Origin of the sequence: Pseudobutyrivibrio sp. MD2005 (assembly GCF_000621865.1) — a bacterium.
Taxonomy (GTDB): Bacteria; Bacillota; Clostridia; order Lachnospirales; family Lachnospiraceae; genus Pseudobutyrivibrio.
Window position 1 is genome coordinate 173,015 of the sequence record NZ_JHXE01000009.1, and the last position, 57,671, is coordinate 230,685.

A 57,671-nucleotide genomic window follows, 5' to 3' on the forward strand; every position below is an offset into this window, starting at 1 on the left:
TAAGGATACACCGTTTGCTAATGAAAATAGCGGCACACTTGATACCACATTATTCTGCTTATCATTAATCAGAATGATTTATCCCGAAGTTTTGCTTCCAGCCACAACAGCACTTGGGACTATCAATCCTAAGGGAAGAGAGCTTGGAATACTGGCAGGTGCCAATGTAGTGATGCCAAATCTTTCACCTACAGATGTGAGAAGAATGTACACGCTTTATGACAACAAAATCTGCACAGGCGAAGAAGCCGCAGAATGCCTTGGATGTCTTGGCAGCCGCATGGAAAGCATTGGATATAAAATAGTTACAGACCCTGGAAACAGAGCCGGTTTCAATTAGTACAGATAGTGAGGAAATAATATGTACAACGTAAAATCATTAAAGGCCGAAGAGTTTATCGATGACCAGGAAATCCTCGACACAATAGAGTATGCCGAGGCAAATAAAAACAATTATGAATTAATAGAAGAATTACTTGAAAAGGCACGCCCAGTTAAGACAGCTGAAGGCTGTGTCTGCAAAGGACTTACACACCGTGAAGCATCTGTATTGCTTGCTTGTGAAGAACCAAAGTACATTGAGAAAATGTACGAGGTTGCACAGGAGATTAAGGATGCATTCTACGGCAATCGTATCGTTCTTTTTGCACCACTTTATCTTTCAAACTACTGTGTAAATGGATGTGTTTACTGTCCTTATCACCTTAAGAACAAGCACATCGGTCGTAAGAAGCTTACACAGGAAGAAGTAAAGGCAGAGGTTATTGCGCTTCAGGATATGGGACACAAGCGTCTTGCTATCGAAGCAGGAGAGGACCCAGTTAACAATCCAATCGAGTACATCCTCGAGTGCATCGACACAATTTACAGCATTCATCACAAGAATGGTGACATTCGCCGTGTCAATGTAAATATTGCCGCAACAACAGTTGAAAACTATCGCAAGCTCAAGGAAGCAGGAATTGGTACATACATTCTCTTCCAGGAGACATACAATAAAAAGAGCTATGAGGAGCTTCATCCAACAGGACCAAAGCATGATTATGCATATCATACAGAAGCTATGGACCGTGCAATGGAAGGTGGAATCGATGATGTAGGACTTGGAGTTCTTTTCGGACTTGAAAGCTACAGATACGAATTTGCTGGATTACTTATGCATGCAGAACACCTTGAGGCTGTTCACGGCGTAGGCCCTCACACAATTTCTGTTCCACGTGTAAAGCATGCTGACGATATCGATCCAGATGTATTTGATAATTCTATCCCAGATGAGATGTTCACAAAGATTGCAGCATGTATCAGAATCGCAGTTCCTTACACAGGAATGATCATTTCTACACGTGAGTCAGAGGAAGTTCGCCGCAAGATGCTTAATGTTGGTATTTCACAGGTTTCTGGAGCCAGCCGTACATCTGTTGGTGGATACACAGAAGAGGAAAGACCACACGATACAGAGCAGTTTGATGTTTCTGATCAGCGTACACTTGATGAGGTTGTTAAGTGGCTTATGGAGACAGGTCATATCCCTTCATTCTGTACAGCATGCTACCGTGCAGGTCGTACAGGTGATAGATTTATGTCACTTTGCAAGACAGGCCAGATTATCAACTGCTGTCATCCAAATGCCCTTATGACTCTTACAGAGTACCTGGTAGATTACGCTTCTGAAGAGACAAAGAAAGTTGGCTTTAAGATGATAGAGGAAGAGCTCAAGAAGATTCCTAAGGAGAATGTCAGAAAGACAGCCGAGGAAAATATTGAGGCTATCAAGAACTCAAACAGAAGAGATTTCCGCTTCTAGTTGTTGATTTAATAGAAAATTCAAATTTATATTTTATAATAAACATAAGTCTGAGCGTTTCAGAAGAGGTGGGAAAATGTCTTTAAATAATACACCAAGCGGTCAGCGCACACACATTGGCTTCTTTGGAATTAGAAATGCAGGAAAGTCCAGCATTGTAAATAAGCTCACCAATCAGGAGCTGTCTTTAGTTTCAGCTCACAAGGGCACTACAACAGACCCTGTAAAAAAGGCAATGGAAATTTTGCCAATCGGTCCGGTAGTGATTATAGATACAGCAGGCTTTGACGACGAGGGAGACCTTGGAGAGCTTAGAAAGAAGCGCACATATCGAATCTTAGAGGAGATAGATATTGTAGTGCTTGTGCTTGACGCGCGAGAAACAAAACTTTCAGAAGAAGAGCTTTCATTCCTTACAGAGGTTAAGGAACGAAAACTTCCATATATAATTATTGAGAATCATACAGACGAGACTGAGGCTCACGGTTATAAGGAGCTTTCCGAGGATGAGGATATTATTTTCCTCGATGCAACAAATGACGATATGACTCAGGTGAAGGAAGCTTTGATTAAGCTTTTGCCTGATAAAAAAGAGCCGGCTCTTGTAGCTGATTTGATCCAGCCAAAAAGCACAGTAGTGCTTGTTATTCCAATTGATGAATCAGCGCCAAAGGGAAGAGTAATCTTGCCACAGCAAATGGTACTGAGAGATTTATTGGATCACAATTGCAAGATTATCTGCTGCCAGCCATCAGAATTGGCAGAGGCACTTGATGATAATAAAGAGGTATCACTTGTTATCACCGATTCCCAAGCTTTTGGGCAGGTAGCAAAGACAGTACCAAAAGATACACTTTTAACATCATTTAGTATTCTTTTGGCGAGATACCGAGGAAGCTTAAACACCCAGTTAGAAGGTGTAGAAGCTATAAAAAAACTTCAGGATAATGATACCGTACTTATTGCAGAAGCATGTACACATCACAGACAATGCAATGACATCGGAACAGTAAAGATTCCTGGATGGGTTAATAAATACACTGGTAAGGATATAGCCTTTGAATTTTCATCTGGCAATGATTTTCCAGAGGATTTATCAAAATATAAATTGGTGATTCACTGCGGAGGCTGCATGATAAATGCACAGGAGATGCAAAGCAGAGTGAAGCACTGCAAAGAGCAAGGGGTTCCAATTGTTAATTATGGAATGGCCATTGCAGAGTTCAATGGAATTTTAGACAGAAGTCTAGAAATAATAAATTAACTGGCAAACAATTTTAGTAAAAGGAGAAAAATATGGTTACTTCAGATCAAAGTATTGTAAGATTGAAGCACAACATTATGGAGGAGGTTTGCAAGCTTGCATGGAGAGGTGAGCTTGACGCTACACACAAGGAGCAGGTTTGCTACGAAATTATTCCAGGACCAAGACCAACATATCGTTGTTGTGTCTACAAGGAAAGAGAAATCGTAAGACAGCGTGTAATTCTTTCATGCGCTGAGAATCTTCCTACAAACCCAGATTCAAAGAACGTTGTTCAGGTTATTCAGCCTGCATGTGATGACTGTTCAATTGCATCTTACTCAGTTACAGATAACTGCCGTTTCTGTCTTGGAAAGGCATGTCTCAACTCATGTAAGTTTGGCGCTATCACTCCAGGTGAGAGAAGAATGCACATCGATCCTACTAAGTGTAAGGAATGTGGTATGTGTGCTAAGGAATGTCCTTATCAGGCAATCGTTCATCTTGAGAGACCATGTAAGAAGGCTTGCCCAGTTGGCGCTATTTCTTACGATGAGTACGGTCACTGCGTAATCGACGATGAGAAGTGTATCTCATGTGGTCACTGTATCCACAGCTGCCCATTCGGTGCTATCGGTTCTAAGACATACCTTGTACACATCATCAAGGCTATCCTTGAGGGCAAGAAGGTTATCGCTATGTGCGCACCTGCTACAGAGGGACAGTTCGGTGAGGACATCTCTATGGCAGCAGTTAAGGAAGCTTGCAAGAAGATTGGCTTCACAGATATGATCGAAGTTGGTCTCGGTGGAGATATGACAGCTGCTTACGAGTCAGCAGAGTGGTTTGAGGCTAAGGAAGAAGGACGTAAGATGACAACATCTTGCTGCCCAGCTTTCATCAATATGCTTAGAAAGCACTTCCCAGATCAGTTCAGAGATAACATGTCTTCAACTGTATCTCCAATGTGTGCTATTTCACGTTTTGTTAAGGCTACAATGGGTGAGGATACTGTTACAGTATTCGTTGGACCATGTATCGCTAAGAAGTCTGAGGCTAATGACGAGACAGTTCCAGGAAATGCAGATTACGTTATCACATTTGGTGAGCTTCGTGCATTAATGCGTTCTAAGGGCGTTGAGTTCGAGCCAGTAGAGGAGAACTACCAGGAGTCATCTACATTTGGTAAGCACTTCGCTTCTTCAGGCGGTGTTGCTAAGGCTGTTATCGAGTGCATGCAGGAGCGTGGACAGAACACAGATGATATCAAGCTTATGCAGTGTGCAGGTGGTGCTGAGTGTAAGAAGGCACTTATGCTTCTTAAGAGCGGCAAGCTTGATGTAGACTTCATCGAAGGTATGATTTGTGAGGGAGGTTGCGTAGGCGGTCCTTCTAAGCACAAGGCTGAGCGTGAGATTCTTAAAGCTAGAACAGGTCTTATCAATAAGGCTGATGATAGAAAGATTCTTGCAAACCTTGAAAATTACCCAATGGATAAGTTCTCTATGTATAGAGATGGACATATGGAATAAGCAAATAAAAATGGCTCACCTCATTTGAGGTGGGCTATTTTTTATGGGCGCAGCTTTCCCGTATCCACAGCGCACCCCTGTAATATTTGTCGAAAATCCCTATAAAAAAGGCAAAAATGTGCTCACATTTATGCAAATTGTGGTATAGTATATAGTATCTGTTAAAATATTATCATTTGGGTTTTTACATTACTTAGGATTATCCTAATCTCTTAAAGAGATTTGAAATAAAGGGTAATAATGTATTAAAGGGGGGAACTTAATATGGAAACACTAGTGACAGCATTGATTTGCTTTCCATTTCTTTGGGCGATTTTTCCTGCACTTATTCACAATTCTAAATGCAGAGCATTTTTCGTCTATCTAGGCTGTGGAATTGTTATGGTTTCATCAGTATTCATTGCAATTCGGTGGTTTCTTGCTGGGGGCGAGACACTGAATTTTAGATTGCCACATCAAGAATTATTTGGTCATATTTTTCTTGTTGGCGACGTATTTCTTATGTGTTTTATCACTTATCTAGCGTTTAAGTACAAAAGACCTATAATTTCATTTTTGACAATAACATCAACAGTTATTCCATCGGCACTTGAGTTTGTGGGCCCAAAGCTTCCAAACACATACACAATGAGGTTTGATTGGCTTACATTTATCATGGTTCTTATTATCGGAGTAATTGGATCATTGATTGGTGTATATGCAGTTGGATATATGCATGGATATCACATACATCATCACAAAGAACTTACAGATAGAAGAAGTTTCTTTTTAGCAATGATATTCGTATTCTTTGGAGCTATGTTTGGCCTGGTATTTTCAGCCAACCTATTAAGCCTATATTTCTTCTGGGAAATCACATCTGTTACATCTTTCCTTCTTATAGGATACACTCGCACAGATGAGGCAATAAATAATTCCTTCAAAGCATTGTGGATGAACCTTTTAGGTGGATGCGGACTTGCAGTAGCTATTACAGTTGGATATTTGTGGTTCAACACAGCAAATCTTTTTGAATTTATCCGAATAGCAAAACTATCACCGGATGATATGAGATGCTTGCTTCCAATAGCAATGCTCGCTTTTGCTGCACTTACAAAATCGGCTCAGTTCCCATTTTCCGGCTGGCTGTTAGGTGCCATGGTAGCGCCTACACCATCATCTGCGCTTCTTCACAGCGCAACAATGGTAAAGGCTGGTGTTTATCTGCTTATCAGATTAACAACAGCTATGGCAGATAATTATGTTGGAAACATGGTAGCCCTCATTGGTGGCTTTACTTTCCTTGTAGCATCCTGCCTTGCTATATCAGTATCAGACGGCAAGAAAGTGCTTGCATATTCCACAATTTCAAACCTTGGACTTATTGTAGCCTGCACAGGCTGTGGTTATGCTGAAACAATATGGGCAGCTGTATTCCTTGTAATTTTCCACGCAGTGTCGAAATCAATGCTCTTCCAGTGCGTAGGAGCAATTGAAAACACAATTGGAAGCCGTGACGTTGAGGACATGCAAGGCCTCATGTCAATCTTCCCTAAGCTAGCATTTATTTTGATGATTGGTATTGCTGGAATGTTCCTGGCTCCTTTTGGAATGCTTATTTCAAAGTGGGCAGCACTAAAGGCTTTCATCGATACTAAATCTGTATATGTATCATCATTGATGGTTTTATTCATATGCTTTGGTTCAGCTACTACAATGTTCTACTGGACAAAATGGATGTCGAAAATCCTTGGCCCGGCAACACGTGAAAAATCAAGAGACCTTACAAAGAAGAACGAATACATATCCATGTTTTTCCATGCAACGCTTATGGTTGCTTTGATACTTGGCTTCCCATGGTTGTCACAGAATGTATTAAAGCCACTTTCTAGAAACATGTTTGGGGCAGTAGAGCAGGTTATTTCACAGGAAAACATCATCATAATGATTGTATTGTTGGTAGGTGTATTTGTGATACCAGCATTTAATTACATTATGACTAAGAACAGCAAATATAGGCCAGTCCTTACATATATGGGTGGTGCAAATGCCGGGGATAACATGAGCTTTGTATCTGCGACAGGAGAGGCCAAGGAGATGCACGTAGCAAACTTTTATATGGAAGAGATTATGGGCGAAAAGAAGCTGTTTACACCAGCGATTATAATATCAGCCTTCTTGATAATAGTTTACATGATTATTGTGATAGGAGGTGCGTTCTAATGACAGTGCAAATAAGAGTGATACTAGCGGTATGTTACATCATTTTGGCTCCTATCATCATAGGTTTACTTGATGGATGTGATAGAAAAATTTCGGCTAGAATGCAGGGAAGAAAAGGTCCTTCAGTGCTTCAGCCTTTTTACGATTTGAAAAAGCTTTTCGAAAAGGAGTTTTTAAGTGCAAATAAAATGCAGTTGTTTATGATTCGTTCATATCTGTGCTTTATTATATTGGCAGGAATCCTTTTCTTTGCAGGCTTTGATTTGCTTCTTGTGGTATTTGCATTATCAACATCTGCAATGTTTTTGATACTTGCATCTACCGCAACACATTCTCCTTTCAGTTCACAGGGAACACATAGAGAATTAGTACAGATTATGGCATGTGAGCCAATGGAGCTTTTAGTTCCAGTTGGATTTTATCTTGCCACTATTCCAAAGACATTTAATGTGTCTAACATTGTTAGAAATAGTGATTACTCAAACGTAATATTTTTGCCAGGATTTTTTGTGGGATTTGTATTCATCCTTACAATAAAGTTTAGAAAGTCGCCATTTGATATATCTACATCACACCATGCGCATCAGGAGGTTGTAAAAGGTGTTACAGCTGAAATGGTGGGCAAGGAATATGGAATGGTAACATTAGCTGAATGGTATGAAAATGCAATCCTTTATGGAATAGTTGCATTGTTCTTCCTTAATTCCAATCCGCTTTCCATTGTGGGAGCCATCGTTGCAATTTTATGTGTCTGGTTCCTAGAGATTCTAATTGATAATACATCAGCCAGGGTAAAATGGCAGCTTATGCTAAAGCTGGCATGGGGTGTGACAATTATAGCGGCTGGAATGAATCTTTTCTTACTAGAGATTATTCGCGGTTAATAAGTGAGAAATAGGAGGAATAAAAATGAGTTCAATACATAAATCACCATGGCTGCTCCATTATGATGGAAGCAGCTGCAATGGATGTGATATAGAGGTTTTGGCCTGTACAACACCGGTATATGATGTTGAAAGATTCGGTGTTATCAACACAGGAAATCCCATGCATGCGGATATATTCCTTATTACCGGAGGAATAAATTCCCAAAATGAATCTGTGGTAAAACAGATTTATGATCAGATGCCACAGCCAAAGGTTGTCATAGCTGTAGGCACTTGCGCATGCACAGGAGGAATATTTAAGGAATGCTACAACATCAAAGGCGGCGCAGACACAGTTATCCCGGTGGATATATATGTTCCTGGGTGTGCAGCACGTCCAGAATCTATTATAGATGGTGTTGTTAAAGGCGTAGCCTTATTCAAGGAAAAGGCAGCCAGTTTAAAGGCAGAATAGTGGGAGAGTATCATGCAAGAAATAAAAAAGGATTTATATTTAATTGATAAGGCAGAGCTCCTTCAGGTTATCATGGAAAAAAAGAATGCACTGTGGAGATTATGTCAGATATGCTGCTGTTATCCTAAAGCAGAAAATCATTATGAGGTTACATATTCATTTGCAAATGGTTATGATTTTGCAAATTATAGACTTATCGCAGAAAGAGATGAGGAAGTTCCATCTATATCCCGTGTTTATAAATCGGCTATTTATTACGAAAATGAGATGCACGAATTATGGGGACTTAATGTAGAAAATATCAAGGTGGATTTACATGACAAGCTATATCGTATAGACGTAGAAACACCATTTATGGAGAAGGAGGAAGCTAAAGATGGGGAATAGAAGTATAGTGCCATACGGCCCACAGCATCCAGTCCTTCCTGAACCAATACATCTTGATTTGGTACTAGAAGATGAAAAAGTTTTAGCGGCAATTCCATCAATCGGTTTTATTCATAGAGGCTTGGAAAGTCTTACCAGCAAAAAAGATTTCAACGAGATGGTTTATGTTGCGGAACGTATATGCGGTATATGTTCATTTATGCATGGCATGGGATACTGCATGGCCATCGAAGATATCATGGGAGTAGAAGTGCCAAGACGTGCCGATTATCTTCGTACAATATGGGCTGAGATGAGCCGCTTGCACAGTCATTTATTATGGCTTGGATTGCTGGCAGATGGATTTGGATTTGAATCCTTATTCATGCATTCATGGAGGCTTAGAGAAACAATCCTTGATATGTTTGAGGAATCAACAGGTGGACGTGTAATCTTCTCGGTAAATACAATTGGTGGCGTTTTAAAGGATATGCCAAATGAAATGCTCAAGGAATTCGTGAAAAAGCTTGATGCCATGGAAAAAGAGATTCGCGAGACTACCAGCATTTTCCTTAATGATTATACAGTTAAGAGCCGCCTTGTGGATGTTGGAATAATCACTGGTGAGGATGCTATCAGAAGAGGCGCTGTAGGCCCAATGATGAGGGCATCAGGTATCAATGTGGATATGAGAAAGAATGGATATGCAGCTTACAACGACATTGATTTTGAGGTAATTACTTCAAATAAATGCGATTCATATGCCCGCTGTGAAGTTCGTATAGGCGAATTGTTCCAGTCTATTGATATCATCAGACAGTGTGTAGCAAAGATTCCTGATACGGAAATAAACACAAAAGTAACAGGAATGCCAAATGGAGAATCCTTCATTCGTGTTGAGCAGCCAAGAGGAGAAGCTTTCTATCACGTGCGTGCCAACGGCACAAAGTTCTTAGACAGATTTAGAGTCCGCACACCAACCTTTGCAAACATCCCAGCCCTTACACAGACGTTGCAGGGATGCCAGTACGGCGATGTACCACTTCTCGTATTAACAATAGATCCGTGTATAAGTTGTACTGAGAGATAGTATAAATAGCTGATAGCTCGCAAAAATTAATGCTATTTTTTGAGAGTATAGCGAAAGCGATGAAAAAAATAGTATGAATGTTTGTGAGCGTAATCAGCGAGATATAACATTTGGAAGGAGTTAAAGATGGGGCAGTTTTTACCTTTTACAAAACAGGTGTTAAAGAATCTATTTTCTAAGCCTGCAACAACTCAATATCCTTTTGTGCCTAAGGAATATCCAGAGCGCACCAGAGGACATGTGGATATCGATAGTGATAAATGTATTCTTTGTGGAATGTGCATGCGTAGTTGCCCGCCAGGGGCAATAACAGTTGATAGAGCAGGGAAGAAATGGTCTATCAATCGATTTGATTGTATTCAGTGTGGATACTGTGTAGAGAAATGTCCAAAGAAGTGTTTATCTATCACACCTGGATATCAGGAGCCAGGTCCAGAAAAATTTAGATATGAGGTGGAGGTACCATATGAGCCACCAAAGCCTGCGGCGAAGCCTCAGGCACCTGCAGCAGTTGAAAAATAAATTAATACAGATAAGAAAAAATGGGAGTCCTTTCTATAAAGAACTCCCATTTTTAATTACAAAGATTGCTAAACCCAAAATGTTTTATTACACCAACCACAATACCATTCCTCTTCGTCAAGAGGGATGAAAAAAAGCACCTTTCTAGTTCTTGTAGCACCTGTTTTTTGGATATTGTTATCTTTTTCGCAATACTTACAGGACTTACCTCCCTTTTTTCCACCAGGTTTTTTACCACCATTAACAAAATCCAAATCATTAACATCAAGCATTTTTTCAGTAGTCTCTTCAGATAAATTCTTATTATTTTTTACATCAGCCATAATGAAACCTCCCATAGATGTTGATAGTAAAAATTAGTTACGCTCTTATGTTATATATAAAATATATCATGCAATTTGTCACAAAACTGTCACGCTTATAATAAGTGCCTTACTACTAATAGGGCCAGACCCTCAAGTCATGTATATTAGCCATAATCAGTAATCACCCAAATGACGCATCGCGTGAAACATCATATCATACCAGTGCTCAAACTTTGCTTTACAATGTACGCAAATGTAATAATCATCTTCACCACTTCCTCCTGAAATCTGATCTAACATTTCAGGTGAAAGTGGAACCATGTTTTTACTTAAAAAGTCCAATTTTTCTTCAATGGTCTTGCAATTTGCTGCTTCGGCAATCTGTTCTTCTGATAATTTTTTTACTTTCATAGAATGTATCTTCCTTTCTCATTGGCATCAAGCATTTTTTCAGTAATCTCATCAGATAAATTCTTATTTTTTTTTACATCACCCATAATGAAACTTCCTCTTAATTAATTTAATTTGCTATAAGATTCAAAAAAAGTATAGCTACACTCAAGACACTCCCATTCGTATAAAGTAAGAAAGATTAAGAATGGCTTTGTTTTTCCTGTAGTTCTAAATCTTTTTTTATTATAATTTTGGCAAGCAGGGCATGTTATATTTTTACCGGCTGGATACCCATTGCCACCGCCATTAACTGTATCCAAATCATTCAAATCAAGTTTTTGTACAGAAGGCACTTTTAATGAAGATTTAAAATTAATAACTTTTCCCATGTTAAACCTCCCACAAAAAGTCAGTTAAATATGTTGATAGTAAAAAATTAGTTACGATCTTATGTTATATATAAAATATATCATGCAATTTGTCACAAAACTGTCACGCATATAATAAATGTCTTGCAATTTATTTTAAAATAAACATTTTTCAAAACTGTGAATCCTTTCTAAATAAAAATGAGGAAGGGACTGTTAAAAACTTTAAATAAAAAGGATTCAGTGCCCATCCGTTAGGATGGTGGCTGAATCCTTACCTTTTAGGGGATTTTTTTACAGCCCCTTCAATTTTTAGATTAGGTTTCAATATATGTAGATGAGCTCATTGTAGAAATGTTCTCAGCGTATGTGATGTTTGTGCCAGCTGGAACGCGTATACCAGAGTCAGCGGCGTTTGTGTTTCCTGATTTATATGTGCCGTTTTTCCACTGTTCAAATTTTTCTTCTACGGCATCGTATGTTTTCTTAGAAATATCTGGTAAATCCTTGCCCCATGTTCCTGTAGCCATTTCGTAGCCTTTCTTGAAGGCCTGTAATAATTCATCTGCTTTTGATGAATCGCCGCCAGATAATGCGATAGCAAAATCTACGATGCGGTCTGAGGTCTGATTAACACCCCAATATCCATTTTCGGAAATATCTTCCTTTGCTTTTGCAACTGTATCTTCATCAGCTGTGAATTTACCTTCAGCTAAGAATTTCCACATGTCATCCTGAGAGGCAATTGCGAAACTACTTCCCTGACCTTTAACAGTCTTCATTACGATTTCAAGAAGATTGTTTATCATTTTTTCCTGGTCAGCCTTTAATTGCTCAACAAGAGCGCTGCGGTCAGCCTTTTTATAATTATCAGTTGCGAGAGCTTTGTCATCTGAAGATTTTTCGTAAACAGCAGCCTCATCTGAAAACTTTGAGGCATTAATTTCTGATTTAGATGCGTTGAATTCCAGGGACTCAGTAACAGAACCATCTGCATTAGTGGTCTTTGTATAGGTTCCTGCAATATTAGAAGAAACGCTAGAAAGTGTACTTAATTCCATAATATAACCTCCTTGTTATGTGGCCAAATACAACAAAACCGTACGGAAATCCTTTTCCTATATCTTTTATCGGAACAATATTGAGAAATATTTACTATTAGATTGTATTTATTTTAATACAAAATCCTTGATAAAGTGTGTGTTCTTTGTTAAAATTTATAAAGATTGAATACAAAGAACAAAAAAGTACAATATGTGCTTAAGATAATAAACATATTGGAGAAATAGCATGGATAATATTAGCTTAAAGGCATTGGCAAAGATTAATATAGGCCTAGATGTTACAGGCATCAGAGACGATGGATATCATGAAGTAAAGATGATTATGCAGACAGTTAATCTATTCGATAAGGTGTCTATCTCAAAGACAGCAGATGGTTCTGTTACAATGGCTACTAATCTTAAGTTCTTGCCGGTAAATGATGATAATCTGTGTATCAAAGCAGCAAAGCTTTTAATAGATGAATTTCAAATAAAAGAGGGTGTGCATATTGATTTAGAAAAGCACATTCCAGTTGCAGCAGGTATGGCCGGGGGTTCAACAGATGCTGCAGCAGTTTTATTTGGAGTTAATAAATTATTCAATTTGAAATTGAATAAAAAGGCATTAATGGAAAGAGGCGTTAAAATTGGTGCGGACGTTCCTTATTGCGTTATGAGAGGAACAGCTCTTGCAGAAGGAATAGGAGAGGTGCTTTCACCGCTTCCACCAATGGTTAAGTGTCCAGTGTTGATTGCAAAGCCGGGCATTTCTGTTTCTACTAAGCAGGTTTACAATGCTTTAGATGATTGCTTTGATACTGTTGAACATCCAGATATAGATGGGCTTATTGGGGATATCAAAGCAGGTGATTTAGCTGGAATCTGCTCTAAAATGGGAAATGTTTTGGAGGATGTTACTATTCCACTTCATCCAATTATCGCTGATATTAAGGCAAATATGATGGAAAATGGAGCTGTTGGCGCCATGATGAGTGGTAGTGGCCCTACAGTATTTGGCTTTTTTAACGACAATAAGACAGCTAAGGCAGCAAAGGATGCTTTGACTAAAACAGGCATGGTAAAACAGCTATATCTCACAACCATGTTTAACAATCGATAATAGAAAAGGAGAAGAATAATAAATGACTGAAAACCTTACACTTCAAATGGATGATTATTTACCACTTCGCGATGTGGTGTTTAACACCCTACGTGAGGCCATCTTAAAGGGGGAACTTAAGCCAGGGGAAAGGCTTATGGAAATGCATTTGGCTACAAAACTTGGGGTAAGCCGTACACCTATAAGAGAGGCTATTAGAATGCTTGAGCATGAGGGGCTTGCTGTAACAATTCCTCGCAAGGGGGCTCAGGTTGCTAAGATGACAGAAAAGGATTTACAGGATGTCCTTGAAGTCAGAGATGCTCTTGATGCACTTGCTGTTGTATGTGCTTGTGAGAGGATGACAGATGCTCAGTTTGTAGAGCTGAAAGAAGCTATGAAGGCTTTTGAGGATGCTACTAAAACAGATGATGTTCGTCATATTGTGGAGGCTGATGAAGCTTTTCATGATGTGATATATGCAGCAGCCGCTAATCCAAAGCTTGAAAATATTATTAATTCGGCCAGAGAGCAGATGTACAGATATCGTTATGAATACGTTAAGAATCCATCAGTATACGCTCAGCTTATTTCTGAGCATAAGTCTATTATTGAGGGATTTGGTGCAAGAGATGTGGATTTCTTAAAGAGCATTATGCATACACATCTGGCCAATCAAATTAACGCAGTCAGAGAAGTTATTAGAGAACAGGATTAAGTATTTAAATGACAGGAATAAATTGTAAGATAAAGGTTGTCTCAAGGCAGACCATGGGTAGCGATAAAGAAGTCACTACAGAGGTATATGAGGGAACCTACCTTGATAGAGGTGAGAAGAAATATCTTTCCTACAAAAGACATACAGAGGATGGGGATATAGATTGTCTGCTGAGCTACGGTGCAGGTCGCATGGCTCTTAGTCAGCAGGGCGGTCTTAAATCAAAGCTCGAATTTGTTCCAGGAAAGAAAACTGATAACATGTACCATACTCCTATGGGAAATATGATGGTACCAGTCTTTACCAGAGGTCTTTCTATTCATGATAAAAAGGATTCCATCGAAATAATGCTAGATTATGATATTGCTACAGCAGATGCTATTCAGACATTGATGGAAATTACAGTAGAATTTTAAAAGCCCTGTGTAGGCAATTGATATGCCTACACAAGGCTTTTTATTTTAGAAAATCTATTCTATTCAGTTGCCATATCTTTAAGAGTGTTCATAAGTATACGAACAGGTGGAAGTAGTAAAACCACAACAGTAAGAGCTAATTCTGCAAAAATATAAATTCCATTATAGATGATTGAATATGGAAGTGGGCTCATATTGTAATCAGCTGCGTATTCGCCGAAGAATAACCATCCAGATAATACAGCAAAGAAGTAACGGCCAAGAACAGCAAATATATATCCCTTTATAAGTCCATGTTTTGATTTAGAGAAGAATCCTGAAAGACCAAGAGCTCCAAAAGCAAGTATGTAATCAACTACTACCTGGATTGGAAAAAGTATATAAGGGTCAACGATTAGGTTGAGAAGGCCATAAGCAACACCAGTTACAATACCTACAATTGGTCCAAACCAAAATCCTGGTAAGCAAGCAACTAGCATTGAAAATAGTGTTATTGAACCACCCATTGGCAGTTTTATAAATTTGATGTTTGACAAAGCAAAAGCCAGTGCCATTGACATAGCACAAAATGCGAGCTGCTTTGCAGAAAAGTTAACACGAGTTTTTGGAATATTGATGTGTTTAATCATAAAAAAATCTCCCTTCAACATTATATGCCAGGAGATCGTATAAAAGCTTCCTTACGCTGGTATTATCCAGTTCAAGTATTAAGGGTCGGTGATAATGCACCTCTCAGCAAATGCGCCCCTAGCATCATTATTAATTTCTTAAATAAAATACCACTATAAAATATTCACGTCAATATGGTAATATAAAGTTACTATTCATAGTTTATAAATATTTAAAGATCAATTCTTGTCAAGCTTGCTTGTAAAAGAATTATCTTTAAATGTTTATAAACTGAATAGTAACAATTGAAATATAATATAAGGATATAGGTTTATGATAAATACAGAAAAAATCGTCGAGCGAGTAATTTTAGTAGCAGTAAATGAAGACGATGAAATAGAAGCGAAGGATTCTCTTAAGGAGCTTGAAGATTTGTGCGAAACTGCAGGAGCAGAAGTAGTTGGCTCAGTAATGCAGAATCTGGAGCGCAGAAACCCTGCTACCTATGTAGGAAAAGGAAAGGTAGAGGAGATAGCGGATCTTATATGGGAAACAAATGCTACGGGCATTGTGTGTGATGACGAGCTTACACCAGCCCAAATGCGCAATCTTGCTGATGAATTAGATACAAAGGTTATGGATAGGACTTTGATTATCCTTGATATATTTGCCGCTAGAGCAGGAACGGCAGAAGGCAAGATTCAGGTAGAATTGGCACAGCTTAGATACGAGATGACACGTCTAACAGGTTTTGGTAAGAACATGTCTCGAGTAGGTGGAACTGCAGCAGGTGGCGGTGGCGCCATCGGTACCCGTGGTCCTGGTGAGAAAAAGCTTGAGATGGACAAGCGCCTTATTGCAGGTCGCATTTCTCAGCTGAAAAAAGAGCTTTCAGATGTTGTTAATCATCGAGAGCTCACCAGAGCTAAAAGACAGAAGAATGGTGTTCCAGTAGCTGCCATAGTAGGGTATACAAATGCTGGAAAATCATCACTTCTAAACAAGCTTACAGATGCCAATATACTAGAATGGGATGCTCTTTTTGCTACTTTGGACCCAACAACAAGAGAGCTGTTTTTAGATAACAACCAAAAAATTCTGCTTACAGACACTGTTGGTTTCATCAGAAAGCTTCCACATCATTTGGTTGATGCTTTCAAGAGTACATTAGAGGAAGCTAAGTATGCAGATTTTATCATCCATGTGGTTGATGTAAGTAATCCACAGATGGATAGGCAAATGGAAATTGTCTACGAAACACTGGATAAGTTGGGAGTTTCGGACAAGCCGATTGTCACCATTTTTAATAAGGTGGATAAGGTTGAGGATGAGCATGATTATCACGATTTAAGGGCGGAATACACTGTTCATACATCTATTAAGACAGGCAAAGGCCTGGATGCAGTGCGTGATATCCTTGCAAAGCTGATGAGAGGTGGCAAGCAATACATAGAAAAGCTTGTACCTTATACAGAGGCAGGAAGTATTGCAAAAATTCGTGAATCTGGTGAATTAATATCAGAGGAATATCGCGAAGATGGAATATTTATTAAAGCATATATTTGATTAACTAATTTCTTTATCTTTTTTTGGAAAATGCTTAGACAATGCGAAGAATGCATGATATTATATCTAAGGACTAAAAGAGAGGGTTTAAGAATTTTTACTCTTCATGAGGAAGAGTACGGTAGGTTAAAGGAGAAAAAATGACAATTGCAGAAATACTATCGCTACTAGGTGGAGTGGGCTTATTCTTATTTGGAATGTCTATTATGTCCACTGGATTAAAGAATAGTTGCGGTGACAATCTACAAGTTATCTTGGAAAAGGCTACTACTAATAAATTAGTGGCTGTTCTTGTGGGACTTTTAATGACAGTCCTTGTTCAAAGCTCTTCGGCTACAGATGTCATGGTTATCGGCTTTGTTAACTCAGGCATGATGACATTGGCACAGGCTATTGGAGTTATCTTAGGTGCTAATATCGGTACAACAATCACAGCACAGATTACAGCTTTTAATATAGCTACATTTACACCGTTTATTTTGTTTATGGGTGCTGTAATGTATCTATTTATAAAAAAGGATATAGTTAAGCATTTAGGTTCTTTCTTTATGGGCTTTGGTATGCTCTTTCAGGGTATCACCATCATGAAGGCTGCTATTGCACCACTTTCAAAGTCTGTTATGTTTAAAGATTTTCTTGGTGGTCTTACTAATCCATTTGTTGCTCTTGTATTTGGTATTGCTTTTACAGCATTACTTCAGAGTTCATCATCATCAACAGTTATCTTCCAGACCTTTGTGGCTCAGGGGATTTTAGAGTATAACGTAGCCGTTTATTTAGTAATTGGTGCTGCTATCGGTTCTGTTGCTCCAAACCTGCTTGCATCACTTACAGCAAATAGAAATGGTAAGCGTTCAGCTATACTTAACTTATTGTTTAATGTTATAAGAGCAATGGTAATCGTGATAGTTATTAATGTCACACCGCTCCTTAGATTCATACAATCTACATCAGCAGATCCAGCTCGTCAGATAGCTAACACACATACAATATTTGCTATACTTGCTGTTTGTATCATCTTCCCATTTACAGATTGGATTATTAAGCTCACATATATGTTTATTCCAGAGCTTCCAGAGGAGACTCGTGCTGCAGAAGACAGACAGCTTGTATTTATGACACAGGTCAACAATGTACCACCAAACATGGCTATTCACCAGGCACAGCTTGAGGCTGCCAGAATGGGTGCCATTGCAGCAGAAAACTTTGAAAAAGCTATCGATTGTTTCTTTGATTACTCACCAGAAAAGGTTGAGGACGTAGAACAGCGTGAGGAGACAGTTAATATTCTTAATCATGCCATTCAGGATGCAATGGTTAAGCTACAGACACTAAACCTTACACCTGCTATGTTGCGTCGCATTTCTGCAATTACAATCGCTGTTACTGATATCGAGCGTATATCAGATCACGCGGAAAACATTATCGAATATGCAACTCGCATGAAGAATAAAAAGACAAAGCTTTCTAAGAAGGCTGCCAAAGAGCTTAAAGAGATGGCAGATAACTCTATGGAAGAAGTAGAGCTTGCTATTGAGATTTTCACTTCAGAGGATTACAAGAATCTTGATAAGATAGAAAAGCTGGAAAAGAAAGTTGATAAGCAGGAAAAGCAGCTTATCAATCACCATGTAGAGCGTCTCATGGAGAATAAATGTGAGCCTGTTGCAGGTGTTATTTTCTCAGACATGGTTACCGATTTGGAACGATGTGCAGACCACGCTATCAATATTGCATATGCATTAAAAGAACATCCATAAAATAAGCCCCTCAGCTGAGGGGCTAAAATTTTGCTTATTTTACTTAAAGAAGCGATTGAGGAATCCTTCAAGCGCCTTTCCATGGCGAGCCTCATCGCGAGCCATCTCATGAACTGTGTCATGAATAGCATCAAGATTATTCTTCTTAGCGCAAGCAGCTAAATCAAATTTACCCTGAGTAGCGCCGTATTCGCAGTCAACACGCCATGCAAGATTCTTCTTTGTAGAATCTGTCATGTTTGACTCTAATTCAGAACCAAGTAATTCTGCAAACTTTGCAGCGTGCTCAGCCTCTTCAAAAGCAGCCTTTTCCCAGTATAAACCAATCTCAGGATAACCTTCTCTATGTGCAACTCTAGCCATGCAAAGATACATTCCAACCTCAGAACACTCACCTTCAAAGTTAGCTTTTAACTGATCGAAGATATACTTCTTTGTCTCATCATCAATATCAGGATTGTTCTTAACTGTTTTTGCATAAACGCCAAATTCATGCTCAGCAGCAAGCTTAAGCTCGCCCTCTACCTTATTAAATTTGTCTCCGCTTACGTGGCAAACAGGGCACTCTGCTGGAGGATTATCACCCTCAAAAACATAACCACAAACTGAACATACATACTTTGCCATAACTAAACTCCTTTCACAATTAAAATATTATTAGTTTCATTATTAACTAATTGGAATCCTGTTCAATCACGCAATCCTTGCATACGCCAGTAAATAGAAGGCTTGCAGTCTCGATGGTACCAAGTCCAGCGCTTGAAGCTGCCAGTATTTGCTCAACACTAGGAGTAACTTCCAAATCCATCAATCTGTGACAGCATTTGCAATGATAATGACTGTGAGCAGATGTGTCTGCGTCAAAGTGATCAGTACCATCACCTGTAGAAATCTTTCTGATATCACCTATTTCAACAAGGAGAGTAAGATTTCTATAGACTGTACCTAGACTGATTTTTGGATAATCCTCTTTTACATGTTGGTAAATAACTTCAGCTGTAGGATGTTCCTTGGTAGACATCAAATATTCTTTAATGGATTCTCTTTGTCTACTGTAATTCATAAAACACCGCCTTACTAGTGAACAAATTAATAATGATTATCTTTATAATAACAAGATTATCGCAAATGTCAATATTAAAATAGTAATTATTCCTGTTTTATGAATCTAATTATTGTTAGGCTATTGAACATAAAAATAGCCAGCCTAAAGAGGCTGGCTAGGAAATTAGCTTAATTTGTCGAAGATTCGAAGGTCATAATGCTTTGAATACAAATCATCTAAACTATCTATTTCTATTGAATCACTTATCAATAATCTATCAAAAGAATAATTGTAGTGATTGTTATTGTAATCGTGGTAACTCATGTAGGCGAAGGCTTCAATAAGCGTAGCGTTTGGTTTGTAGATGTTTGCAATGCTGATTATATCCCTGTTGGTTAGATAAAGGCCATTGTTGAGTGAATAAAACCTGATAGAAATAATAGGATGATCGGCAGTGCTGCTTTCGTGGAAAGTGGCAGTCATTTTTACAGACCCATCTATTCCCCCACTGATAACGCAGCTTCCTAATTCTTCTGCGGTAGCAGGCTGCTGTTTGATTTCGTAATTATTGTAATCATCAAAGGACATAATAGGAGTGTTTTGAGCAGCTGTGTCAGAAGACTTACTAGCATTGAATGAATCTATTGCGCTGGAAATCTTTTGCAGCTCACTAAAAAGTGTCATATTGCCGATTGTGACTGCGGTGTGCTTAGCGTATTCTGTAAGCTCTATAAAATTATATTTTTTTGATTCTGAGAAATTTGATGGCTTGATTGCATCCAAACTAGAATCCATGAAGTTAAAATCTGGATTTTGTTCTCTAGTGTAGATAAGTGCACCAAAAAAATCTGCAAAAGTGCAGTTTCTAAGATTGACCTGAGTATAATCAATATGCGAGACAGTAGGCTCTGGCTCGTTATTAAGATTCGAATTTATTTGATATGTCAGCTGAGTTCTGAACAAAATATCATTCATCATAAACATCTGTGGACCTCCCCTTGTGATACATAATAGCACATTTAGTAGTGATTGTCTATTTGAGTTACTATATTTAGTTGTTGGCGGCTCTTTTAAAATGGTTCAAAGCCTTTTTGAAAGCTTTGAATTGTGATAGAATTAGAAAAGAATTTTTTAGCGAGGAATTAAGATTGAAGGATTTAAAACATCTATATTATTTTGAAAAGCTTCTTCAGGATACATATAACGATTTGGCTAGGCAGGCTCAGGGTGAAGGCAAATATGCTATAGGTCATGTTTGTTTTCAGATTCCAGAGCCTTTATTAAATCTGCCAGGCTGCTTTTCAGTACGCCTTAGAGCTCCGCAGACCGGCTCCATTGAAATGGGAACATATTACATGAGCTCTACGCTGTGCGAAGCTTGCAGAGCATATTTGGAGAGGGCAATAGAGGGAGGATTCAATTTTTTAGATTGCATTATCGCACCTGATGCATGTGCTCAGATGAATCGTTGTGTAGAGAATATTGAAAAGCTTCACACTAGTCCAAAGGAAAACTTCTTTGTTACTTATTCAGATGTTCCTATGAAGTCTGATGAGAGTGCCCTTAGGCATTATGTTAAGCAGATGCGTATACATGTTTTAGAGCCACTTCATGAGAAGTTGGGAATAGATATTTCTGATGCAGCTTTGCGAAAGGCTGTGGAGGAACAAAATGAGATTAGTGCACTACTTACAGCAATTGGAGATTATCGTAAATGCGATAATCCAGTTATTACAGGATATGAATTTGCGGTGCTATGTCTTTCTAGCTATTGTAGTCCTAAGCACCTTATCAAGGAAAAGCTACAGGAGACATTAGAAGAGCTTAAGACAAGAGTCCCAGACGAAAAAAATCCTTACCGCATCCGGGTAGTGATGGTAGGCTCTGAAATTGATGATCCAGAGTTTATCAAGCTTGCAGAGGAATGCGGGGCACTTGTTGTTGCAGATAGATATTGCTTCGGCTCCTTACCTGGTAGACAGGTGATAGAGCTGAATGAAGAAGAGGATGCTCTCACCCAGATTTGCAGGACATATATTGAATGGGGGAAGTGTCCAAGATTTTTCAACCAGGAAAAGATTTTAGAACGCAGGGAATATGTAGATATGTTGGCCAAAGAATATCATGCTGATGGCCTTATCTATGAGCAAATCAAATTTTGCGATTATTGGGGATATGAGAGAGCGGCAGCATTTCATATTATGGATGAGGAATATGGCTGGCCTACATTATCTGTAGACAGACCTTATGCGGTTCGCTCATCAGGGCAGCTGCGAACTAGAATACAGGCCTTTGTAGAACGTGTAGAATTGAAAAAGATTAATGCTAACAAGGCAAAGCAGTGATAATTGGAAGGGAGATTTATTAAATGGGAAAAGCGCTAGGCAGCGAACCTTTAGGTAAGGTGTTATATTCCGGACATCGCCCAAGGCGCCGTAGAGAATGGAGAGGCCTTAAAGACACCTGGTATGATTACACCAGATGGCTCTACTATTTATTTACATTAGGTAAATTCATGATGAAGCCTAACAATTTTAAGGGCTTTTTCAGATATAGATGGATGAGTAATTATTTAGCGGTACCTGACTTTATGGACAGGCATACAGAAGGCTTGCGAGGAACAGCACTTCGTCTTGCTCACGAGGGTATTGGACTCATTGTTCTTGATATGACGTTGTCACTTACTGATATGTTTAAAGCAGATCCAGAAATCGGAAATGACACGGAGCTATCCAAGAAGATGGTCATCTTCGATGAAAATATGATGAGCACACTTATGGGAGGATTCCCAAATCTTAAATGGGTAAGCTACGAGGTGCCGGCAATCTATTCCAGCTCATTCATGTGTCAGAACGGAGTCATGCACTATATCGATAAGACTCATGAGTTTGGTGTGCCAACAGATGTATGCCCTATGCCGGCAGCAGAGTTAGGAGCTGCACTTGAAGATGATTTTCCATTGATTGGAGCCTGTGCAGTTCAGTGTAATACCACCTGTGACGGCTCTCTTATGGGCGGAGGCCTTATGGCACAATCAATGGGGATTCCAACATTTCAGCTTGCAGCACCTATAAGACATCGCCAGGAGAGTGTTCAGGAATATGCAGGAGAGGAAGTTCTCAACGCTATCAAATTTATCGAAGAACACACAGGCGAAAAATTCGATTGGGATTATCTCTTCAAAAACATGGCTCGTTTTAACGAGGAGACCAAGGAATTCTTAGAGTGGCTTGAAATCAACAAAAGCCCATATCCTCAGTTACTTGGCGCCACCCTTGGTTTTTACCGATATGGTGTTTACATGGCAGCAGGCGGTCGCAGCCAGTTATTCTTAGATACAGACAAAAAAATAACAGCCCTTGCCACAAAGGCATATCAGAATAAGGAAATGGCCTGCAAGGAATATCGCCATCGCGCCATCCTATGGGGCGTGCAGGCCGCGTACTATACGGCATTCCCTAACTGGCTTATGAATTGCTGGGGAATACTTCCTATCAACGATATGCTTTGCTGTGTTTCCACAGAAATGGTCAGCACCACTGACAAGCACCAGGCACTTCTTGACCTGGGCCATCTATATGAAAATATGATTATGCGTAATCGCTCTAATGGAGGCTACGAAACTGGAGTTGAAGATTTGTTTAGACTATGTGAGCAGATGAATGTGGATATGGTTATCATGTATGTTCACATCGGCTGCAAAGCCATGTCAGGCTATCACGGTCTCTTTGAAGAAGAAGCAAGACGCAGAGGTCTTCACTGGATTTGGGTTAACCACAACCTTATGGTACCTCTTGATGGCACCAGACGTGACATGCGTACTGAAGTCAATCGATACATGCGCACAATTATGAAAGAAGAGCCTGTAGACCCAAGCTTAGAGGAGTTTGATGATTCATTGTGCTGGTAAGATATTAAAAGATAACTGACAATTTATAAACTAAATATAAAATAATTATAAATTATTAGCACTCGTACTTGACGAGTGCTAATTTTAGGTATATAACATAATCACAACAAGGGAACAAAAGAAATCCCAAGTTGGAACTAACAACATAACAACCACTAGACTAAAAGCCTAGCGTCAATAAAAGGAGGTAAGTATTATGTTAATGCCTAGTATTTTATCAAACGATTTTATGGATGATTTCTTCTCAGTACCAAGAGTAACAGGTTTTGGTGGTTCAAGATTCGATCGTGACTTTTCACGAATGATGACAACAGATGTAAAAGAAACTGATACAGGATATCAGCTAGATATGAATCTTCCAGGATTTGCTAAAGAGGATATCAAAGCAGAGCTTAAGGATGGATACCTTACAATCAATGCAGAGTCTAACACAAGCAATGATGAGAAGGATGAGGATGGCAACTACATCAGACGTGAGCGCTACACAGGATCATGCTCAAGAAGCTTCTATGTAGGTGATGGTGTAACACAGGATGATATCCATGCAGCTTTCAAGGATGGCGTTCTTAGCCTTACAGTTCCTAAGAAAGAAGCTATTCCTGAAAAAGAAGAAACAAAATATATAGCTATCGAAGGATAACTGATATACCTTAAATCCCATGGCCAAGCGCCATGGGATTTTTTTGAATTACCACTGCAAAGTTGGAAGCGGCAAAAAGAAGAGGTAAAAAGAGCTGGGGATTACCACTGCAAGGAGGGAAGTGGCAAAAAGAAGAGGTAAAAGGAGCTGGGGATTACCACTGCAAGGAGGGAGACGGCAAAAAGAAGAGGTAAAAAGAGCTGTGAATTACCACTGCAAAGAGAGAGGCGGCAAAAAGAAGAGGTAAAAAGAGTTTGGGATTACCACTACAAGAGGGAAGCGGCAAAAAGAAGAGGTAAAAAGAGCTGGGGGTATTTAAAAATATAAATATTAAAAATAAAGTCACAAAATGTTTACGAATAGATTCTCTAAAATTGCTATTATATAACTAGGTCGCTTTTTATGTTTGAGAGGAGGACTGGTATGTATAGTAAATCATTTGATATTACTGATTCAGATGTATTAGAAAAATCTCTAGAGTATATTCGAAACACCTTGGTTTTGAAAAAAATTTCTAAATCAACAATAATCAAGACAGAGCTTCTTGCAGAAGAAACTATTGTTTTGCTAATTAAGCATGGAGTAAAAGGCGAAAAAATAACAGTTAAAATTAGTAACTTTCTTGGAGATGTAAGCATTGAGCTTAAACTAAGAGGTGAACAATTTGAACCTGATTTAAACATCGCTGATGGCTTAGATGCTAATGAAGATGCTATTAGATCAATCCTTCTAAATGCCTATGGCGAAAAGTATAAATATAGTCATAGGAATAATGTAAATAGGGTTAGAATTATTGTTGAGAAAGGGGAAAGAAATGCATTATACTTGACCCTTATAGCCATGATTCTTGGAATAGTATGTGGGTTATGCTTGACTAATTTTGTACCGACACCTGTTGAAAATGTAATCAGTACATATTTCCTTAGACCAATAAAAACAATGTTTATGAGTGCAATTCGTATTATTATTGCACCGGTCATATTCTTTTCACTGGTTTCTTGCATTTCACAGTTTAAAAGTCTTACAGATTTGGGACGAATGGCTGTGAAAGTAATGGGCGTTTATACGTTTACAACACTTGTAGCTACAGTTCTCGGTTTTGGAGTGGCAACTGTATTAAAACCAGGTGAATGGGGATTTGCATTAAATGGCGCATCTAATGTTGAAAATTTTGTCGTGGAGAACAAAACAAGAGCTTCAGTATTAGATACAATTGTGGATATAGTACCTTCAAATCTGCTAAAGCCATTTGTGGAAGCAAACACTTTGCAAATAATGTTTTTGGCAATATTAATTGGAATTGCAGTAGGTATGATAGGGGAATATTCTGCTGTTTTAAAAGAAATATTTGAGGCATGTAATTCTTTATTTTTAACAATCACCACCATAATATCAAAAGCTATTCCAATCGCTTCGTTCTGTTCAGTTGCGTTAATGATAACAGAATTAGGCGGAGGCTCGGTGAAATCTGTTTTGGCAGCGGGGGCAGTGGAAATATTTACAATAGTTTTGATGATATGCATATATGGACTGTTGATTTTATTAGTGGCTCATCTTAATCCAATCAAATTCTTTAGCAATATTAGAGAGGGAATGCTAACTAGTTTCACTCTAGCTTCAAGTTCAGCATCTATTCCTATCAATATGAGAATATGTAGGGATAAGCTTGGCATAGAGCCTAAACTATATAATTTTTCTATTCCATTAGGTGCTACTGTAAATATGGATGGTATGTGCATTTACATGACATCATTTGCAATCTTTTTTGCCAGAGCCTATGGAATTGAAATTAGCTACTCAGCAATGCTATCAAGTGTTCTAGTAATTGTATTATTATCCCTTGCATCACCAGGCGTTCCAGGTGTAGCTATATTGAATATGGGAATAGTACTCAGTCAGTTTGGAGTTCCAATCGAAGCTATAGGACTCATTTTAGTAATAAATCCAATTATAGATATGGCTGACACAGTGAACAATATAACTGGAGATTTGACTGCCACTGTACTAGTAGCAAAATCAGAGAAAATGATAGATGTAGAAAAATATAATGCATAAATTAAAATCCTATGTGACCACTTATTAAAAATATCATTAAGGTAACAATGTATGAAGAAGTTAGTAGAATATCGCAAGTGAACAAAAAAGCTAGGAGTATTAGAGGACTTGCGATATAAATATTGGAAAAATAGCAAAAATTTATCACATGAAGCTAAAGAAGCCGCAAGTTTTCGTTAGCTTGCGATAAAAATAGGTGATTTCTGGAAAAAATGTATCACAAAAAGTCTAGCAGGCCGTGTATCGTCATTGGCTTGCGATAATCTAAATCTATATAAGGTGAGTAAAGGATATATTGAATCAGATTTTTTGACGGAAATTCTAAAATAATTATAAATTATTAGCACTCTCTATTGATGAGTGCTAATTTTTATGCTAAAACATAATTAGCAGATGTGAGACCCTCATCAGTCACCTGCGGTGACAGCTTCTCCCAAAGGGAGAAGCCTTTTGGTGGGAGAAAGGAGAAGATTTATGAATATCCAGAAATTTACACAGAAATCAATAGAAGCCATAAATGGCTGTGAAAAGATAGCAATGGAGTATGGTAATCAGGAGTTGGAGCAGGAGCATCTTTTGATGGCGCTGATGCGTCAGGAAAATGGCCTGATTCCTTCATTGATTAGCAAGATGAATATCGATACTGCGCAATTCGTAAATGCGATAGACGCTGCTCTTAATGCCAGAGTAAAGGTACAGGGAGGTGACCTTCGTGTTGGGCAGCATCTGAACTATGTGCTTACATATGCTGAGGATGAAGCCAAGGCAATGCGTGACAGTTACGTATCTGTTGAGCATCTAATGCTTGCAATGATTAAAAAGCCAAGCACTCCTATAAAAAATATATTTAAGAGCTTTGGTATCACTAGGGATGCATTCCTTGCAGTACTTGCTACAGTCAGAGGTAATCAAACCGTAAATACGGATAATCCTGAGGCTACCTACGATACACTTGAAAAATATGGTTATGATCTGGTGGAACGTGCCCGTGATAACAAGCTGGACCCAGTTATCGGTCGTGATGAGGAAATCAGAAATGTAATCCGAATTCTTAGCCGAAAGACTAAAAACAATCCAGTACTTATTGGTGAGCCTGGTGTTGGTAAAACAGCAGTAGTAGAGGGATTGGCACAGCGTATTGTCAGGGGCGATGTGCCAGATGCACTTAAGAATAAAAAGGTATTTTCACTTGAAATCGGTTCAATGATTGCCGGTGCAAAATACCAGGGTGAATTCGAGGAGAGATTAAAGGCTGTCCTTGATGAAATTAAAAATTCAGATGGTGAAATTATTCTTTTCATTGATGAGCTTCATACTATCATCGGTGCAGGTAAAAATGGCAGCGGTGGCCTAGATGCAGGTAACATGCTAAAGCCAATGCTTGCCCGTGGTGAGCTTCACTGTATCGGTGCCACAACACTTGATGAATACAGAGAATACATTGAAAAGGATGCTGCACTTGAGCGTCGTTTCCAGCCTGTAATGGTAGATGAGCCTACAGTAGAAGACACTATTTCAATCCTACGTGGACTTAAGGAACGCTACGAGGTATTCCATGGAGTAAAGATTACAGACGGTGCCTTGGTATCCGCAGCCACACTTTCAAACAGATATATATCAGATAGATTCCTTCCAGATAAGGCAATCGACCTTGTTGATGAGGCCTGCGCGCTTATTAAGACAGAGCTTGATTCAATGCCAGCAGAGCTTGATGAAATGAATAGACGTGTTATGCAGCTTGAAATTGAAGAGGCTGCTCTTAAAAAGGAAACAGACAAGCTTTCTCAGGATAGACTTGCAGATCTTCAGAAGGAACTCTCAGAACTTAGAGATGAGTACAACACAAAGAAGGCTGCATGGGATAACGAGAAAAAGCTTGTTGAGGATGTTACAAAAATTCGTGAGGAATTAGATGACGTTCAAGGCCAAATCAAAATTGCCCAGCAAAAGTACGACCTTGAAGAAGCAGCAAAGCTACAGTACGGCAGATTGCCGGAACTCCAGGCCAACTTGGAAGCAGCAGAAGAAAAGTTAAAAGCAAGAGAAGCAAATCTGGTTCATGAGAATGTTTCTGAGGATGAGATTGCAAGAATAATTTCAAGATGGACAGGCATTCCTGTAGCAAAGCTTAATGAGAGTGAGCGCAGCAAGACACTTCATCTTGATGAGGAATTGCACAAGAGAGTAATGGGTCAGGATGATGCTGTAAAGCTTGTATCAGAAGCTATCATCCGTTCAAAGGCTGGTATCAAGGATCCAAGCAAGCCTATCGGTTCATTCCTATTCTTAGGACCAACTGGTGTAGGTAAGACAGAACTTGCAAAGACACTTGCCCAGGCACTTTTTGATGATGAAAATGCTATGGTTCGTCTTGATATGTCGGAGTACATGGAAAAGTTTAGCGTGAGCCGTCTTATCGGAGCACCTCCAGGATATGTTGGCTATGATGAGGGCGGCCAATTGACAGAAGCCGTGAGACGTAAGCCATATTCAGTTGTACTTTTTGATGAGGTTGAAAAGGCTCATCCAGATGTATTTAACGTACTTTTACAGGTGCTTGATGATGGTCGAATTACTGATTCTCAGGGACGTACAGTAGATTTCAAAAACACAATCATTATCATGACCTCAAACCTTGGTTCACAGTATCTACTTGAAGGTATTGACGAAACAACCGGCGAGATCACCGACGCGACAAATGAAATGGTAATGAATGAGCTTAGAAATTCCTTCCGCCCAGAGTTCCTTAACAGACTTGATGAAATCATTATGTTCAAGCCTCTTACAAAGGATAATATCGGTGGAATCGTAGACCTCATCATGGAGGAATTAAACGAAAGACTTGCAGACAGACAGCTTAGGATTGAACTCACACCTGCAGCTAAACAATTTGTGATAGATGCAGGTTATGATCCAGTTTATGGCGCCCGTCCACTAAGAAGATATATTCAAAAGAATGTAGAAACTATGGCGGCTAAGATTATTCTTGGCGGAGATATACATGAAGGCTCAGCCATCATTATTGATTCCGATGGAGAAAAACTCTTAGCAAAAAATGGTTAGTGTTTTGTAGAATCTCTAAACATAATATCAGTTTCAATATAAGTTCTCTTATAAGGAACTAAAGGATTAGACATCCTAGATAGCAGCAGCTCTGCGGCAATATAGCCCATGGAGCTGCTGTGTATTTTTATAGTAGTAAGACTTGGCTCCATAAGTGTTGATTCAGGTGCGTCATCAAATCCGCATATACGAACATCCTTTGGTGCCTTTTTACCAAGAACACGTAGCGCTTTTACCATTGCCATAGCAAGGTAATCGTTGGCGCAGAAGAATAAATCTGGCATATATGGAAGCGCTGCAATCTGCTGGCTGAGCCAGGTGGTATCGCCATATGGATTGCTATCATCTGCTAAAATACTGCAGGAAACATCAAGTGGAATGTTCCTGTCTGCCAGAACAGAAACATATGCCTGCCATCTTTCATAGAAGGACTGGCAGTGATATCTGTCTCCCACAAATGAAATTCTTTTATTTCCCTGTTCGATTAGGGTATCAAGCATGTGGTATACGCTTGATAAATTTTCCATATAAAGAACATCTGCTGACAAAGTGCATCTTTGGCTAAGAGGTGTGTCTACAAATAATAATGGAATATTAGTATCACATAAAAATTCGCAATATCTTTCTGAGAACATCTCCATACAAAGAATACCAGCAATATTATCAATATTGATGTTGGTAGGAAAACAAAGATTATTAATCTCGTAGTCTCGAATTATATTAATAGATAGCTTGTAGCCCAAAGAATCAATTTTGTGCTGGAAGGCTTCTAATAGTTTGTTACCAGAGTGAGAGTTGCCAGGAAACGCCTGAGTGAATAAAGCGATTTCTGTTTTATCAAGGGCTTGAGGCAAATCGTTTACTGTGTTTGTGCTGGATGGTGCAGGTGCAACAATCCCAGCCATGTTAAACTGCTTGTAACCCATTGATATTGCGGTTTGACATATTTTATTTCGTGTTTCAGCTGAAACATTACCTGTATTATTTAATGCACGAGATACAGTGTTTCTAGAAATACCTAGTGTATCTGCAATTTCTTGTAAAGTGACTCTTTTTCCCATTGTTATCTCCTAGTTTAATCTAGAATAATCATACTTGATGTATATCAATGTGTCAATTGTAACATTGGCCCATGTTAAGATGTAACAAATTTAACAAAATGATGTATGGATTTAATCACATTTTCACAAAAATATAGTGCAAATGTGAAAATACATTGATTTAATTGTAACATGAATGTAAACTAGATGTTGCAATAAATGGTGCAAATGTACCTTGTAGGAGGATGTATGAAAAAAGGACTATTACTATTACTTGTTGGAGCAGTTGGTCTCAATGCTATTGGTTGCGGCTCAAGCGCTGTAGTGGAAGAACAAAGTAATGAAAAATACATAGGAGAGGACATGACAAATTATAGCTTGTATCCTGCTTCTATAGAGGGATTTGTTGGTGATACAATGCCTTATTTTGAAGATGGCACAATGAATGTTTTCTATTTGGCAGATCAGCGAAATGGCAAACAGGGATATCACCCATGGGGCTTAATTCAGACAAAGGATTTTGTAAATTATGATGATTCCGGCGTGGTTATCAATTATGGAGAAACCGTCGAAAGCCAGGATATTGCCCTTGGAACAGGAAGCGTAATCAAAGATAAGGATGGTGTCTATCACGCATTCTACACAGGTCACAATGATACATTCTCGCCTAAAGAGGCTGTCATGCATGCCACTAGTAATGATATGAAGTCTTGGACCAAGATTCCTGAGGATACCTTTACTAGTACGGGCAATTATTCAACTAATGATTTTAGAGATCCTTATGTTTACTACAGTGATGAGGATAAGTGCTACGAAATGCTTGTAACTACAAGACATGAAAACATGGGCGTTATCGTTAGGTACTCATCTAAAGATCTTAGCAAATGGAATGACGAAGGCGTATTTTTCGAAAATGATATGGGTTCAGATTCCAATATGGAGTGCCCATCATTACTTCAGTATAAAGGAAAATATTATTTGGCATTTTCTGACCAGTGGCCATACAGAGAAGTTCACTATAGAATAGCTGATTCAATAAACGGACCTTTTGAAAAAACTGATGTAGATATTTTCGATGGCAATGGATTTTATGCAGGCCGCTTAGAGACAGACGGTGACAACCTTTATGTTGTGGGCTGGAATGGTACAAAGAAGAATCACATGGACACAGACGAGTACGATTGGGGCGGTAACATGGTGATTCATCAGCTTGCTCAAAAGAAGGATGGCACACTGGTACCTATCGTAAATACGAATATTGAAAACACACTAAATAATGAAATAAAGATTAGTCCTGTTAAGCTTACAGAATCAGCTAAGGCTGATGAGAATAAAGTGGAGTTCAGTGGTAATCAATACGAGATGGCTGGCTACAACAATATTATGGGCAGCTACCTACTTAAAACTACTGTTAAGAATTTTGATGAGAATAGTATGTTTGGATTCTGCTTTAACACAAATGTGGATAGTGTTGGAAATCTAAACATTGTCTTCAATGGACCAAATAAAAGAATTGAATTTTACAATTGCAGCAACATAATGGAAGCAACAGCCCAGTCATACATTGATTTTGACTTAAAGGACGAGGATGAATTGAATATTTCAATTGTAATCTCAGACGGTGTTGTTGTTATGTATGTTAATGATGAAATGGCATTTACAACACGTATGTATTTATCGCAGGGCATGGATTTTGGTGTTTTTAGCATAAATTCAGATGTGGTGTTTGATGATATTAAGTTATACAAGTAGGAGGGGAAGATGTTTAGGAAAGTATTGGATGCGGTACTTAAGCACAAAGCAGTTGCTGGCATTTCAACTGCAGTTACAGTAGCTTGTATCGCAGGTGCGGTTGTGTTTTTAACGAAAGGGCCAATTACAATCAAAGATGAATTGGTAGCTTTGGCAGCAGGGTGGCCAAATTCATTTTCGACAGATGATTATGTTGAGCCCAAATTTGTAGATGATCCAAACAGAACAAATAATGCATTTAACGTTGCTGATTTTGGTGAGCAGGGAACAAATGGCTGGTTCTATAGATATGGTTCATATATGGATCCGGTAAAGTCCAAGAGAATGGAAAACTTTGATGGAGAAAAGTATTCTCAGCTTGGAGAAAGCGGACTTGAAATCAAATCCAACTTTATCCATACATCAGAAGGTACAGCACCGATTTTAGAGTGGCGCGCCGCTGATAAGGGTAAGGTAAATATTCAATTGACTTATGTTAAAAACGTAAATAATGACCCAAACCCTGGATATCCAGATGGTGTCACAATTTATGTTTACAAAGGTGAAGAATCCATCGGTAGATATGAGGTGGATATAAGTACTGATAAGGAAGAAGTTTTGGAGGAGCAGATAAAGAATTTATCTGTTGAAGAGCTGGAAAGCATTTACTTCATCGTTGATCCAAATATGAATAATGCTTACGATGGTGGATCCCTTTATGTAGCAATCAACGATGTTAATGCCAAGGGGCCAACAGCGAAAAAGGATACTTCAAGAGTAGATAACAACGCTTGTCTTATTGATGATTTTGGCGCACAGGGAACAAATGGATGGACATATATGTGCGGCAAAAATCTTAAGGATGCGAAGCTTGTTTCTACAGAAAAGAATGGAGAGTACATGAATGTTACTTCTCCTAATCTGACAATGAGCAAAACATTCGTACATCCAGCTATTAATGACAAAGCCATTATTTGTTGGGAGCCAGCAGTTGATGGAAAAATTGAGCTGAGAGGAAAGTACACAAAGTTTGAGCAGAACGATGGAAATCCTGATTGGCCGGATGGAGTAATTGTAGGCGTTTATAAAAACGGAGAAGAGCTGTTTAAAAAGAAGGTTGCCGCTCCTAAAAAGGGAGAAAATACTGTAAAGTTTAGACAGAAAGATTTAGAAGTAACAGCAGCGGATAAATTGTATTTTGTTGTGGATGCAGGAGGTAATTCTTCATACGATGGTGGATATTTTGATATAAATATCATCGACAGAACAGGTGCAACCACAGAAGCAGATGTTGTAATAGATGAAACTGAAACAAGACAGAATTTTGCAGACGTAAAGTATGATTTTGGAGAGCAGGGCAAAAACGGATGGTTCTACCAGGATGGCTTTGAGGATGAACCAACAGGCTCATACAACATGCAGAATTTTGAAAAGGATGAAGAGCGATTCTTCGATAACTATCTAGAGATAAAGCGTGATTTTGTAAATCCAGGAAGTGGCAAATCTGCAGTTATTAAATGGAAGGTTGCACAGTCTGGTGATATAAAGATTGATGCTTCATATACAAAGTTTAAAAACGAGGATAAGAATCCTTCATGGCCAGATGGTACAAGAGTAACTATTTACCACAATGATGAAATTCTAATCCAAGAAGATTTTGAAGCTAACACAAAAGAAGAAATAACAAAGCGTCTTGATGTAGCAAAGGTAACTGTTGCAAAAGATGATTTCATCACTATGGTTGTTAATCCAAAGGAAAACAATGCATATGATGGTGGTAAATACGAATTTTCTATCAAAGGTCTGACACCTCTTACAGGTAAGACTCATAAGGATGTTACATACTTTGGTGGAGAGCGTACAAACAATGCATCTATTCAGGATGACTTTGGCAAGCAGGGAGTCAATGGCTGGGTATTCCAGTCTGGATATTATTCAAAGCCTAGCTTTGCAGTGAACCTTGAAACATATAAGGACAATGATAAATACACAACAATTGATGGTGTAGAAATAAAGCGTGATTATATCATCCCTGGCAACAAGGGCCGTTCTGCAAATGTAAAATGGGTTGCAGCTGAGACTGGCTGTGTTGATTTGATGGTAGATTATACTAAGCTTAAAAACGAGGATAAGAACCCTGAGTGGCCAGATGGCGTTACTGTATACCTTATGAAGAATGATGAGGTATTGAAGAAAGAAGATTTTGCACCTCTCGTAGATAAAGAGGTTACAAAAGATTTATCAGTGGAAGGTGTTAGTGTTAAGCAGGGCGACTGCATCACTCTTCTTGTTGATGGTAAGGATAATACTGCTTATGATGGCGGTAATTATACATTTGTAATTGAAGACGCTGATTTAAAGACCATGAAAATGGAAAATAACAGTGGCGAAAATTACGCAAACCTTGCACTTGATTTTGGCGAGCAGGGTAGCAACGGATGGTATTATTGCGAAGGCCGTGGCATTGATAAATATGAGATGCTCAGCAAGAAGACATCTGACGGTTCAGGCTACACATCTAGAAAGCTTAAGAATCTGGAAATTAAAAAAGACTTTATTCAGCCAAGATTAAATGCGCATGCAATGTATAAGTGGGTTGTTGCAAAGGATGGACAGATTAACGTAACAGGTGATTACACAAAATTTGGAAATGAAGACCCAAATATGGATTGGCCAGATGGCTGTACAGTGGGAATCTATTTAAATGATGAGCAGCTTTATGGCGAGACCTGTACATGTCCTCGTGGAGAGAATAACACCACTGTTAAGGATATCAACATTACAAAGCTCAAAGTTAAGAAGGGCGACATATTAACATTTGATGTTGGTTGCAATAAAAACAATGCTTGGGATGGTGGTCGATTTAGCATTGATATTGAAGATACTGAAGGCTTAAAAGTAGGTGTTGGTAGTGAAAAGAGAAGTAACAATACAGTATTAGGCACTATCGATTCTATGAAGCAGGGTACAGATGGATGGTGGTTCCTTGAAGGAAAAGATTTATCAAGTGCCAAAGTTCTTCATTATATGAACGAAGACAAGACTGCATATATCTCAAGCAAAAACGAAGGCCTTGAAATCAAAAAAGATTATGTACATCCAGGCAAAGATGCTGCCGCAATTTATCAGTGGGTAGCATATTCAGATGGCAAGATAGATATTCTGGGAGACTATGTAAAATTCGGTCAGACAGATGAAGACCCTAGCCATCCAGATGGTGTAAAGGTACAGATTTACATAAATGATAAGCTACTTGGTGAAGAAAATGTTGATGTATTACAGGGCGATGGCAATGATAATATGATTGACTTCATGTACACAAAGCAGAGCATACATAGAGGCGATAAAGTATCATTTATGATTCATGCAAAGGATAACAATGCATTTGATGCAGGTAAGTTATCAGTCAGCATATATGAAGCAAATGAAGGCTCATCTTCAAGAACAAATAAAACAAATCTTGCAAAGAAATTCGGCGAGCAGGGCTCTGACGGATGGTATTACGGAATGTGTGATTGGGATGGTAAGAACTTCGAATTGCTTGAATATGATGAGGAAAACGAAAGATACTATAACAATGGCAAGCCAGAGCTTAAGAAGGACTATGTAGAGCCTGGTAACGGCAAAAATGCAGCTTATAAGTGGGTTGCAGCAGAGACAGGAAAGATTAAGATTTCAGGTAAATATACAAAGTTTGATAACAGCGCAGATCCAAATGCCGACGGCGTAGTAATCAGAATATTTATAAACGGTGAAGAAAAGGCATTTATTGGAGTTACTGGAAATCATTCAGGCGATGTTGTAGAGAATATCTCAAGAGAATATGTTGTGCACGAAGGTGATGAAATCGTATTTGCGGTAAATCCTGAAGGCAATGACAGCTATGATGGCGGAAGACTTGAGATAAAGATTTCTGATTCGGAAGATGAAGATGCTGACGAGGAAGAGGAGGAAGAAAAGAAAGATGATCCTGCTACTTCCGAGGAAGAGAAGTCTAAAGAAGATGATTCAGAAGATAATCCAGATGATGATGCAGATGATGATTCGGACGACGATTCTGATGACAGAACAAACAACACTAATTTAGCCAGTGCATTTGGCGAGCAGGGTTCTGATGGTTGGTACTATGGAACCTGTGAATGGAATGGTAAAGACTTTAGCCAGTTATCATATGATTCTGGCGAGGGCAGATACTATAACAGCGGTAAGCCAGAGCTTAAGAGAGACTTTGTAGAGCCAGGTAATGGCAAAAATGCAGCATACAAATGGGTTGCAGCTAAAAGTGGAACTATTCATGTGACAGGAACATATACAAAGTTTGCTAATAGCAATGATCCTGATGCAAATGGAACCTGTATGAGAATCTTCTTAAATGGAGATGAGAAGAAGTGGCTTGGAACACAAGGTAAATTCGAAGAAGAACAGGAAGTAAGTTTTGATGAAACTTATGAAGTTAAAAAGGGAGATGTAATTATATTCGCCATTGACCCAGACGGAAATGACGCATGGGACGGTGGAAGACTGAGTGTAGATATTGAATCAGTCGATTAAAGAAAGGTATTCTAAAACCTCTGGGGAAATATCCTCAGAGGAGACGATACCAAGATATACAGGCTCGGTAAATCCTGCATGATTAAATAGGCTAGAGTAAGATAAATCGATGGCAAAAGGAACGCCTGATTTATCGTATAAAAAATAAGGCTCTAATCTGTTTAAGAGTGCAGGATTATTTTTTGCTAAATAATCATTGATGTTACAGAGATATTCGCTGGAATTGGCCATATTTATACCGTATGAATCAGCAACTATAATATCAAGATTGCCGGCACTGATAGCAGACATTAATTTTACGGAAGATGCGTAGGCATACTGGAAATCGTCCCCAGATGGATCTTCTGTAATAAGCATATCGGTATAATTAGAGATAGAAAGACCGGTTGCATCGTCTATAGAAGTAAGAAGTTCGTCTGTTGTCACTATGTTGATATAGGCAACATACAAATCTACGGCCTTGTTTTTTAGAATAGTAGATGTGATAGAAAAAATAATACAAATAATAGCTGCAGTGGCTATTATGTGGATTTTGTAGTAATCCCATATGTACTGCAGCTTTTGTTTGTTGTCTAATTGTTTAAATTTTGATGTTTCTTTTTTCATTGCTTTGTTTCTTAGATTTATTTCTGAATATCAGTTGATTCCCTGTAGATAAGGTTGGTTTCAGTATAAACAGTTCTGTAGTTTAAATCAGGCTGTTCAATGCGCGATAGCAGCAGATTGGCTGCTGTATATCCCATAGCCTGAGAATGGATATGACAAGTGGTAAGAGCTGGTGTCATTACTTTTGATTCAGCAGAATCGTCAAAACCACATATCATTATATCTTCAGGATATGATTTGTTCATTATCTTAAGGCAATTTACTATATCGATTGCCACGAAGTCGTTTGCACATATTAAAAGCTCAGGCAATTCTTCCATTTGTGAAAAGGTTTGAAATAGACTTGAAAAGTATTCAGTACCATGAGGGTGAATAGCATTCAGACAAAATCTTTCATCAATTGGAAGCCCATTTAAATACATAGCATTTCTGAATGCCATATATCTTTCGAAGAAAGAACGGCAGTGATTTGATTCGCCTACAAAACCGATTTTTGTAATTCCTTTTTCCTTCATATTGGAAATGAGATTGAATATACCTGCTGAATTATCCATTAAAAGTAAATCGCCGGCTAATTGATTGCTGAAGCTTGTAACAGGACCATCCACATATAAAACAGGAAGTGAAAGCTTTCCCAGCATATCACAATAAGCCTGATCAAACATTTCTACGCAAATAATTCCAACGGTGCGCTCAGGACTAAAGCTAGGTGGGAAACTAAGATTTGCAATGTTATCAGGGGTGACCCTGTGCATTGTCATGCTGTATCCCAAGTGTGCGATCTCGTGCTGGAATTTATCGAGCATTGTTGAAGCAAAGTGAGAGTTATCAAGGAAGTTACCTATAAATAATGCAAACTCTCCTGTGCGAAGTGGTGTAGGTTGAACTGGTGTATTTCCTATAATATCGGAAACGGAATTTGCATAGGAAAACTGCTTGTACCCCATTTCTACAGCTTTCGCTAAAACCTTTTCTCTGGTGGCATCAGCTAAAATGCCAGTATTATTGATAGCCTTTGATACTGTATTTCTAGAAACCCCTAATGCATCGGCTATGTCTTGGATTGTAACTTTATTTGCCATATTATTCTCCTAAATATATAAATGTAATTATACAGTATGACTTTTTGCTGATTCAACAATGAAATTATCAGCAAAACAAAAAAGTTATTCATTTGCACAATTAAATATTGAAGCATATTTTCTTTGCCATCCTAAATATTGTGCATAATCATTATAAAATGTAAAAATCATTTTGTCAAATGTAAAAATAATAAAGGAATATGTGCCAAAAACGTAAAAATATTGTTGTGATATTTTTACAAATAACCAAAAATGCATTGACACAAATGTAAAACGTGGTATAGTTTATGCATAAGGAAATTGTGCAAATGCACAATGCATTTTGCACCAAAGGAAGTGAGGAGGAATAATGGAAAAGGAAGGAAAGTTTCACAATACCTTAACGTACGTGATACATCATTGGAGATTATATTTATTCTTTTTAGGACCAGCACTTGTATTAACTATCATATTTAAGTACTTACCTATGGGTGGTATTTTGATAGCTTTTGAAAAGTACAGTCCATTTAAAGGATTCTTTGGCAGCGAGTGGGTAGGATTTGAATATTTCAAACAGTTCTTATCTTCACCGGATTTCATGGCATACCTGGTCAACACATTAAAGCTTAGTATATATGGCCTTTTGTGGGGATTCCCAGTACCAATCATCTTGGCATTACTTCTTAATAGAATAATGAGCAGCAAGATCAAGCAGAAGATTCAGTTGGTTTTATACATGCCAAACTTCATTTCAGTAATCGTTCTTTGTGGTATGGTTCGAATCCTGTTATCAGTTACTGGTCCAGTGAACATGTTGTTCCACAGCACCATCAACTTCTTAACTTTACCTGAAGCATTCAGACCAATCTACATTATAAGTGGTATCTGGCAGGGCGCAGGTTGGGCATCAATCATGTACACAGCGGCACTTGCAAATGCAAGCCAGGAATTAAAGGAAGCAGCTCAGATTGATGGAGCAAATATCTTCCAACAGATTAAAGCAGTTGAGTGGCCAGCAATCAAAGATATGGTTGTTATCCAGTTCATACTTCAGGCCGGAAATATCATGAGCATCGGTTTTGAAAAAGCATACGCTCTTCAGACAGACTTAAACCTTGGTGCTTCAGAAATCATTGCAACCTATGTCTACAAAAAAGGTTTGCTCGATGGAAACTATAGTTATTCAACAGCAGTAGGCTTGTTCAATACAGTTATCAACTTAATCCTATTAATTACTGTTAATAAGGTAGTTGAGAAAATGAACGATGGACAGGGATTGTAATCTGGGAGGATGAAATGGAACAGAAAGTAAAAAAGAAAAGTGCTTTTGCAAGATATTCTGCAGGAGATAAAACATTTTTAATAGTTGGATATGTACTTTTGGGTTTGTTTGTACTTGCCATTATTGTCCCAATGGTGTACATCGTGGTGGCATCGTTTATGGACCCAATTACATTACAGAATAAGGGTATCACTTTTGAATTAGATAAATGGACAGTGACAGCTTATGAACGAGTTGTCAGCAACGCACAGATTTGGGTAGGCTTCAGAAATGCGATTGTTTATTCTTTAGTATTTACCTTCCTGTCAGTAGCAATTACTATGCTTTGTGCCTACCCAATGTCTTTAGATGACTTTAAGGGTAAAAAGTTTTTTAACGTAATTTTCATTATCACAATGTTCTTTGGTGGTGGTTTGATTCCTACATATTTGTTGATCAGCAATTTAGGAATGCTTGATAGTATGTGGGCGGTAGTTTTACCAGGTGCATTTTCAGTTTGGAATATGATTATTGCTCGTACATATTTCAAAGGAATTCCAAAGGAGCTTAGAGAAGCAGCAGCTGTAGATGGAGCAAATGAAATCACATTGTTCTTCAAGATTCTACTTCCTGTTTGTACACCAGTTATCGCTGTACTTTGCTTATGGCAGTTCGTTGGAATGTGGAACAGCTACTTTGATGCAATGATTTATTTAAATTCAGCATCTAAGCAGCCATTACAGTTGGTTCTTAGAGCAATTCTTATTCAGAACCAGCCTGATGCAGGTATGATTGCAGATATGCAGTCTACAGCAGAAAGAGCAAGACTTGCTGAGTTACTTAAGTATTCAACAATCATTATTTCCAGCTTACCACTTTTGGTTATGTATCCATTCTTCCAAAAGTACTTCGATGCAGGAATTATGGTAGGTTCAGTAAAGGGTTAAAAATTCAATAAGGGGGGACCCAGGATACTGGGGAGATTCCTTATTGACCTGAAGTGCCCATTGCCGAAGGCAATTATAGATGGCACTTCTTCATTGTTGCTAGCAACTGCACAAAGCAGTTCTATATATAGGAGGAGAAAGAATGAAAAAGAAAAGCGCAAAAAGAGTTGTTGCCGCAGCTCTTACCGTAGCTATGGCATCCACAATGTTTATGGGATGCGGCTCAAAGGGAAACAGTGCAAGCAATGCTGGTGATGTTGATATGGACAACCTATCATTCCCACTTGCTGAAAAGGTAACAATAACTGGTACAACTAGCTATCCAGTTGGAACAGAGGAAGATCCTAACAACCGTACAATCTTCAAGAGATTAGAGGAAGAGACAAACGTACATGTTGAGTGGACAGCAATTTCTTCTGATCAGTGGGGTGACAAGATTTCGCTTAACATGGCAAATGCAAATACACTTACAGATTTTGTATTTAATGCAGGATTCAGTGACAGTGATTTGTTAAGATATGCAGATCAGGGAGTTATCGTTCCAGTTGAGGATTACATTGATGCATACATGCCAAATCTTTCAGCTGTATTTGAAAAGTACCCTGAGTATCGTACAATGTGTGAAGACGAAGAGGGACATATCTGGGCTCTTCCATGGATTGAACAGCTCGGTTCAGAGAAGACAGCTATTCAGACAGTTGGTAACAACATGACATTCATCAATCAGAAATGGCTTGATTTCCTTGGACTTGAAACACCTACAACAGTAGATGAGTTTGAGCAGGTTCTTCTTGCATTCAAGGAGCACGCTCCAGAGCTTCAGAAGGAATTCGGCATCGATGGAGATATTATTCCAATGTCTTGTATCATAAATGATCAGGACCCTAACCTTCTTATCAACGGTTTCGGCGATGGTATTGGTGATACAGATATAGGACAGCATATTGCAGTTACAGATGACAAGAAGGTTGTTTGTACAGCAACAACAGACGGATTTAGATCAGGTGTAGAATGGTTACACAAGCTTTATAACGAAGGTCTTATCGATCCAGAGTGCTTTACACAGGATTGGTCAACATACGTAGCTAAGGGTAAGTCACACAGATATGGTGTATGCTTCTCTTGGGACGTAGCAAACATTGATAACATCAATGATTATGTACCACTTGCAGCATTAAAGGCTGATACAGTTAGCGTAACACCACAGAACGGTTCATTCACATCAGGTTTTGATAGAGGACGTTGTGTAGTTACAAGTGTATGTGATAACCCAGCATTCGTTTGCGCATGGCTTGACAAGATGTATGATCCATTCCAGTCTCCACAGAACAACTGGGGAACATACGGCGAAGATGATGACTTCGATATCTTCGAGCTTGGCGAGAATGAGAATGGCGAGAAGATGCTTAAGCATGCAGCACTTGGCGATGCTTCACCAGTTGAGGTTCGTGAGGCTGAGTGTGTAGGTGGTCCACTTGCAATCTTAGATGAGTACTATGGCGTATATGTAACATGCCCAGATGATGCACAGTATCGTCTTGATTGGATTAAGGATTACTACACAAAGGATATGACATGCAAGTATGTATATCCAAAGGTATTTATGTCAGCAGAGGATACTGAAAAGCTTTCAGCAATCCAGACAGATTTAGTATCATACTTGAATTCAAGCAAGGCTGAATTCATCAGAGATGGTATTACTGATGCTTCATGGCAGGCATACCTTGATCAGGTAGATAGCTATGGCTTAGATCAGTACTTAGAGATTTATCAGAAGTATTTAGATGAATTCTATTCAAAATAAAGATGCGACCAAATTAGGTGAGGAAGGAAGTAACAATGAGTAGTCAAACATTGAGAGAGGCAAGACAATATGAGGAGGTATATGAGAAGCTGATACCAGCCGAGGAACGTCCTAAGTTTCACTTGTCTCCTAGAGTAGGATGGATGAATGACCCAAACGGATTCTGTATATATGGTGATAAATATCATATGTTTTATCAGTATCATCCATATGATGCCCATTGGGGACCAATGCACTGGGGTCACGCAATAAGCTCGGATTTACTTCATTGGGAGTTCCTTCCAGCTGCTCTTGCCCCTGATGAGTTTTATGATAAGGACGGAGCATTTTCTGGAAGTGCAATCACACTTGAAGATGGAAGGCATTTACTTATCTACACAGGCGTAATGAAGCGTACAGTTGAAAATGGACAGGTAAAAGAATTCCAGACACAGTGTATTGCTATTGGGGATGGCGTTGATTATGAAAAATATGATGCAAATCCTGTAATCAATTCAGACTTGATTCCTGAAGGTTCTAGCAAGACTGATTTCAGAGATCCAAAGATTTGGAAGAAAGATGACGGAAGCTACAGATGCTTAGTAGCAAACCGTGCTCCAGATGGCAGTGGACATTTACTTCTTTTCAAGAGTGATGATTGTATTCACTGGGATTTCGAAAAGATTTTTGCAAAGAACGAGCGCAGATATGGCCTTATGTGGGAGTGCCCAGATTTCTTTGAATTAGAAGGCAAGGGTGTTCTTTTAACAAGTCCACAGGATATGCTTCCTGAGGGATTTGAGTTCCACAATGGAAACGGAAATATTTGCATTATTGGTGATTATGATTCTGCTACAGACACATTCACTGAGGAAAAGGTTCAGGCTGTAGATTACGGAATTGACTTTTATGCTATGCAGACTATCAAGACTTTGGATGGCAGACGTGTCATGATTGGATGGATGCAGAACTGGGATACATCAGGTGCTCATGATGGAAAAGAGCCTTGGTTTGGACAGATGTCTCTTCCAAGAGAGCTTTCTATCAAAGATGGCAGATTATGCCAGTGGCCAATCAAAGAGCTTGAGGATATGCGTTCAGGCAAGGTTGAGTGTAAGGATGCATTAGTTGCAGCAACACAGGATTTAAAAGCAAGCGATAGCGAGTCTATTCAAGGCGGAGTATCCTTTGACGGGGTGAAGGGTAGATGCGTTGATTTGGAACTTGAGGTTAAGCCAGCAAATCCAGATGATATGTATGATAGATTTGTAATATCTATTGCAGCTGATGAAAAGTATCATACAGATATTGTCCTTAGACCAAAGGAAAATATTGCAAAGATTGACAGAAAGTTTTCTGGATCAAGACGTGCAATAGTTCACCAGAGACGTGCGCATATTCCATGGAATGGTGATTCTATCAAGGTTAGAATAGTATTAGACAGATACAGTATGGAAGTATTCTTTGAAGACGGCTTATATGTTATGACAGCATCACTTCCAACAGATGTATCATGTGATGGAATTTACTTTAACACTAATAAAGACGCTATTGTAAACATTGTAAAATACGATTTGCAGTAGTTAATAATGTGGATTAAATTATTGCCTCAGACGGACAAATGTCCGCCTGAGGCAAATTTTTTATTGTAATGTTGGAGATTTTATAGTATAGTATCAAAGGTGATTGCTTTAGTTAGTTAAAGTGGTTGTTTTACTACTAATTTCAAGCTTTTGTGATATAATTTATCCGAAAAAAGTATTTGAGAGGTATCACATGGATCTTTTTGATTACATGAGACAGGAAGCTAAGAAAAAAGAATCACCGCTTGCCGCACGCTTGCGTCCTACCACCTTGGATGAGGTTGTTGGTCAGCAGCACATTATTGGCAAGGACAAGCTTTTATATCGCGCCATTAAGGCAGATAAGCTTTCGTCTATTATATTTTATGGGCCACCTGGCACTGGCAAGACCACTCTTGCTCAGGTAATAGCCCACACTACAGCAGCGGAATTTACATCTATAAATGCTACCACTTCTGGAAAGAAGGATATGGAAGCTGTGGTTGAGGCCGCAAAGCAAACGCTCGGTGCTTACGGCAAAAAGACCATTTTGTTTATAGATGAGATTCATAGATTCAACAAGGGGCAGCAGGATTATCTGCTTCCGTTTGTTGAAGATGGCACAATCATTTTGATTGGTGCCACCACTGAAAACCCATATTTTGAGGTTAACGGAGCTCTTCTTTCAAGGTCAATTATCTTTGAGCTTAAGCCGCTTGATACAGAAGATATCAAGACTTTGATTATGCGAGCGCTGACAGATAGCGAAAAGGGCTTAGGAAGCTACGAGGCGGTCATTGAAGACGATGCTTTAGAGTTTCTTGCGGATATTGCAAATGGCGATGCCAGAAGCGCTCTTACAGCTATTGAGCTTGGTGTTCTCACAACAGATAGAGCTGAAGATGGAAAAATTCATATTACAATAGATGTGGCCAGTGAATGTATTCAACGCAGGGTTATCAAGTACGATAAGGATGGCGATAATCATTATGACACGATTTCAGCCTTTATTAAGAGCATGAGAGGCTCTGATCCGGATGCAGCTGTATATTATTTAGCTCGCATGTTATATGCCGGCGAGGATCCTAAATTCATCGCTAGACGTATTTGTATCTGCGCATCTGAGGATGTAGGTAATGCTGATCCTATGGCGCTTGTTGTAGCGACAAATGCATTTCTTGCAGTTGAAAGAATAGGTATGCCGGAATCACGGATTATTTTATCTCACGCAGCCACATACGTAGCTTGTGCGCCAAAGTCTAATTCGGCCTACGGAGCCATAGACTTAGCTTTGGAAGAGGTGAAAAATAACACCACGCGACAAATACCTACTCACCTTCAGGATGCTCATTACAAATCAGCAGGAAAGCTTGGACATGGCATAGGCTACGAATATGCACACGATTTCCCAAATCATTTTTCGCATCAGAGATATTTACCTGAAGGTTTGGAAATCGGTGATTTCTATAGACCAGGAAATTTGGGTTATGAACAAACGATAAATGCCTACTTAGATAAAATAAGAAATAGTTAAAGGCTTCCCCCTATGAGAGAAGCTGTCAGCGCAGCTGACTGATGAGGGCATTATAGGGCTAAAGAAAGGATCTACCAAATGAAAAAGTACAGCGAAATGACACCAGAAGAATTAGCGGCAGAGAAGGAGTTGCTAAGAAAGGAATTTGTACAGTGGCAGGCTAAAGGCCTTAAGCTTGATATGAGCCGCGGTAAGCCTTCAGTAGAGCAGCTTGATTTATCTATGCCACTTTTTGATATTCTTGACGGCAAGTCACTCATGAAGTGCATGAATGGTGTTGAAACCAGAAACTACGGTCAGCTTGAGGGTATTGTTGAAGCACAGCATCTTATGGCAGAGATTATGGACTGTCAGCCAGAGCAGGTAATCGTATGTGGTAACTCATCACTTAATATCATGTTTGATACTGTTGCAAGAGGATATATGTTTGGTTTTGATGGCTGTACACCATGGTGCAAGCTCGAGCGTGTAAAATGGTTATGCCCAGTTCCAGGTTATGATAGACATTTTGCAATTACACAGCATTTCGGTTTTGAGATGATTAACATCCCTATGAATGAGGACGGTCCAGATATGGATGTTATCGAAGGCCTTGTAGCTGCAGATGACACAATCAAGGGTATCTGGTGTGTTCCTAAGTACTCAAATCCACAGGGTATCGTATATTCGGATGAGGTTGTTCGCAGAATGGCAAACCTTAAGCCAGCTGCTAAGGATTTCAGAGTATTCTGGGATAACGCATATGCGGTACATCACCTTTACAAAGAGAAGAGCAAGATTTTAAATATTCTTCACGAGTGCGAAGAAGCAGACAATCCAAGCTTAGTATTTGAGTTTGCTTCAACATCAAAGATTACATTTGCTGGCGGCGGAATTGCAGCTATCGCATGTAACCACAAGAACCGTGAAGAGCTTAAGAAAACACTTACAGTTCAGACAATTGGTTTTGACAAGATTAACATGCTTCGCCACGCTAGATATTTCCAGGATGTTGAATCAGTTTCAAAGCACATGGAAAGACATGCAAAAATCCTTCGTCCTAAGTTTGAACTTGTAATCAAGACAATGGAACAGGATTTAACTGAGCCAGGATGTGGTTCATGGATTTCACCAAAGGGCGGATATTTCATCACATTCCAGGCACCAAAGGGCACAGCTACACGTATCGTTGATTTAGCAGCTGAAGCAGGAGTTAAGCTTACACCAGCAGGTGCTCCATTCCCATATCATATGGACCCTAACGATTCAATCATTCGTTTTGCTCCATCATTACCTCCAATTGAGGAATTGGAACAGGCGGCTAAGATATTTACAGTATGTGCAAGAATTGCATATGTTGAAAAGCTTATCAATATGAAGTCTGCAGAATAATAATTAAAGGCACCCAAGCTTGGGTGCCTTTTGTAATGCTTGCGCATCCCCATCCAGATTTGGTGCAGACATTGCTATAAATAGAATTAGGATAATGTACAAAGAGGTTCTAAAATGTTACACTAAGCGTAACGTTTAGAACTTCTTTTTTAGTTTATTGGAGGTAGCACAGTGAAGATAGGATTTATCGGTACAGGTAATATGGGCTCAGCTATGATGGGCGGAATTATTTCATCTGGAATGGTAGCGGCAGAAGATGTTATGGCAAGTGATATTTTTCAGGCTGCCCTTGATAGAGTGAGCGAAGAATTTGATGTTAAGACAAGCACAAATAATCGTGATGTTGTAGATTTTGCTGATGTAATTTTCTTGGCAGTAAAGCCACAGTTTTTAGCTCATGCAATTGATGGAATTAAGGATATGGATTATAGCAATAAGCTTGTTGTAAGCATTGCAGCGGGCCAGTCTTTATCAAAGCTTGCAGAGCTTTTTGGCAAGGAGTTAAAGCTGATTCGTGTTATGCCAAATACTCCAGCTTTAGTTGGTGAAGGCATGAGTGCTCTCAGCCCTAACAATCTTGTTAGCGATGATGAAGCAAAGGATGTTCTTAAATTATTTGAATCCTTTGGAAAGGCTGAAATCATTCCTGAAAAATTACAGGATGCAGTTGTTGGCATCAGCGGATCTTCACCTGCATATGTATTTATGTTTATTGAAGCTCTTGCAGATGGTGCAGTTGCAGAGGGCATGCCTCGTTCACAGGCATACAAATTCGCAGCACAGGCAGTGCTTGGTTCTGCAAAAATGGTGCTTGAAACAGGAGAACATCCAGGCGTTCTTAAGGATCAGGTTTGCTCACCAGGCGGCACAACAATCGAAGCCGTTGCAACACTTGAGGCCCTCGGCTTCAGAAATGCCGTAATCGAAGCGGAGCGCGTCTGCATAGACAAATCCCGCCAGCTATAGAAAACAGCTGGCGCCCACAGTTAATATAAAGTGGGCCCGCCTCGCACATGCCCCCACCAGCCCTGCAAACATGGTGTGATTTTGCGAATATTGCTGTTTTTCTTATGGACCAAATTTATACATCGCGCATGTGTCTTGTTGCGGAATGCACTATTTGAAAAAATGTGTGGCTAGGGCGAACACCTTTTAACTACAAATATATTTTAAAAATCTTTGCAGTAACTTGGGCTCATATTACATTTGCTAAGAAAAATAACGAAACAGGTTTTGCATATATAGGTACCGTGCTCCATGCAACGTCCTGTTGCTTGCGCACTTGCGCCGACGTCCGTGTCGGCGCATACCTATATATTGCAAAACCTGTTTCTATTTTTCTAAGCGCATTCCAAAATCGCCCAAGTTATCTGCAAAAATTCTTTAAAATATATCCGCTAAAAACACCTAGTGTTCGCCCTTAGACATACATTTTTTCAAATTGTACAGGCCTGCAAAAGACACATGTAAATAAAGATGTATAAATGGTCCATTAGAAAAACGCAATATTCATGCAATACACCATGTTTGCAGGGCCGGTGGGGGCATGCGTGAGGCGGGCTGAAAAAATAGCTGTGGGCGGCAGGCGGGCGCGATTGATTTTGGAGGCTATATTTGCTATTATCCTACTAATTAGATAGGCAAAAGGAGTAGGTGTAGTATGACGTTGGATGAAAAGTACGATGCACTTAAAGAGTATTTTAGGGGGCTTGGCAGCGTAGCCATTGCTTTTTCTAGTGGAGTGGATTCTACATTTTTGCTTTATGCTGCTCACGAGGCACTGGGGGATAAGGTTATTGCCGTGACTGCAGCTGCATGCTGGGTTCCGGCAAGGGAGTTGTCGGAGGCGAAGGAATTCTGTAGTAGACTTGGAGTCAAACACTTTATAGTGAGCGTGGATGAATCTGAAATAGATGGTTTTGTAGATAATCCACCTGAGCGTTGTTATCTATGTAAAAAGGAAATCTTTTCAAGGTTATTGAAGCTTGCCGAAGAACAGGAAATAGACTATGTTGCAGAGGGCTCTAATCTGGACGACAATGGGGATTATAGACCAGGACTTAGAGCCATAGCAGAATTAAAAGTAAAGAGTCCTCTTAGAGAAGTGGGGTTCACTAAGGCAGAGATACGTGAGCTTTCAAGGAAACATGGATTGCCTACAGCATCAAAACCATCCTTTGCATGTCTTGCCAGCAGATTTGCCTATGGTGAGACTATCACTAAAGAAAAGCTGAAAATGGTAGAGGAAGCAGAGCAGCTTCTTATGGATGAAGGCTTCACTCAGTTTAGAGTTCGCATCCATGGTGATGATTTGGCAAGAATCGAACTGCTGCCAGAGGAAATGGGGCGTATGCTGGAGGAAGAATTGAGACTTCGTATATACGATAAGCTGAAATCCTTTGGCTTCACATATATCTCACTGGATTTAAGGGGATATCGAATGGGAAGCATGAACGAAAAAATACTTTAATATGAAAGGCGGGGGGCAAAATGAAAATGTTTCAGGTTTCGACGCTGCAGGCGTTGATGCTAGGGTATTCTAGAGCTGTTATACCGGTATCAGAGTTGCTTAAGCATGGGGATATTGGAATTGGAACATTCACAGATGTGGATGGAGAAATGATTGTTTTAGATGGTACATGCTACAGAGCTATGGAAAAGGGGGATGTTGTCACTGCAGAACCGGATAGGGGCGTTCCTTTCTCAACTGTCTGTGTAATGGAAGAAAGCACACCTATAGAATTTGGGCAGATAAATAACATAGATGATTTAAAGACAGAATTAAATAATATCATTGATGCTCATTTTGGTTTGAACAGTATGCACATAGCTCGTATAGATGGTAAATTCGAGCTGGTAGATGCCAGGTCAGAATCCGGTTACAAATCTGTTCATGTTGATTTGAAAACAATACTTGGTAAAACCCAAAGAGCGTTTAAGTTTGAAAAAGTGGCCGGTACCCTTGTATGCGTATATTTTCCGGATTATATGGATGGAATAAATGCCGCAGGCTGGCATTTGCATTTTCTATCAGATGATAAAAAGCATGGTGGACATGTGTTTAATATAGTTATGAATTCAGGAAAAGGATGTATATCCAAAATAAATTCACTTGAATTAAAGCTGCCGGATGAACCTGTTTTTGATACCTTTGCCTTGAAGCAGGCATCAAAGGAGGAATTAAAATCAGTAGAGCAGGGAAAAGGCACTTGACAGGACATACATAAATAATTATACTTTACTCAAATAAAGTAAGGAGACAATCATGGCATTTACATCTATGCTTAATAATCTCAATAACAATAATAATAATTCCGTGAATAATAATCAGGGGATTTAATTTTATTGCGTTGATGAGATTAATGGTTGTTTCAAATAGTTAGAATTAGTAAGCCTCATCAAGCGGTAGTTTGATGGGGCTTGTTTATTGTCACTTTAAGGAGAAAAGATATGAGTGTTAAAACAACAGACATAAGAACTCTTTCTAGAAACTTCAAAGACTATGGAGACAAAGAAGTTACAGTTTCTGGATGGGTGCGCAACATGCGCGACTCAAAGACATTTGGATTTTTAGTACTTGCAGATGGTACATTTTTCAATCCTGTACAGGTAGTATTCAATCAGGATAAAATTGACAACTTCGATGAAGTTTGTCACTTAAACGTAGGTGCAGCAGTATACGTAACAGGTATCGTTACTCTTACACCAGAGGCAAAGCAGCCATTTGAGATTCAGGCTACAAAGGTTGAAATCGAAGGAAAATCTACACCAGATTATCCAATTCAGCCAAAGAGACACACAATGGAATACCTTCGTACACAGACACATCTTCGTCCACGTACAAACACATTCCAGGCAGTATTTAGAGTTCGTTCTCTTTGCGCATATGCTATTCACAAGTTCTTCCAGGAGCGTGATTTCGTATATGTACACACTCCACTTATCACAGGAAGTGACTGCGAGGGTGCAGGTGAGATGTTCCAGGTTACAACAATGGATCTTAACAACATCCCTAAGACAGAAGACGGCAAGGTTGATTTCTCACAGGATTTCTTTGGCCACGCTACAAACCTTACAGTTTCAGGTCAGTTAAATGGTGAGACATACGCCCAGGCATTCAAGAACATCTACACATTTGGACCTACATTCCGTGCTGAAAACTCTAACACAACTCGTCATGCAGCAGAGTTCTGGATGATTGAGCCAGAGATTTCATTTGCAGACCTTGAGGACGACATGATTCTTGCAGAGGATATGTTAAAGTATGTTATCAACTACGTTCTTGAGCATGCACCAGAAGAGATGGCATTCTTCAACAACTTCATCGACAAGGGACTTTTAGATAGATTACATCACGTTGCAACTTCTGATTTCGGTCGCATCACATACACAGATGCAGTTGCAGAACTTGAAAAGCACAACGATGAATTTGATTACAAGGTATCATGGGGCTGCGACCTTCAGACAGAGCACGAGAGATACCTCACAGAAAAAATCTTTGGCAAGCCTGTATTTGTTACAGATTATCCAAAGGAAATCAAGGCATTCTACATGAAACTCAACGATGACGGCAAGACTGTAGCAGCTATGGACTGCCTCGTTCCAGGCATCGGAGAAATCATCGGAGGCTCACAGCGTGAGGATGACTACGACGTACTCGTTAAGAGAATGCAGGAATGCGGCCTCAAGGAAGAAGACTACCAGTTCTACCTTGACCTTCGTAAATACGGTAGCTCTCGTCACGCCGGCTTCGGACTCGGCTTCGAGCGCTGCGTAATGTACCTCACAGGCATGGGCAACATCCGCGACGTCATCCCATTCCCACGTACAGTAGGTAACTGCGACTTGTAACCCGTCGGTTACGCTCTCAAGCCTGAGATATTGCTTCGCTACGCATAGAAAGCTTCGCTTGAGCAATACTCAGAGCTTGATAGCTACCGACTCAACTAAATTAACCAGGCGACAACATAACCTAGGCAGGCGCGAGCAAGAGGGCCCCATGGCTTGCAACAGAGGGGACCCACGCCGGCGGGGAGTTTCTGTTGCAAGTCAATGGGAGTTGGCTTGCGGGAGCACGGAAAAGTCGGATGTCGCCTAAACGTAGATTACGGACTAGGAGAGAATATGAGTAAGATATACATTCCGGAAGGATACGCTTCGGCGTTGGATTTGAAAGAGACACAGATTGCGATTAAGAAGGTGAAGGATTTTTTTCAGGCACAGCTTACAGCAGAGCTTAATCTTCATCGTGTGACAGCGCCTTTATTTGTTGAGCCAAAGTCAGGTCTTAACGATAATCTTAATGGTGTGGAGCGTCCTGTTGCATTTGGCGTAAAGGAACAGGGTGATAAAGAAGTTGAGGTTGTACATTCACTTGCAAAATGGAAGAGAATGGCTCTTGGAAGATATAAATTTAATGTAGGTGAAGGCCTTTATACAGATATGAATGCTATCCGTCGAGATGAAGATACTGATAATATTCATTCGATTTATGTTGACCAATGGGACTGGGAGTGTATAATAGAGAAGTCTGCTCGTAACGAGGAGACACTTAAGAAATATGTAAAGAGCGTTTACGCTGCACTTAGAGTTACGGAGAAGTATATAGCCAATGCTTACGATTACGTTGATTGTATTCTGCCTGAGGAAATTCATTTTATTACTACACAAGAATTAGAGGATAGATGGCCAGAGCTTGATGCTCACCAGCGTGAGTATGAAGCCGCTAAAGAATATGGTGCTATCTTCTTAATGAAGATTGGTGATTTGTTAAAGTCTGGAGAAAAGCATGATGGACGTGCACCAGATTATGATGATTGGCAGTTAAATGGTGATATTATAGTTTACTATCCTGTAGATGACATTTCCCTTGAGCTTTCTTCAATGGGAATTAGAGTAGATGAGGATAGCCTTATGAGCCAGCTTAAGAAAGCAGGCTGTGAGGACAGAGCAGAGCTTGAATTCCAAAAGGCAATTTTGGAGAAAAAGCTTCCATACACAATCGGTGGTGGTATTGGACAGAGCCGAATCTGTATGTTCTTTTTACGTAAGTGTCATATAGGTGAGGTACAGTGTTCATTCTGGCCTGAAGAGGACGTTAAGTACGCAGGTGATAGAGGCGTTATAATATTGTAGATATCTGTTTTTCCCAGGAAAACAGTTGTCATAGTTTTTAGTATCATATTTCATAGAAATCAATTAATAGTAGCCCTTTTTTACAGAGGGCTACTTTATTGCGTTTTTTTAAATAGATGTTTACTTTAAAACTTTAATGTGTTAAATTATATATAAACAGTTGGAGGGAATTTGTGCGTCCAAGGCGCACTGGGTTAGGAGTATATATTGCGATGAATAAGAAACTTGAAACAGCAGAAATGGATGAGCTTCTCAGAGCAATTCTTAGTCTTGAAACAGTTGAAGAAGCTTACGAATTTTTTGAAGATTTATGCACTGTAAATGAGATGGTAGCTATGAAGCAGCGCTTCGAAGTTGCTAAGATGCTACGTGAAGAACGCACGTACCAGGATATAGCTGATGAGACTGGTGCAAGCTCAGCTACTATTAGCCGTGTGAATCGTGCACTTAATTATGGCAACGATGGATATGATTTAGTACTTAAGAGAATTAGCGAGTAAGATACCAGTCTAATTCTTAGAATTCTAGTAATAGTATTTCATACGTGATAAAATATGAGATGTAGTTTTTGAAACTGCATCTCATTTTTTGCTGCTTTTTTGAAGCAAAGCTCTTTTTAATCAGGAGGAAATATGGATAATTCAAGAAATAGACTAAATGATATATTGCATCAATTAGCAGAGATAGATTATGTCCATCCGCAGGATATTCCAAATATAGATTTATATATGGATCAGGTATTAACATTCTTGGATCAGGAGCTGGGCACTGTGCGAGAAGCTACAGAAGATAAAGCTATGACCAAGACAATGATAAATAATTACACTAAAAATCAGATATTACCATCTCCAGAGAAGAAAAAATACTCTAGAGATCATATGCTTAATTTGATTTTTATATATTACCTTAAGAATTTCCTATCTATGAAGGATATTAAAAAGATTCTTGATCCTATCAACGATAGATACTTTGGTGCAGATGAGGGGTTGGGATTTTTTGATATATATTCAGCTATGGTAGGTTTTGAAAGCAAGGTTGCAAAAGACGTAACAAAAGATATTATCAAGAAATACAACATCAGCAAGCAGGCCTTTTTGGAGCAGGATGATGAATCAAGAATTGAACTGCAGGAATTTACATTTATTTGTGAGCTGGCATTTGATGTGTTTGTGAAAAAGATGATGATTGAGCAGTTCATAGCAGGCCGAGAAGAAAAACAAGACGGAAAAGGCAAAAAAGGTACTGAAGAAAATCCAAAGTAATAAACAGATTAGGTGGATTGAATTCTATTTCTATGATAGAATAATAGAACAGATTTTCGAATTAGAACAGGATTATAGTTATGGATTTAAGTATTTTAAATGACAGACAGCGGGAGGGCGTAGTTACTACAGAAGGGCCAGTGCTTATTTTGGCTGGTGCCGGTTCTGGAAAGACAAGAGTACTTACACATCGCGTTGCTTACTTAATAGAGCAAGGGGTTATGCCATACAATATCATGGCTATCACCTTTACCAATAAAGCTGCCCGTGAGATGCGTGAGCGTATTGATAATATTGTGGGCTTTGGTTCCGATGGTGTATGGGTTGCTACATTCCATGCTAGCTGTGTTAGGATTCTACGTAGATTTTGTGAGAATCTTGGCCAAGGCTACAGCTCTAATTTCACAATTTATGATACAGACGATTGCAAAACATTGATGAAAGAAGTTTGCAAATATCTTCAGATAGACACAAAGCAGTTTAAGGAGCGTACATTCTTAAATGTAATCTCAGATGCTAAGAATAAGCTTATAGGGCCAGAAGAATTTACTAATCGAGCTATGGGCGATTACAATATGTCACGTCAGGCATCAGTTTATAGGGAGTACCAGGCAAGGCTTCGCCAGAATAATGCTTTCGATTTTGATGACCTAATCATGAAGACTGTTGAGCTGCTTAAATTAGATGGTGATGTTCGCTCTTACTACAACGATAAGTTTAAATACATCATGGTAGATGAGTATCAGGATACTAATGCAGCTCAGTTTGAATTAGTTCGTTTGCTTATAGGCGGTGCGCAGAATCTTTGTGTTGTAGGTGATGATGATCAGTCTATTTACAAGTTCCGTGGTGCTGATATTTATAATATTCTCAATTTTGAGCAGCATTTTCCAGCGGCTCACGTAATCAAGCTAGAACAGAACTATCGAAGCACTGGCAACATTCTAGAAGCGGCTAATGCTGTTATTGCTAACAACGAAGGTCGTAAAGAAAAGGCTCTTTGGACAGAGGAAGAAGCAGGAGACAAAATAGAGTTTCAGCAGTTTGATAGTGCATATGAAGAGGCTAGCTACATTGCTAGCAATATTGGCAGTGTAGTCCGCAAAGGAGAAGCTGATTACAGAGATTGTGCAGTGCTTTATCGAACCAATGCACAGTCCCGACTTTTAGAAGAAAAAATGATTTATGAGGGCATACCTTACAAGATTGTCGGCGGTGTTAATTTCTACAGCCGTAAAGAAATCAAGGATGTTCTTGCATACTTAAAGACTGTTGATAACGGCAGTGATGATATTGCCGTACAGCGTATTATCAATATCCCTAAAAGAGGAATAGGTGCAACAACAATAGCAAAGGTTTCTGATTTTGCTAGAGAGCACGGGCTGAACTTTTATGAAGCTTTAGTCCATGCCAACGATATCCCATCTATAGGTAAGGCAGCTGTAAAGATTCAAGGCTTCACAAATCTCATTGAAAAGCTTAGAGACATTGCTAACAATGAGTCAGTTTCGGCACTTGTAGAAGAGATTTTAGATCAGACTGATTATGTTGCAGAACTTCGAGCAGAAGGCACAGATGAGGCAAAGGCACGTATCGAAAATATCGACGAGTTGATGACAAAGGCTGTGGCATATGAAAAGGATGCTAGGGATGATGGCGAGGAGCCAACACTTTCAGGTTTCTTAGAGGATGTTGCGTTGGTTGCAGATATTGATAGTTACGAGGAGAGCGATAACTATGTAGTCCTAATGACACTACATGGCGCCAAAGGTCTTGAATTTCCTCGTGTATATATGGCAGGAATGGAAGATGGATTGTTCCCAGGACAGGGTGCCATATTTGATGGAGGTGGAGCTGATTCAGAGCTTGAAGAAGAGCGCCGTCTCTGTTATGTAGGTATTACTCGTGCTAGAGAGCACCTTACAATGACATCTGCAAGAATGAGAATGATTCGAGGAGAGACTCAGTTCTCAAAGATTTCCAGATTCGTTAAGGAGATACCAAAAAATCTCATGCATGGCAATCTCTGGGAGCCAAAGCCAACGGATGATTATTCAAGCACTCCAATAGGAGAATATTCTGTTTATCAACGTCCTACAGGTGGTAAGCCAAAGCTTACTACAAGCTACAGCGATAACAAGCGTTCGGTACGCGATACATTTAAGAGTAACGTATATACGGTAGGAAGCTCAACTACTGCCGTTGCAAATAAAAATGGGACAAAAATCGAAAAGGGTGAGCTACAGTACGCTATAGGCGATAGAGTTACCCATATCAAATTTAAGGAAGGTACAGTAAAGGATATCATTGATGAAGGTCGCGATTATGAGGTGACTGTTGAGTTCGATGGTGCTGGCGTTAAAAAGATGCTTGCGTCCTTTGCAAAATTAAAGAAAGTATGAAACGTGGAGAAGTTGTTCAAGGAAAAGTAATAAAAGTAAGCTTCCCAAACAAAGGAATAGTAGAAACAGCTGAAGGCGATAAGCTTAGAGTTAAAGGTGTTCTGCCAGGACAGACAGTATCTGTCAGAGTAAAAAAGTCCTCTAAGGAAAAGGCACAGGGCAATCTCTTATCAGTAGATGCACCATCACCTTTAGAGCTGGATACACCAGCATGTGTCCATTACGGCAAATGCGGAGGCTGCACATATCAGTCGCTTTCTTATGAAAAGCAGCTTGAGATAAAGGAAGGCATGATTCATGACCTGATGGTTCCTGTCATCGGAGAGAAAGTATGGTCTGCTACCTACGAAGGAATCAAAGCCAGTCCAAAGCAGTTTGAATATAGAAATAAAATGGAATTCTCTTTCGGTGATGAGGTAAAGGATGGTCCACTTTCCCTTGGGATGCATAAAAAAGGCAGCTTCTATGACGTAGTTACAGTCGATGGGTGCCAGATTATAGATGCTGATATGCGCCGTGTTTTGACTATCACTTTAGATTATTTCGTAAATGCGAATCAGTCATACTATCGCAAGAATACACACGAGGGCTACCTTCGTCATCTTCTTGTTCGTAAGGCGGCTAAGACAGGTGAAATACTTGTAGATTTAGTTACAAGCACACAGATAGATTCCACTTTTGAGGCAGAGCTTCTATCAAACTGGAAGCAGGCACTTTTAGATTGCCCAGATTGGGAAGGAAAGCTTACAGGCATTCTTCACACAAAGAATGATCGCGAGGCCGATGTAGTTTGTGATGAAGGAACAGAAATCCTTTATGGTCAAGATTGGTTCAAAGAAGAGTTGCTTGGACTTTCATTTACCATCAGTCCGTTCTCATTCTTCCAGACGAATTCACTTGGCGCCGAAGTGCTTTATAGTACAGCTCGTGATTTCATAGCAACAGGTGCCGATGGAGCTGAAGTATACGACCTTTACTCTGGCACAGGAACAATTGCTCAGGTCATTGCTCCAGCAGCTAAGCATGTTACTGGTGTAGAAATTATCGCAGAGGCTGTCGAGGCAGCGAAAGAAAACGCAAAGCTTAACGGTTTAGATAACTGCGATTTCATTGCAGGAGATGTACTTAAGGTATTAGACGATATTACAGAGAAGCCGGATTACATCATCCTTGACCCACCTCGCGATGGTATTCATCCAAAGGCTTTGGATAAGATTATCGATTACGGTGTTGATTCACTTGTTTACATTTCATGTAAGCCTACCAGCTTAGCCCGCGACCTTGAGGTATTCCTCGCTCGAGGCTACAAAGTAACACGCATAGCATGTGTAGACA

The 57,671-nt window shown here is 39.3% G+C and carries 49 protein-coding genes and 1 riboswitch (2 of these 50 running past the window's edge); of the genes, 38 read left to right on the forward strand and 11 right to left on the reverse strand.

Annotated features, from left to right (window positions below):
* From hydE to T498_RS14740, 10 genes are all read left to right on the forward strand, one after another.
* Window positions 1-340, forward strand: partial view of a [FeFe] hydrogenase H-cluster radical SAM maturase HydE gene (gene hydE, locus T498_RS0103600; protein WP_155951008.1) — the 3' end only. 716 nt of this gene lie to the left of the window's left edge; the window shows 340 of its 1,056 coding nt (coding positions 717-1,056); its start codon lies beyond the left edge, outside the window; its stop codon occupies window positions 338-340.
* A gap of 21 nt (window positions 341-361) precedes the next feature.
* Window positions 362-1,804, forward strand: a complete 1,443-nt coding sequence (hydG, locus tag T498_RS0103605) for a [FeFe] hydrogenase H-cluster radical SAM maturase HydG (protein WP_028234743.1) — start codon at window positions 362-364, stop codon at window positions 1,802-1,804.
* Between the two features lie 76 nt (window positions 1,805-1,880).
* Window positions 1,881-3,068, forward strand: a complete 1,188-nt coding sequence (gene hydF, locus T498_RS0103610) for a [FeFe] hydrogenase H-cluster maturation GTPase HydF (protein ID WP_028234744.1) — start codon at window positions 1,881-1,883, stop codon at window positions 3,066-3,068.
* Window positions 3,069-3,100: 32 nt separating this feature from the next.
* On the forward strand, window positions 3,101-4,579 hold the full coding sequence (locus T498_RS0103615) for a 4Fe-4S dicluster domain-containing protein (protein ID WP_028234745.1): 1,479 nt from the start codon (window positions 3,101-3,103) through the stop codon (window positions 4,577-4,579).
* A gap of 264 nt (window positions 4,580-4,843) precedes the next feature.
* Complete coding sequence (locus tag T498_RS0103625; RefSeq protein ID WP_028234746.1) at window positions 4,844-6,781, forward strand: NADH-quinone oxidoreductase subunit 5 family protein; 1,938 nt, start codon at window positions 4,844-4,846, stop codon at window positions 6,779-6,781.
* Window positions 6,781-7,665 (forward strand): NADH-quinone oxidoreductase subunit H, encoded by an 885-nt coding sequence (locus tag T498_RS0103630; RefSeq protein ID WP_028234747.1) that lies wholly within the window; start codon window positions 6,781-6,783, stop codon window positions 7,663-7,665. The genes T498_RS0103625 and T498_RS0103630 overlap by 1 nt, the downstream gene beginning before the upstream one ends.
* Window positions 7,666-7,690: 25 nt before the next feature.
* Complete coding sequence (locus T498_RS0103635) at window positions 7,691-8,122, forward strand: NADH-quinone oxidoreductase subunit B family protein (RefSeq protein WP_028234748.1); 432 nt, start codon at window positions 7,691-7,693, stop codon at window positions 8,120-8,122.
* Window positions 8,123-8,134: 12 nt separating this feature from the next.
* Window positions 8,135-8,509 carry an NADH-quinone oxidoreductase subunit C gene (locus T498_RS0103640; protein ID WP_036977735.1) on the forward strand — a complete coding sequence of 125 codons (375 nt, stop codon included), beginning with the start codon at window positions 8,135-8,137 and terminating at the stop codon, window positions 8,507-8,509.
* Window positions 8,499-9,578: a hydrogenase large subunit gene (locus T498_RS0103645; protein ID WP_028234750.1), complete on the forward strand. Its 1,080-nt coding sequence runs from the start codon at window positions 8,499-8,501 to the stop codon at window positions 9,576-9,578. The genes T498_RS0103640 and T498_RS0103645 overlap by 11 nt, the downstream gene beginning before the upstream one ends.
* 126 nt (window positions 9,579-9,704) lie before the next feature.
* Window positions 9,705-10,100 carry a 4Fe-4S dicluster domain-containing protein gene (locus T498_RS14740; protein WP_036977737.1) on the forward strand — a complete coding sequence of 132 codons (396 nt, stop codon included), beginning with the start codon at window positions 9,705-9,707 and terminating at the stop codon, window positions 10,098-10,100.
* 68 nt (window positions 10,101-10,168) lie between these two features.
* On the opposite strand, the gene T498_RS0103655 is transcribed toward T498_RS14740, so the two are convergent.
* From T498_RS0103655 to T498_RS14745, 4 genes are all read right to left on the reverse strand, one after another.
* Window positions 10,169-10,423, reverse strand: a complete 255-nt coding sequence (locus T498_RS0103655; RefSeq protein WP_028234751.1) for a hypothetical protein — start codon at window positions 10,421-10,423, stop codon at window positions 10,169-10,171.
* Between the two features lie 156 nt (window positions 10,424-10,579).
* Window positions 10,580-10,816 carry a hypothetical protein gene (locus tag T498_RS0103660; RefSeq protein WP_028234752.1) on the reverse strand — a complete coding sequence of 79 codons (237 nt, stop codon included), beginning with the start codon at window positions 10,814-10,816 and terminating at the stop codon, window positions 10,580-10,582.
* Window positions 10,817-10,920: 104 nt separating this feature from the next.
* Complete coding sequence (locus T498_RS0103670; RefSeq protein ID WP_028234753.1) at window positions 10,921-11,187, reverse strand: hypothetical protein; 267 nt, start codon at window positions 11,185-11,187, stop codon at window positions 10,921-10,923.
* Window positions 11,188-11,483: 296 nt separating this feature from the next.
* Entirely contained in the window at window positions 11,484-12,227 is a 744-nt protein-coding gene (locus T498_RS14745) for a hypothetical protein (RefSeq protein ID WP_197019907.1), read from the reverse strand.
* Window positions 12,228-12,456: 229 nt separating this feature from the next.
* On the opposite strand from T498_RS14745, the gene ispE reads away from it, so the two are divergent.
* From ispE to T498_RS0103690, 3 genes are read left to right on the forward strand one after another with little or no spacing between them, the layout of a single operon-like run.
* Complete coding sequence (gene ispE, locus T498_RS0103680; RefSeq protein WP_028234754.1) at window positions 12,457-13,329, forward strand: 4-(cytidine 5'-diphospho)-2-C-methyl-D-erythritol kinase; 873 nt, start codon at window positions 12,457-12,459, stop codon at window positions 13,327-13,329.
* 22 nt (window positions 13,330-13,351) lie between these two features.
* On the forward strand, window positions 13,352-14,026 hold the full coding sequence (locus T498_RS0103685; protein WP_028234755.1) for a GntR family transcriptional regulator: 675 nt from the start codon (window positions 13,352-13,354) through the stop codon (window positions 14,024-14,026).
* Between the two features lie 8 nt (window positions 14,027-14,034).
* A complete protein-coding gene (locus tag T498_RS0103690; protein WP_028234756.1) occupies window positions 14,035-14,442 on the forward strand; it encodes a DUF1934 domain-containing protein in 408 nt (135 codons plus the stop codon).
* 59 nt (window positions 14,443-14,501) lie between these two features.
* On the opposite strand, the gene T498_RS14750 is transcribed toward T498_RS0103690, so the two are convergent.
* Entirely contained in the window at window positions 14,502-15,071 is a 570-nt protein-coding gene (locus T498_RS14750) for an energy-coupled thiamine transporter ThiT (RefSeq protein ID WP_036977738.1), read from the reverse strand.
* 31 nt (window positions 15,072-15,102) lie between these two features.
* A riboswitch (TPP riboswitch) is annotated at window positions 15,103-15,201 on the reverse strand.
* A 183-nt stretch (window positions 15,202-15,384) separates the two neighbouring features.
* Here T498_RS14750 and hflX point away from each other — a divergent pair.
* Window positions 15,385-16,617, forward strand: a complete 1,233-nt coding sequence (hflX, locus tag T498_RS0103700) for a GTPase HflX (RefSeq protein WP_028234757.1) — start codon at window positions 15,385-15,387, stop codon at window positions 16,615-16,617.
* A gap of 140 nt (window positions 16,618-16,757) precedes the next feature.
* On the forward strand, window positions 16,758-18,377 hold the full coding sequence (locus tag T498_RS0103705; protein WP_028234758.1) for a Na/Pi cotransporter family protein: 1,620 nt from the start codon (window positions 16,758-16,760) through the stop codon (window positions 18,375-18,377).
* A gap of 39 nt (window positions 18,378-18,416) precedes the next feature.
* Here the strand turns inward: T498_RS0103705 and T498_RS0103710 are convergent, their stop codons facing one another.
* From T498_RS0103710 to T498_RS0103720, 3 genes are all read right to left on the reverse strand, one after another.
* Window positions 18,417-19,004: a rubredoxin-like domain-containing protein gene (locus T498_RS0103710; protein WP_028234759.1), complete on the reverse strand. Its 588-nt coding sequence runs from the start codon at window positions 19,002-19,004 to the stop codon at window positions 18,417-18,419.
* Between the two features lie 46 nt (window positions 19,005-19,050).
* Window positions 19,051-19,440, reverse strand: a complete 390-nt coding sequence (locus tag T498_RS0103715) for a Fur family transcriptional regulator (protein WP_036977739.1) — start codon at window positions 19,438-19,440, stop codon at window positions 19,051-19,053.
* A gap of 165 nt (window positions 19,441-19,605) precedes the next feature.
* Window positions 19,606-20,406 carry a hypothetical protein gene (locus tag T498_RS0103720; RefSeq protein WP_028234761.1) on the reverse strand — a complete coding sequence of 267 codons (801 nt, stop codon included), beginning with the start codon at window positions 20,404-20,406 and terminating at the stop codon, window positions 19,606-19,608.
* A gap of 164 nt (window positions 20,407-20,570) precedes the next feature.
* Between T498_RS0103720 and T498_RS0103725 the strand changes: the two genes are divergently transcribed.
* The 6 genes from T498_RS0103725 (at window position 20,571) to clpB (ending at window position 29,090) form a co-directional block, all read left to right on the forward strand.
* Window positions 20,571-21,767, forward strand: a complete 1,197-nt coding sequence (locus tag T498_RS0103725) for a 2-hydroxyacyl-CoA dehydratase family protein (protein WP_028234762.1) — start codon at window positions 20,571-20,573, stop codon at window positions 21,765-21,767.
* Window positions 21,768-21,790: 23 nt separating this feature from the next.
* Window positions 21,791-23,332: a 2-hydroxyacyl-CoA dehydratase family protein gene (locus T498_RS0103730; protein WP_028234763.1), complete on the forward strand. Its 1,542-nt coding sequence runs from the start codon at window positions 21,791-21,793 to the stop codon at window positions 23,330-23,332.
* A gap of 196 nt (window positions 23,333-23,528) precedes the next feature.
* Window positions 23,529-23,972 (forward strand): Hsp20/alpha crystallin family protein, encoded by a 444-nt coding sequence (locus T498_RS0103735; RefSeq protein ID WP_028234764.1) that lies wholly within the window; start codon window positions 23,529-23,531, stop codon window positions 23,970-23,972.
* A gap of 121 nt (window positions 23,973-24,093) precedes the next feature.
* On the forward strand, window positions 24,094-24,219 hold the full coding sequence (locus tag T498_RS17100) for a hypothetical protein (RefSeq protein ID WP_256380489.1): 126 nt from the start codon (window positions 24,094-24,096) through the stop codon (window positions 24,217-24,219).
* Window positions 24,220-24,395: 176 nt separating this feature from the next.
* Entirely contained in the window at window positions 24,396-26,027 is a 1,632-nt protein-coding gene (locus T498_RS0103745; RefSeq protein WP_028234765.1) for a dicarboxylate/amino acid:cation symporter, read from the forward strand.
* Window positions 26,028-26,501: 474 nt separating this feature from the next.
* Window positions 26,502-29,090, forward strand: coding sequence for an ATP-dependent chaperone ClpB (gene clpB, locus T498_RS0103750; RefSeq protein WP_028234766.1), 2,589 nt, complete (start codon window positions 26,502-26,504; stop codon window positions 29,088-29,090).
* Here clpB and T498_RS0103755 read toward each other — a convergent pair.
* Window positions 29,087-30,151, reverse strand: coding sequence for a LacI family DNA-binding transcriptional regulator (locus T498_RS0103755; protein WP_028234767.1), 1,065 nt, complete (start codon window positions 30,149-30,151; stop codon window positions 29,087-29,089). The genes clpB and T498_RS0103755 overlap by 4 nt on opposite strands.
* Before the next feature lie 228 nt (window positions 30,152-30,379).
* On the opposite strand from T498_RS0103755, the gene T498_RS0103760 reads away from it, so the two are divergent.
* Window positions 30,380-31,882: a glycoside hydrolase family 32 protein gene (locus T498_RS0103760; RefSeq protein WP_028234768.1), complete on the forward strand. Its 1,503-nt coding sequence runs from the start codon at window positions 30,380-30,382 to the stop codon at window positions 31,880-31,882.
* Window positions 31,883-31,891: 9 nt separating this feature from the next.
* Complete coding sequence (locus T498_RS0103765) at window positions 31,892-36,412, forward strand: hypothetical protein (protein WP_028234769.1); 4,521 nt, start codon at window positions 31,892-31,894, stop codon at window positions 36,410-36,412.
* Here the strand turns inward: T498_RS0103765 and T498_RS0103770 are convergent.
* Window positions 36,401-37,018, reverse strand: coding sequence for a hypothetical protein (locus T498_RS0103770; protein ID WP_028234770.1), 618 nt, complete (start codon window positions 37,016-37,018; stop codon window positions 36,401-36,403). The two genes, T498_RS0103765 and T498_RS0103770, sit on opposite strands and share 12 nt — an antisense overlap.
* Window positions 37,019-37,035: 17 nt before the next feature.
* Window positions 37,036-38,100, reverse strand: a complete 1,065-nt coding sequence (locus T498_RS0103775; protein ID WP_028234771.1) for a LacI family DNA-binding transcriptional regulator — start codon at window positions 38,098-38,100, stop codon at window positions 37,036-37,038.
* 349 nt (window positions 38,101-38,449) lie between these two features.
* Between T498_RS0103775 and T498_RS0103780 the strand changes: the two genes are divergently transcribed.
* The 15 genes from T498_RS0103780 to rlmD form a co-directional block, all read left to right on the forward strand.
* Complete coding sequence (locus tag T498_RS0103780; RefSeq protein WP_051524572.1) at window positions 38,450-39,361, forward strand: ABC transporter permease; 912 nt, start codon at window positions 38,450-38,452, stop codon at window positions 39,359-39,361.
* Between the two features lie 14 nt (window positions 39,362-39,375).
* Window positions 39,376-40,287 (forward strand): carbohydrate ABC transporter permease, encoded by a 912-nt coding sequence (locus T498_RS0103785; protein ID WP_028234773.1) that lies wholly within the window; start codon window positions 39,376-39,378, stop codon window positions 40,285-40,287.
* A 142-nt stretch (window positions 40,288-40,429) separates the two neighbouring features.
* Complete coding sequence (locus T498_RS0103790; protein ID WP_028234774.1) at window positions 40,430-42,091, forward strand: ABC transporter substrate-binding protein; 1,662 nt, start codon at window positions 40,430-40,432, stop codon at window positions 42,089-42,091.
* Between the two features lie 35 nt (window positions 42,092-42,126).
* Window positions 42,127-43,653 (forward strand): glycoside hydrolase family 32 protein, encoded by a 1,527-nt coding sequence (locus T498_RS0103795; RefSeq protein ID WP_028234775.1) that lies wholly within the window; start codon window positions 42,127-42,129, stop codon window positions 43,651-43,653.
* Window positions 43,654-43,846: 193 nt separating this feature from the next.
* Entirely contained in the window at window positions 43,847-45,166 is a 1,320-nt protein-coding gene (locus T498_RS0103800; protein WP_028234776.1) for a replication-associated recombination protein A, read from the forward strand.
* 78 nt (window positions 45,167-45,244) lie between these two features.
* Window positions 45,245-46,537 carry an aminotransferase gene (locus T498_RS0103805; RefSeq protein ID WP_028234777.1) on the forward strand — a complete coding sequence of 431 codons (1,293 nt, stop codon included), beginning with the start codon at window positions 45,245-45,247 and terminating at the stop codon, window positions 46,535-46,537.
* 171 nt (window positions 46,538-46,708) lie between these two features.
* Window positions 46,709-47,503, forward strand: a complete 795-nt coding sequence (gene proC, locus T498_RS0103810; RefSeq protein ID WP_028234778.1) for a pyrroline-5-carboxylate reductase — start codon at window positions 46,709-46,711, stop codon at window positions 47,501-47,503.
* A 694-nt stretch (window positions 47,504-48,197) separates the two neighbouring features.
* On the forward strand, window positions 48,198-49,007 hold the full coding sequence (gene larE / locus T498_RS0103815; RefSeq protein ID WP_036977740.1) for an ATP-dependent sacrificial sulfur transferase LarE: 810 nt from the start codon (window positions 48,198-48,200) through the stop codon (window positions 49,005-49,007).
* A 20-nt stretch (window positions 49,008-49,027) separates the two neighbouring features.
* Window positions 49,028-49,750 (forward strand): acetolactate decarboxylase, encoded by a 723-nt coding sequence (locus T498_RS0103820; protein ID WP_028234780.1) that lies wholly within the window; start codon window positions 49,028-49,030, stop codon window positions 49,748-49,750.
* A 237-nt stretch (window positions 49,751-49,987) separates the two neighbouring features.
* Window positions 49,988-51,388 (forward strand): asparagine--tRNA ligase, encoded by a 1,401-nt coding sequence (gene asnS, locus T498_RS0103825; protein WP_028234781.1) that lies wholly within the window; start codon window positions 49,988-49,990, stop codon window positions 51,386-51,388.
* Window positions 51,389-51,661: 273 nt separating this feature from the next.
* On the forward strand, window positions 51,662-52,672 hold the full coding sequence (asnA, locus tag T498_RS0103830; RefSeq protein ID WP_028234782.1) for an aspartate--ammonia ligase: 1,011 nt from the start codon (window positions 51,662-51,664) through the stop codon (window positions 52,670-52,672).
* 212 nt (window positions 52,673-52,884) lie between these two features.
* Window positions 52,885-53,172 (forward strand): YerC/YecD family TrpR-related protein, encoded by a 288-nt coding sequence (locus T498_RS0103835; protein WP_028234783.1) that lies wholly within the window; start codon window positions 52,885-52,887, stop codon window positions 53,170-53,172.
* Window positions 53,173-53,304: 132 nt separating this feature from the next.
* Complete coding sequence (locus T498_RS0103840) at window positions 53,305-53,934, forward strand: DUF1836 domain-containing protein (RefSeq protein WP_028234784.1); 630 nt, start codon at window positions 53,305-53,307, stop codon at window positions 53,932-53,934.
* 80 nt (window positions 53,935-54,014) lie between these two features.
* On the forward strand, window positions 54,015-56,336 hold the full coding sequence (locus T498_RS0103845; RefSeq protein WP_028234785.1) for an ATP-dependent helicase: 2,322 nt from the start codon (window positions 54,015-54,017) through the stop codon (window positions 56,334-56,336).
* Window positions 56,333-57,671: the 5' portion of a 23S rRNA (uracil(1939)-C(5))-methyltransferase RlmD gene (gene rlmD / locus T498_RS0103850; protein ID WP_028234786.1), read on the forward strand. It continues 53 nt past the right edge of the window; only the first 1,339 of its 1,392 coding nucleotides appear in the window; the start codon lies at window positions 56,333-56,335; the stop codon falls past the right edge of the window. The genes T498_RS0103845 and rlmD overlap by 4 nt, the downstream gene beginning before the upstream one ends.

Coding starts and splice junctions, on each gene's coding strand:
- hydG (WP_028234743.1), top strand. CDS start 362: ATGTACAACGTAAAATCATTAAAGGCCGAAGAGTTTATCGATGACCAG.
- hydF (WP_028234744.1), top strand. CDS start 1,881: ATGTCTTTAAATAATACACCAAGCGGTCAGCGCACACACATTGGCTTC.
- T498_RS0103615 (WP_028234745.1), top strand. CDS start 3,101: ATGGTTACTTCAGATCAAAGTATTGTAAGATTGAAGCACAACATTATG.
- T498_RS0103625 (WP_028234746.1), top strand. CDS start 4,844: ATGGAAACACTAGTGACAGCATTGATTTGCTTTCCATTTCTTTGGGCG.
- T498_RS0103630 (WP_028234747.1), top strand. CDS start 6,781: ATGACAGTGCAAATAAGAGTGATACTAGCGGTATGTTACATCATTTTG.
- T498_RS0103635 (WP_028234748.1), top strand. CDS start 7,691: ATGAGTTCAATACATAAATCACCATGGCTGCTCCATTATGATGGAAGC.
- T498_RS0103640 (WP_036977735.1), top strand. CDS start 8,135: ATGCAAGAAATAAAAAAGGATTTATATTTAATTGATAAGGCAGAGCTC.
- T498_RS0103645 (WP_028234750.1), top strand. CDS start 8,499: ATGGGGAATAGAAGTATAGTGCCATACGGCCCACAGCATCCAGTCCTT.
- T498_RS14740 (WP_036977737.1), top strand. CDS start 9,705: ATGGGGCAGTTTTTACCTTTTACAAAACAGGTGTTAAAGAATCTATTT.
- T498_RS0103655 (WP_028234751.1), bottom strand. CDS start 10,423: ATGGCTGATGTAAAAAATAATAAGAATTTATCTGAAGAGACTACTGAA.
- T498_RS0103660 (WP_028234752.1), bottom strand. CDS start 10,816: ATGAAAGTAAAAAAATTATCAGAAGAACAGATTGCCGAAGCAGCAAAT.
- T498_RS0103670 (WP_028234753.1), bottom strand. CDS start 11,187: ATGGGAAAAGTTATTAATTTTAAATCTTCATTAAAAGTGCCTTCTGTA.
- T498_RS14745 (WP_197019907.1), bottom strand. CDS start 12,227: ATGGAATTAAGTACACTTTCTAGCGTTTCTTCTAATATTGCAGGAACC.
- ispE (WP_028234754.1), top strand. CDS start 12,457: ATGGATAATATTAGCTTAAAGGCATTGGCAAAGATTAATATAGGCCTA.
- T498_RS0103685 (WP_028234755.1), top strand. CDS start 13,352: ATGACTGAAAACCTTACACTTCAAATGGATGATTATTTACCACTTCGC.
- T498_RS0103690 (WP_028234756.1), top strand. CDS start 14,035: ATGACAGGAATAAATTGTAAGATAAAGGTTGTCTCAAGGCAGACCATG.
- T498_RS14750 (WP_036977738.1), bottom strand. CDS start 15,071: ATGATTAAACACATCAATATTCCAAAAACTCGTGTTAACTTTTCTGCA.
- hflX (WP_028234757.1), top strand. CDS start 15,385: ATGATAAATACAGAAAAAATCGTCGAGCGAGTAATTTTAGTAGCAGTA.
- T498_RS0103705 (WP_028234758.1), top strand. CDS start 16,758: ATGACAATTGCAGAAATACTATCGCTACTAGGTGGAGTGGGCTTATTC.
- T498_RS0103710 (WP_028234759.1), bottom strand. CDS start 19,004: ATGGCAAAGTATGTATGTTCAGTTTGTGGTTATGTTTTTGAGGGTGAT.
- T498_RS0103715 (WP_036977739.1), bottom strand. CDS start 19,440: ATGAATTACAGTAGACAAAGAGAATCCATTAAAGAATATTTGATGTCT.
- T498_RS0103720 (WP_028234761.1), bottom strand. CDS start 20,406: ATGTTTATGATGAATGATATTTTGTTCAGAACTCAGCTGACATATCAA.
- T498_RS0103730 (WP_028234763.1), top strand. CDS start 21,791: ATGGGAAAAGCGCTAGGCAGCGAACCTTTAGGTAAGGTGTTATATTCC.
- T498_RS0103735 (WP_028234764.1), top strand. CDS start 23,529: ATGTTAATGCCTAGTATTTTATCAAACGATTTTATGGATGATTTCTTC.
- T498_RS0103745 (WP_028234765.1), top strand. CDS start 24,396: ATGTATAGTAAATCATTTGATATTACTGATTCAGATGTATTAGAAAAA.
- clpB (WP_028234766.1), top strand. CDS start 26,502: ATGAATATCCAGAAATTTACACAGAAATCAATAGAAGCCATAAATGGC.
- T498_RS0103755 (WP_028234767.1), bottom strand. CDS start 30,151: ATGGGAAAAAGAGTCACTTTACAAGAAATTGCAGATACACTAGGTATT.
- T498_RS0103760 (WP_028234768.1), top strand. CDS start 30,380: ATGAAAAAAGGACTATTACTATTACTTGTTGGAGCAGTTGGTCTCAAT.
- T498_RS0103765 (WP_028234769.1), top strand. CDS start 31,892: ATGTTTAGGAAAGTATTGGATGCGGTACTTAAGCACAAAGCAGTTGCT.
- T498_RS0103770 (WP_028234770.1), bottom strand. CDS start 37,018: ATGAAAAAAGAAACATCAAAATTTAAACAATTAGACAACAAACAAAAG.
- T498_RS0103775 (WP_028234771.1), bottom strand. CDS start 38,100: ATGGCAAATAAAGTTACAATCCAAGACATAGCCGATGCATTAGGGGTT.
- T498_RS0103780 (WP_051524572.1), top strand. CDS start 38,450: ATGGAAAAGGAAGGAAAGTTTCACAATACCTTAACGTACGTGATACAT.
- T498_RS0103785 (WP_028234773.1), top strand. CDS start 39,376: ATGGAACAGAAAGTAAAAAAGAAAAGTGCTTTTGCAAGATATTCTGCA.
- T498_RS0103790 (WP_028234774.1), top strand. CDS start 40,430: ATGAAAAAGAAAAGCGCAAAAAGAGTTGTTGCCGCAGCTCTTACCGTA.
- T498_RS0103795 (WP_028234775.1), top strand. CDS start 42,127: ATGAGTAGTCAAACATTGAGAGAGGCAAGACAATATGAGGAGGTATAT.
- T498_RS0103800 (WP_028234776.1), top strand. CDS start 43,847: ATGGATCTTTTTGATTACATGAGACAGGAAGCTAAGAAAAAAGAATCA.
- T498_RS0103805 (WP_028234777.1), top strand. CDS start 45,245: ATGAAAAAGTACAGCGAAATGACACCAGAAGAATTAGCGGCAGAGAAG.
- larE (WP_036977740.1), top strand. CDS start 48,198: ATGACGTTGGATGAAAAGTACGATGCACTTAAAGAGTATTTTAGGGGG.
- T498_RS0103820 (WP_028234780.1), top strand. CDS start 49,028: ATGAAAATGTTTCAGGTTTCGACGCTGCAGGCGTTGATGCTAGGGTAT.
- asnS (WP_028234781.1), top strand. CDS start 49,988: ATGAGTGTTAAAACAACAGACATAAGAACTCTTTCTAGAAACTTCAAA.
- asnA (WP_028234782.1), top strand. CDS start 51,662: ATGAGTAAGATATACATTCCGGAAGGATACGCTTCGGCGTTGGATTTG.
- T498_RS0103835 (WP_028234783.1), top strand. CDS start 52,885: ATGAATAAGAAACTTGAAACAGCAGAAATGGATGAGCTTCTCAGAGCA.
- T498_RS0103840 (WP_028234784.1), top strand. CDS start 53,305: ATGGATAATTCAAGAAATAGACTAAATGATATATTGCATCAATTAGCA.
- T498_RS0103845 (WP_028234785.1), top strand. CDS start 54,015: ATGGATTTAAGTATTTTAAATGACAGACAGCGGGAGGGCGTAGTTACT.